The 57,671-nt window shown below is 36.3% G+C and carries 59 protein-coding genes and 1 riboswitch (2 of these 60 running past the window's edge); of the genes, 25 read left to right on the top strand and 34 right to left on the bottom strand.

Annotated elements, in window-relative coordinates:
- The 3 genes from AC4QJR_RS06895 to AC4QJR_RS06885 all read right to left on the bottom strand — a co-directional run.
- Positions 1-317: the start of an EcsC family protein gene (locus AC4QJR_RS06895; RefSeq protein WP_098572204.1), read on the bottom strand. It extends 409 nt beyond the left edge of the window; only the first 317 of its 726 coding nucleotides appear in the window; the start codon lies at positions 315-317; its stop codon lies off the left edge, out of view.
- A gap of 97 nt (positions 318-414) precedes the next feature.
- On the bottom strand, positions 415-1,626 hold the full coding sequence (locus tag AC4QJR_RS06890) for an ABC transporter permease (protein ID WP_496525735.1): 1,212 nt from the start codon (positions 1,624-1,626) through the stop codon (positions 415-417).
- Positions 1,619-2,359: an ABC transporter ATP-binding protein gene (locus tag AC4QJR_RS06885; protein WP_251456562.1), complete on the bottom strand. Its 741-nt coding sequence runs from the start codon at positions 2,357-2,359 to the stop codon at positions 1,619-1,621. The genes AC4QJR_RS06890 and AC4QJR_RS06885 overlap by 8 nt, the downstream gene beginning before the upstream one ends.
- A 593-nt stretch (positions 2,360-2,952) precedes the next feature.
- On the opposite strand from AC4QJR_RS06885, the gene AC4QJR_RS06880 reads away from it, so the two are divergent.
- Together AC4QJR_RS06880 and AC4QJR_RS06875 are read left to right on the top strand one after the other, a co-directional pair.
- Entirely contained in the window at positions 2,953-3,372 is a 420-nt protein-coding gene (locus tag AC4QJR_RS06880; protein WP_496525734.1) for an HIT family protein, read from the top strand.
- A 149-nt stretch (positions 3,373-3,521) separates the two neighbouring features.
- Positions 3,522-4,049, top strand: a complete 528-nt coding sequence (locus tag AC4QJR_RS06875; RefSeq protein ID WP_098572175.1) for a tryptophan transporter — start codon at positions 3,522-3,524, stop codon at positions 4,047-4,049.
- Between the two features lie 56 nt (positions 4,050-4,105).
- Here the strand turns inward: AC4QJR_RS06875 and yhzF are convergent, their stop codons facing one another.
- Positions 4,106-4,297, bottom strand: a complete 192-nt coding sequence (yhzF, locus tag AC4QJR_RS06870) for a membrane protein YhzF (protein WP_098572174.1) — start codon at positions 4,295-4,297, stop codon at positions 4,106-4,108.
- Positions 4,298-4,589: 292 nt separating this feature from the next.
- Here yhzF and AC4QJR_RS06865 point away from each other — a divergent pair, with 292 nt between their 5' ends.
- Positions 4,590-5,165 (top strand): HTH-type transcriptional regulator Hpr, encoded by a 576-nt coding sequence (locus tag AC4QJR_RS06865; RefSeq protein WP_098572173.1) that lies wholly within the window; start codon positions 4,590-4,592, stop codon positions 5,163-5,165.
- Between the two features lie 6 nt (positions 5,166-5,171).
- On the opposite strand, the gene AC4QJR_RS06860 is transcribed toward AC4QJR_RS06865, so the two are convergent.
- Positions 5,172-5,507, bottom strand: a complete 336-nt coding sequence (locus AC4QJR_RS06860) for a DUF1878 family protein (protein ID WP_496525733.1) — start codon at positions 5,505-5,507, stop codon at positions 5,172-5,174.
- Positions 5,508-5,742: 235 nt separating this feature from the next.
- Between AC4QJR_RS06860 and AC4QJR_RS06855 the strand changes: the two genes are divergently transcribed.
- Positions 5,743-5,922 carry a hypothetical protein gene (locus AC4QJR_RS06855; protein WP_098572171.1) on the top strand — a complete coding sequence of 60 codons (180 nt, stop codon included), beginning with the start codon at positions 5,743-5,745 and terminating at the stop codon, positions 5,920-5,922.
- 84 nt (positions 5,923-6,006) lie between these two features.
- Here AC4QJR_RS06855 and AC4QJR_RS06850 read toward each other — a convergent pair whose 3' ends face one another.
- Both AC4QJR_RS06850 and AC4QJR_RS06845 read right to left on the bottom strand, forming a co-directional pair.
- The gene (locus AC4QJR_RS06850) at positions 6,007-6,099 is read right to left on the bottom strand and encodes a YjcZ family sporulation protein (RefSeq protein ID WP_066251949.1); all 93 of its coding nucleotides are present in this window, start codon (positions 6,097-6,099) and stop codon (positions 6,007-6,009) included.
- Between the two features lie 37 nt (positions 6,100-6,136).
- Entirely contained in the window at positions 6,137-6,220 is an 84-nt protein-coding gene (locus tag AC4QJR_RS06845; RefSeq protein ID WP_142332969.1) for a YjcZ family sporulation protein, read from the bottom strand.
- Positions 6,221-6,429: 209 nt separating this feature from the next.
- On the opposite strand from AC4QJR_RS06845, the gene AC4QJR_RS06840 reads away from it, so the two are divergent.
- A complete protein-coding gene (locus AC4QJR_RS06840; RefSeq protein ID WP_496525732.1) occupies positions 6,430-7,302 on the top strand; it encodes a peptidylprolyl isomerase in 873 nt (290 codons plus the stop codon).
- Between the two features lie 42 nt (positions 7,303-7,344).
- Here the strand turns inward: AC4QJR_RS06840 and AC4QJR_RS06835 are convergent, their stop codons facing one another.
- From AC4QJR_RS06835 to AC4QJR_RS06810, 6 genes are all read right to left on the bottom strand, one after another.
- Positions 7,345-7,533, bottom strand: a complete 189-nt coding sequence (locus tag AC4QJR_RS06835) for a sporulation YhaL family protein (RefSeq protein ID WP_098572168.1) — start codon at positions 7,531-7,533, stop codon at positions 7,345-7,347.
- Between the two features lie 106 nt (positions 7,534-7,639).
- Positions 7,640-8,584 carry a 3'-5' exoribonuclease YhaM gene (yhaM, locus tag AC4QJR_RS06830; RefSeq protein ID WP_098572167.1) on the bottom strand — a complete coding sequence of 315 codons (945 nt, stop codon included), beginning with the start codon at positions 8,582-8,584 and terminating at the stop codon, positions 7,640-7,642.
- Positions 8,585-8,635: 51 nt separating this feature from the next.
- Positions 8,636-11,641, bottom strand: a complete 3,006-nt coding sequence (locus AC4QJR_RS06825) for an AAA family ATPase (RefSeq protein ID WP_496525731.1) — start codon at positions 11,639-11,641, stop codon at positions 8,636-8,638.
- 18 nt (positions 11,642-11,659) lie between these two features.
- Positions 11,660-12,880, bottom strand: coding sequence for a metallophosphoesterase family protein (locus AC4QJR_RS06820; RefSeq protein WP_496525730.1), 1,221 nt, complete (start codon positions 12,878-12,880; stop codon positions 11,660-11,662).
- Positions 12,881-13,159: 279 nt separating this feature from the next.
- Positions 13,160-14,413, bottom strand: a complete 1,254-nt coding sequence (locus AC4QJR_RS06815) for an ABC transporter permease (protein WP_496525729.1) — start codon at positions 14,411-14,413, stop codon at positions 13,160-13,162.
- Positions 14,406-15,305, bottom strand: a complete 900-nt coding sequence (locus AC4QJR_RS06810; RefSeq protein WP_098572163.1) for an ABC transporter ATP-binding protein — start codon at positions 15,303-15,305, stop codon at positions 14,406-14,408. The genes AC4QJR_RS06815 and AC4QJR_RS06810 overlap by 8 nt, the downstream gene beginning before the upstream one ends.
- A 128-nt stretch (positions 15,306-15,433) precedes the next feature.
- Between AC4QJR_RS06810 and AC4QJR_RS06805 the strand changes: the two genes are divergently transcribed.
- Positions 15,434-15,619, top strand: a complete 186-nt coding sequence (locus AC4QJR_RS06805; protein ID WP_496525728.1) for a YhzD family protein — start codon at positions 15,434-15,436, stop codon at positions 15,617-15,619.
- Between the two features lie 66 nt (positions 15,620-15,685).
- Here AC4QJR_RS06805 and AC4QJR_RS06800 read toward each other — a convergent pair whose 3' ends face one another.
- The 3 genes from AC4QJR_RS06800 to AC4QJR_RS06790 form a co-directional block, all read right to left on the bottom strand.
- Entirely contained in the window at positions 15,686-16,477 is a 792-nt protein-coding gene (locus AC4QJR_RS06800; RefSeq protein ID WP_496525727.1) for an enoyl-CoA hydratase, read from the bottom strand.
- A 150-nt stretch (positions 16,478-16,627) separates the two neighbouring features.
- Positions 16,628-17,497 (bottom strand): Cof-type HAD-IIB family hydrolase, encoded by an 870-nt coding sequence (locus AC4QJR_RS06795; protein ID WP_251456577.1) that lies wholly within the window; start codon positions 17,495-17,497, stop codon positions 16,628-16,630.
- A gap of 122 nt (positions 17,498-17,619) precedes the next feature.
- On the bottom strand, positions 17,620-17,967 hold the full coding sequence (locus tag AC4QJR_RS06790) for a YlbF/YmcA family competence regulator (RefSeq protein WP_496525726.1): 348 nt from the start codon (positions 17,965-17,967) through the stop codon (positions 17,620-17,622).
- 176 nt (positions 17,968-18,143) lie between these two features.
- Here AC4QJR_RS06790 and AC4QJR_RS06785 point away from each other — a divergent pair, with 176 nt between their 5' ends.
- The 8 genes from AC4QJR_RS06785 (at position 18,144) to AC4QJR_RS06750 (ending at position 25,816) form a co-directional block, all read left to right on the top strand.
- On the top strand, positions 18,144-19,526 hold the full coding sequence (locus AC4QJR_RS06785; protein WP_496525725.1) for a YheC/YheD family endospore coat-associated protein: 1,383 nt from the start codon (positions 18,144-18,146) through the stop codon (positions 19,524-19,526).
- 1 nt (position 19,527) lies between these two features.
- The gene (locus tag AC4QJR_RS06780; protein ID WP_098572157.1) at positions 19,528-20,631 is read left to right on the top strand and encodes a YheC/YheD family endospore coat-associated protein; all 1,104 of its coding nucleotides are present in this window, start codon (positions 19,528-19,530) and stop codon (positions 20,629-20,631) included.
- Complete coding sequence (locus AC4QJR_RS06775) at positions 20,609-21,973, top strand: YheC/YheD family endospore coat-associated protein (protein ID WP_496525724.1); 1,365 nt, start codon at positions 20,609-20,611, stop codon at positions 21,971-21,973. The genes AC4QJR_RS06780 and AC4QJR_RS06775 overlap by 23 nt, the downstream gene beginning before the upstream one ends.
- Positions 21,970-23,016, top strand: a complete 1,047-nt coding sequence (locus AC4QJR_RS06770; RefSeq protein ID WP_496525723.1) for a YheC/YheD family protein — start codon at positions 21,970-21,972, stop codon at positions 23,014-23,016. Before AC4QJR_RS06775 ends, AC4QJR_RS06770 begins: the two co-directional genes overlap by 4 nt.
- Positions 23,017-23,090: 74 nt before the next feature.
- Entirely contained in the window at positions 23,091-23,300 is a 210-nt protein-coding gene (locus AC4QJR_RS06765) for a YheE family protein (protein WP_098572154.1), read from the top strand.
- A gap of 82 nt (positions 23,301-23,382) precedes the next feature.
- On the top strand, positions 23,383-23,574 hold the full coding sequence (locus tag AC4QJR_RS06760; protein WP_098572153.1) for a hypothetical protein: 192 nt from the start codon (positions 23,383-23,385) through the stop codon (positions 23,572-23,574).
- A 125-nt stretch (positions 23,575-23,699) separates the two neighbouring features.
- The gene (locus AC4QJR_RS06755) at positions 23,700-24,611 is read left to right on the top strand and encodes a helix-turn-helix domain-containing protein (RefSeq protein ID WP_496525722.1); all 912 of its coding nucleotides are present in this window, start codon (positions 23,700-23,702) and stop codon (positions 24,609-24,611) included.
- A 104-nt stretch (positions 24,612-24,715) separates the two neighbouring features.
- On the top strand, positions 24,716-25,816 hold the full coding sequence (locus tag AC4QJR_RS06750) for an ABC transporter ATP-binding protein (RefSeq protein ID WP_098572151.1): 1,101 nt from the start codon (positions 24,716-24,718) through the stop codon (positions 25,814-25,816).
- 80 nt (positions 25,817-25,896) lie between these two features.
- On the opposite strand, the gene AC4QJR_RS06745 is transcribed toward AC4QJR_RS06750, so the two are convergent.
- Complete coding sequence (locus AC4QJR_RS06745; protein WP_026566045.1) at positions 25,897-26,139, bottom strand: hypothetical protein; 243 nt, start codon at positions 26,137-26,139, stop codon at positions 25,897-25,899.
- A gap of 358 nt (positions 26,140-26,497) precedes the next feature.
- Here AC4QJR_RS06745 and AC4QJR_RS06740 point away from each other — a divergent pair, with 358 nt between their 5' ends.
- Positions 26,498-26,701 carry an alpha/beta-type small acid-soluble spore protein gene (locus AC4QJR_RS06740; RefSeq protein WP_026566044.1) on the top strand — a complete coding sequence of 68 codons (204 nt, stop codon included), beginning with the start codon at positions 26,498-26,500 and terminating at the stop codon, positions 26,699-26,701.
- A gap of 72 nt (positions 26,702-26,773) precedes the next feature.
- Here the strand turns inward: AC4QJR_RS06740 and fumC are convergent, their stop codons facing one another.
- The 6 genes from fumC to AC4QJR_RS06710 all read right to left on the bottom strand — a co-directional run bounded on the left by fumC (position 26,774) and on the right by AC4QJR_RS06710 (position 35,289).
- The gene (fumC, locus tag AC4QJR_RS06735) at positions 26,774-28,156 is read right to left on the bottom strand and encodes a class II fumarate hydratase (RefSeq protein WP_496525721.1); all 1,383 of its coding nucleotides are present in this window, start codon (positions 28,154-28,156) and stop codon (positions 26,774-26,776) included.
- Between the two features lie 147 nt (positions 28,157-28,303).
- Positions 28,304-28,765 carry a PaaI family thioesterase gene (locus tag AC4QJR_RS06730; RefSeq protein ID WP_496525720.1) on the bottom strand — a complete coding sequence of 154 codons (462 nt, stop codon included), beginning with the start codon at positions 28,763-28,765 and terminating at the stop codon, positions 28,304-28,306.
- Positions 28,766-28,921: 156 nt separating this feature from the next.
- Positions 28,922-30,247, bottom strand: coding sequence for a phenylacetate--CoA ligase family protein (locus tag AC4QJR_RS06725; protein ID WP_496525719.1), 1,326 nt, complete (start codon positions 30,245-30,247; stop codon positions 28,922-28,924).
- A 168-nt stretch (positions 30,248-30,415) separates the two neighbouring features.
- A complete protein-coding gene (locus AC4QJR_RS06720) occupies positions 30,416-31,885 on the bottom strand; it encodes an aldehyde dehydrogenase family protein (protein WP_496525718.1) in 1,470 nt (489 codons plus the stop codon).
- 30 nt (positions 31,886-31,915) lie between these two features.
- On the bottom strand, positions 31,916-34,213 hold the full coding sequence (locus tag AC4QJR_RS06715) for a copper amine oxidase (protein ID WP_496525717.1): 2,298 nt from the start codon (positions 34,211-34,213) through the stop codon (positions 31,916-31,918).
- Positions 34,214-34,491: 278 nt separating this feature from the next.
- Positions 34,492-35,289 carry a helix-turn-helix transcriptional regulator gene (locus tag AC4QJR_RS06710; protein WP_496525716.1) on the bottom strand — a complete coding sequence of 266 codons (798 nt, stop codon included), beginning with the start codon at positions 35,287-35,289 and terminating at the stop codon, positions 34,492-34,494.
- A 409-nt stretch (positions 35,290-35,698) separates the two neighbouring features.
- On the opposite strand from AC4QJR_RS06710, the gene AC4QJR_RS06705 reads away from it, so the two are divergent.
- Positions 35,699-36,319: an NAD(P)-dependent oxidoreductase gene (locus AC4QJR_RS06705; RefSeq protein ID WP_496525715.1), complete on the top strand. Its 621-nt coding sequence runs from the start codon at positions 35,699-35,701 to the stop codon at positions 36,317-36,319.
- Between the two features lie 36 nt (positions 36,320-36,355).
- Here the strand turns inward: AC4QJR_RS06705 and AC4QJR_RS06700 are convergent, their stop codons facing one another.
- The 8 genes from AC4QJR_RS06700 to thiT all read right to left on the bottom strand — a co-directional run bounded on the left by AC4QJR_RS06700 (position 36,356) and on the right by thiT (position 46,468).
- On the bottom strand, positions 36,356-38,371 hold the full coding sequence (locus AC4QJR_RS06700; RefSeq protein WP_496525714.1) for an ABC transporter ATP-binding protein: 2,016 nt from the start codon (positions 38,369-38,371) through the stop codon (positions 36,356-36,358).
- Complete coding sequence (locus tag AC4QJR_RS06695; protein ID WP_496525713.1) at positions 38,368-40,125, bottom strand: ABC transporter ATP-binding protein; 1,758 nt, start codon at positions 40,123-40,125, stop codon at positions 38,368-38,370. Before AC4QJR_RS06695 ends, AC4QJR_RS06700 begins: the two co-directional genes overlap by 4 nt.
- 437 nt (positions 40,126-40,562) lie before the next feature.
- Entirely contained in the window at positions 40,563-42,602 is a 2,040-nt protein-coding gene (locus AC4QJR_RS06690) for a transglycosylase domain-containing protein (RefSeq protein WP_496525712.1), read from the bottom strand.
- A 128-nt stretch (positions 42,603-42,730) separates the two neighbouring features.
- Positions 42,731-43,186, bottom strand: a complete 456-nt coding sequence (locus tag AC4QJR_RS06685) for a helix-turn-helix transcriptional regulator (RefSeq protein WP_098572144.1) — start codon at positions 43,184-43,186, stop codon at positions 42,731-42,733.
- A 110-nt stretch (positions 43,187-43,296) separates the two neighbouring features.
- Positions 43,297-43,452 carry a FeoB-associated Cys-rich membrane protein gene (locus tag AC4QJR_RS06680; RefSeq protein WP_098572143.1) on the bottom strand — a complete coding sequence of 52 codons (156 nt, stop codon included), beginning with the start codon at positions 43,450-43,452 and terminating at the stop codon, positions 43,297-43,299.
- A 21-nt stretch (positions 43,453-43,473) separates the two neighbouring features.
- Positions 43,474-45,477 carry a ferrous iron transport protein B gene (gene feoB, locus AC4QJR_RS06675; protein ID WP_496525711.1) on the bottom strand — a complete coding sequence of 668 codons (2,004 nt, stop codon included), beginning with the start codon at positions 45,475-45,477 and terminating at the stop codon, positions 43,474-43,476.
- Positions 45,477-45,701: a FeoA family protein gene (locus AC4QJR_RS06670; RefSeq protein WP_496525710.1), complete on the bottom strand. Its 225-nt coding sequence runs from the start codon at positions 45,699-45,701 to the stop codon at positions 45,477-45,479. Before AC4QJR_RS06670 ends, feoB begins: the two co-directional genes overlap by 1 nt.
- Before the next feature lie 185 nt (positions 45,702-45,886).
- Positions 45,887-46,468 (bottom strand): energy-coupled thiamine transporter ThiT, encoded by a 582-nt coding sequence (gene thiT, locus AC4QJR_RS06665; protein WP_251456600.1) that lies wholly within the window; start codon positions 46,466-46,468, stop codon positions 45,887-45,889.
- Positions 46,469-46,586: 118 nt separating this feature from the next.
- Positions 46,587-46,695, bottom strand: a riboswitch (TPP riboswitch).
- Positions 46,696-46,911: 216 nt separating this feature from the next.
- Here thiT and AC4QJR_RS06660 point away from each other — a divergent pair.
- From AC4QJR_RS06660 to AC4QJR_RS06645, 4 genes are all read left to right on the top strand, one after another.
- Entirely contained in the window at positions 46,912-48,039 is a 1,128-nt protein-coding gene (locus AC4QJR_RS06660; protein WP_496525709.1) for a histidine kinase N-terminal domain-containing protein, read from the top strand.
- A 147-nt stretch (positions 48,040-48,186) separates the two neighbouring features.
- A complete protein-coding gene (locus AC4QJR_RS06655) occupies positions 48,187-48,741 on the top strand; it encodes a GNAT family N-acetyltransferase (RefSeq protein WP_098572138.1) in 555 nt (184 codons plus the stop codon).
- A 144-nt stretch (positions 48,742-48,885) separates the two neighbouring features.
- On the top strand, positions 48,886-50,214 hold the full coding sequence (locus AC4QJR_RS06650) for a hemolysin family protein (protein ID WP_375376737.1): 1,329 nt from the start codon (positions 48,886-48,888) through the stop codon (positions 50,212-50,214).
- Between the two features lie 292 nt (positions 50,215-50,506).
- Positions 50,507-51,871 (top strand): hemolysin family protein, encoded by a 1,365-nt coding sequence (locus tag AC4QJR_RS06645; RefSeq protein ID WP_098572136.1) that lies wholly within the window; start codon positions 50,507-50,509, stop codon positions 51,869-51,871.
- Between the two features lie 142 nt (positions 51,872-52,013).
- Here the strand turns inward: AC4QJR_RS06645 and AC4QJR_RS06640 are convergent, their stop codons facing one another.
- A complete protein-coding gene (locus tag AC4QJR_RS06640; RefSeq protein ID WP_098572135.1) occupies positions 52,014-52,310 on the bottom strand; it encodes a hypothetical protein in 297 nt (98 codons plus the stop codon).
- Positions 52,311-52,743: 433 nt separating this feature from the next.
- Between AC4QJR_RS06640 and AC4QJR_RS06635 the strand changes: the two genes are divergently transcribed.
- Positions 52,744-53,055 carry a HesB/YadR/YfhF family protein gene (locus AC4QJR_RS06635; RefSeq protein ID WP_098572134.1) on the top strand — a complete coding sequence of 104 codons (312 nt, stop codon included), beginning with the start codon at positions 52,744-52,746 and terminating at the stop codon, positions 53,053-53,055.
- A gap of 72 nt (positions 53,056-53,127) precedes the next feature.
- On the opposite strand, the gene AC4QJR_RS06630 is transcribed toward AC4QJR_RS06635, so the two are convergent.
- Positions 53,128-53,658, bottom strand: coding sequence for a hypothetical protein (locus AC4QJR_RS06630; protein ID WP_496525708.1), 531 nt, complete (start codon positions 53,656-53,658; stop codon positions 53,128-53,130).
- 198 nt (positions 53,659-53,856) lie between these two features.
- Here AC4QJR_RS06630 and AC4QJR_RS06625 point away from each other — a divergent pair, with 198 nt between their 5' ends.
- Positions 53,857-55,116, top strand: a complete 1,260-nt coding sequence (locus AC4QJR_RS06625; RefSeq protein ID WP_496525707.1) for a DUF445 domain-containing protein — start codon at positions 53,857-53,859, stop codon at positions 55,114-55,116.
- A gap of 142 nt (positions 55,117-55,258) precedes the next feature.
- On the top strand, positions 55,259-55,624 hold the full coding sequence (locus AC4QJR_RS06620) for a cytochrome-c oxidase (RefSeq protein ID WP_098572131.1): 366 nt from the start codon (positions 55,259-55,261) through the stop codon (positions 55,622-55,624).
- Positions 55,625-55,699: 75 nt separating this feature from the next.
- Here AC4QJR_RS06620 and AC4QJR_RS06615 read toward each other — a convergent pair whose 3' ends face one another.
- A complete protein-coding gene (locus AC4QJR_RS06615; protein WP_496525706.1) occupies positions 55,700-56,503 on the bottom strand; it encodes a 5'-nucleotidase, lipoprotein e(P4) family in 804 nt (267 codons plus the stop codon).
- Between the two features lie 167 nt (positions 56,504-56,670).
- Here AC4QJR_RS06615 and AC4QJR_RS06610 point away from each other — a divergent pair, with 167 nt between their 5' ends.
- Together AC4QJR_RS06610 and AC4QJR_RS06605 are read left to right on the top strand one after the other, a co-directional pair.
- On the top strand, positions 56,671-57,303 hold the full coding sequence (locus AC4QJR_RS06610) for a TetR/AcrR family transcriptional regulator (RefSeq protein ID WP_496525705.1): 633 nt from the start codon (positions 56,671-56,673) through the stop codon (positions 57,301-57,303).
- A gap of 61 nt (positions 57,304-57,364) precedes the next feature.
- Positions 57,365-57,671: the 5' end (the start) of an MMPL family transporter gene (locus tag AC4QJR_RS06605; protein WP_496525704.1), read on the top strand. The gene runs 1,925 nt beyond the window's last position; the window shows 307 of its 2,232 coding nt (coding positions 1-307); the start codon lies at positions 57,365-57,367; its stop codon lies beyond the right edge, outside the window.

Here is a 57,671-nt window from a genome sequence, read left to right as displayed (position 1 = left end):
CCTGCCCCTGTCCCTGCTCCTTCAATCATCGCTGTCTTTTGAAAAGCAGCAATCTTTTTGATGGCCAATTCATCTCTTTCTGCTAAATTTAACCCTAACGCCTGGTCCTTATTCGTTGTCATCTGTGATCCAAATAATGTGGCTTTGACCATGGCTTTGATACTTTCTGTCATTACCTCATGAACTTTATCAGGTATTAATTCATTAATTTTTCCTTGAGCTTTTTTCGATATACGGTTCATCATCCCTGAGCGTCTAGTTAATTTTCGCTTCCACTCTTCGATCTCTTCATACACCTTAACCTCATACTCGTTCATATGCCACCCCTCCACAATAATTTTATGCATATATACGAAATTTCCGCCCATTAGTTTCAAGAAAAATCCCCTTTCATGGAAAAGGGGATTTTAGAGTTTATGCATTTAATCGTTTTTTTGCGTAAATATGAACAAACATATAGGTAAATACAAGGCCTGCAAGTATATTCAGCATTGAATTTAATACCTCTCCTTTTACCAGAATAAGCAGAGTATAGACTACCGATTGGATCGTTAAGATAGTCATTAATAAAGAGGAAAAAGCTGCTGTTTTAAATCTTTTTTCCACAGGATATAAATCCACCCAAAGTTTGTTTTGATGATGGTTCCAAAGCGGCAGGAGTTGAAACCCTGTTAAATATAAGAATAAAATTCCGAGCAAGATTTGGCCCATACCAAAAGAAATAAAATAAATCGCAAGAGCGCCAATGATAGTTAAACGCAGAAAAAGACCTAGATAATCAGATGAACGTAAAAAAGCTCTCGAAAACAAATAAAGGTATGTATTTTTTTGGGAAAATGCCATACGGTTAAGAAATAAATCCAGCCATTTTCTCCTTTTAACTGTATCCCTTAATTTAGGCACATCAGTAAACATATTAGCAAGTCGATAAAATGAAGCCATTCTTTTTTCTTCTTGATTAATTAGTCTATCCCATTTTAGCCCCATGTTCTTTGTCTGAACATAAAAAGTACGATAATAAAGTGCACAAACCACCGCAATGACTAACAACATATACAGACTAGCTTGTTTAAATAATAAAAAAGTAAAAGTTGCATTTATAAAATAGCGAACAATCATGTCCCATCGATGGACTGTTGCCTGGACAAAATAATCAATCCGCCAGCTTGCTGCTAAATTCCATGCTTTTAAAACGAGCAGAATTACAAAAAAGGGGAAAAATGAACGAAAACCATTACTGCTTATGTGTGCATACATTGGCATTAGTACAGCTAAAACTATGAGCAGCAAGTATCCCTGGAAAACAAGGCTGGCAATTCCAGAACGAAGGAAATACCCTTTTAATTTATCCTCAAGTGGTAGGATAAATATCTGATCTGCCTCAAGTAGAAAATTGTAAACAGGGCTGTAGGTAAGTATAAATCCAATTACAACTGCAATCACTATTTCAACAGGAAAGCCAGCAGGCAGATTTTCAATCCACTGTTGGTAATAAAATGAAGCTGTCCCAATTAAGAACAATAAGACAACAACAAGATGTCCATTAAAAATATAGCGCAAATACCTTCCTAAATCCTTAACACGACCGCTAGCTCGTTCCTTCCAAAGCTTTTTATCATCAAACATAATTTTCTTCCTTTGTTAATTGAATATACAGATCATCTAAAGAAGCAGCAGGCATTGAGAACTGCTCCCTCAACTCTTCTAATGTCCCTTTCGCTCGAATTTGCCCTTCATGCAAGATTACAAATCGATCACAATATTTCTCAGCCGTCGCAAGAATGTGAGTAGACATTAAGATGCCTGCACCGTTATCTTTCATTTTTTTCATCAAATCAAGCAATGATTGAATCCCTAATGGATCAAGACCAACAAAAGGTTCATCAACAATGTATAAGGATGGCTGAATTAAAAAGGCACACATAATCATTACTTTTTGTTTCATACCTTTAGAAAAATGGGCAGGAAACCACTTTAAACGTTTTTCCATTCGGAATTCTTTCAGTAAAGGATTAACACGCTCTTTATAGGTGGATTCGTCTAGGCCGTATGCCATCGCTGTAAGCCTTAAATGTTCTTCTAGTGTCAATTCTTCATACAAGACCGGGGTTTCCGGAACAAACGTAAACAATTTACGATAGGCTTCTTTATCTTCTGTAAAGGTTTGTCCTTTTATTTTTACTGCACCCTTGTGCGGCTCCATCAGGCCAATTATGTGTTTTATTGTGGTACTCTTGCCTGCCCCATTTAAACCAATGAGACCTACCAGTTCTTTTTCATTTACTTCAAAAGAAATATCTTTTAGGACAGGGTTTCTGGTATATCCCCCAACCAGATTTTCAATCAATAATAAAGACATTTGCAACGTCCTTCCTAAGCACGATTATTTTTTTATTTTAACAAATTGTGGTTGATAAAAATAGTTTTCAAATTTTTATCATTTTTTTTGTATATTACTTCTTACATTGGTTATCATAATATTCGAAGGGGAAAACAACTTACTTCAATGAAGCGATTCATTAAAACTTGAGATGAGGTGTCTGTCAAAGACAATTAACATTTCAAATAAGTGAGCTTTCAATTCGTTTCAGATAAGGGGATGGTTGTTTTGTACAACGTGCACAGTAACCATTTTGAGTTCTAGTAACACCAAGTAACTGTTTATCTTAAAAAAATAAACATTAAATGAGGTGTTTACCGCAGATCGCTACCTGTTTTTATAAGTTGGGAAAACATATAAAAACACCATAGGGGATGGTCAGCTTGAACAATAATGTTTCTTTATAAAAACACTCTACAAAAAATGAGGTGTTTATCAAAGAACACTCCTAATGAACGTACCTTTTGAAGCAATTCCCCTTCGAGAGGGCAGGATTCCATGCGGATCCTGCCTTTTTCTTTTTTTCGTTTGTATGGTAAAATAATACAAACAATATTGAAGGGACAGTGTATATGAGCGATTGTATTTTTTGTAAAATTGTTAATGGAGAAATTCCTTCTGCCAAGGTTGTCGAGAATGAACATGTTTTAGCTTTTCTAGATATTACCCAAGTAACAAAGGGACATACTTTGGTTATTCCAAAAGTACATAAGGAAAACATATTTGAATTAACACCAGAAATTGCAAGAAACATTTTTGAAGTGGTTCCTGCCATTGCTAATGCCTTAAAAAGAGAATTTAATCCAATTGGGTTAAATACTGTAAATAATAATGGTGAACATGCAGGACAATCTGTTTTTCATTATCATATGCATTTAATTCCGCGTTATGGCAAAGGAGATGGATTTGGAGCAGTATGGAAAAGTAATCAAAGTGATTATTCTTTTGACTTATTACAAGAAATGGCCGGGAATATTAGTAAACAAGTATAAACTTAGATATAAGGTTTAAATAATCTGAAAATTATATCTTTATTATTAATAAATTATTATGTTATAATGAAAGCAGGTTTTTCGCTGTAGGCAATGAGTGCACTGCAGGAGAAACAAAATAGATTAGTATAGCAGAGGAGAGAAGAGAAATGAATACGAAGAACATTGTAGTTTTAGCACTATTAGCTGGGATTGGGGTAGTTTTGCATACGGTAATGCCTAGTTTTCTTGGAATTAAACCTGACATGATGCTTGCAATGATGTTTTTAGGAATTATCCTTATTCCTGAGTTAAAGAGTGTTATGCTTTTGGCTATTGTAACTGGAGTATTGTCAGCGTTAACTACAGGTTTTCCTGGCGGACAAATTCCAAATATCATTGATAAACCCATTACTGCTTTAGTTTTCCTTGGTTTATTTTTAGCTTTAAAAAAATACCGAAATTCGATTGTTAGTGTTGGCGTTTTAACTGCCATTGGAACTCTTGTTTCAGGGACAATCTTTTTAACAGCAGCATTCTTTCTAGTGGGCTTACCAGCGTCATTCACTGCACTATTTGCTGCAGGAGTTCTGCCGGCTATCGCACTAAATACCGTTATTATGATTATTTTGTATCCTGTAGCCCTGTCCATAGTGAAACGAACTAAATTAACAACACCTTCCGTCATTCAAAAATAATCGACGGGATCCTTATTAAGAAAAGAACCCAGCGGGGTTCTTTTCTTAATATACCTCTATATAAGTTTAGAGATTAATACAGCAATTAATAGAAAAATCCCTCCACCTCCACATAATGCAGCAACTTTTTTTCTTAAAATTTGTTTAGGTGGATAAACACCTGGTCTTGTTAGTTCGATTAAATATTTAATAGCACCCAATAAAAGGATAGCACTAAAGATAAAAAAAATAATGGCAGCAATTTTCATCTTCCTTGTCCCCCTATTTTGTTTCAAAAGTTCGACTAAACGTTGTAACTATTTATATGTTTACCCGTCCATTCGTATGAGCTGGACTAAATGTAATTAGGGAGATCCACAAGTTTTTTTAAATTCAATTTTCTAAAAGTTTTTATTATTTAGTAGAATCAATTTCACTTTTTAAAAAATTTCAATAGGTTATTGTTCTAATTTTTTAAAAATTTGTGAATTTTTTCTTTATTAATTTTTATTTTATTGGCATAATGAAAATAGAGAAATATAAAAGTAGGTGAAAATGGGGATGACTGAGAAACAATATTCAATGAAGGAAGCGATGATTTTTACTCAAAGAGTTGCTCAACTAAGTAAAGCCTTGTGGAAAGCGATTGAGAAAGACTGGCAGCAATGGATTAAGCCTTTTGATTTAAATATTAACGAACATCACATTTTATGGATTGCCTATCACTTAAACGGTGCTTCCATTTCGGATGTGGCTAAGTTTGGGGTCATGCACGTTTCAACAGCATTTAATTTTTCGAAAAAGTTAGAAGAACGAGGTTTGCTACAGTTTTCCAAAAAGGAAAATGATAAACGCAATACGTATATTCAACTTACTGAAGCTGGAGAAAATATCTTACACCAACTAATGGAAACATATGAGCCAAATGGCAATGCTGTTTTTTCTGGTGCTTTGCCCCTTCGTGAATTATACGGAAAGTTTCCAGAGATTGTTGAAATGATGGCAATCGTCCGTAATATTTATGGTGAAGATTTTATGGAAATCTTCGAGCGGTCTTTTCATAATATTGAAAGCCGCTTCGTTGAAGAAGATGGAAAGCTAAAAAAATTACAAAATCCTGAGCAAGAGTTGGTTTAATCACTCTTATAAGTATTTTTCCAACTCTTGAAAAAGGGACAGGCAAATCTGTTGTTTTAAACAGGCATGGATAACGTCTTTTATCTTTAGGGTTGACGGTAATGATAATGATAATTCATGAAAAAGCGGATGGAAGTTTACGTACCCTTCCGCTTTTTGTTCTACTAATTTTAAGTTCATTTTCTCACATAAAGAAAAAAATTGTCCTGTTTCCTGTTCTGTTATTCCGTTTTCAATTATAAGTTTATATAATTCGAGCTTTGGATTGTTGAGTAACTTTAGTAATAGCTTTTGATGATATTCAAGAAGGTTTATTTTGTCCATCAATTCATTTTCAGTCATCCATTAGGCCTCTTTTCAGAACTTTTACATTTTATATATTTATTATTAACCTTTTAAAAGATGGGGTAAACCATTTTTACTTAAAACACGGAATATTTTTGGATTTCCTTCAAAATAAATTAGGTTCCTGATACCCTTTAGAAGCACAAACTCTTCCATTCTTTATGACTATCTTTTTTTTGTAATTTTTGATATTGTATTAAACATAACACGAACATCAGGGAGGGAATCATTGATGATCTCCATTTTTATTGTCTTCGCTATTTTCATCTTGTTTTATGTAAATAAAATGACCAATTCACTTTGTATGCAAAAGGAAATTCCTGAAGAAAACCAACATAAGGTATTTCGTACCATTAATATCCTCATTACGATTCTTCTGATATCATCATACATAGAAATTTTATATACATAATCCAATTAGAACGCCAAGCGAAAAAGGATATTAACACATAGAAGCGATGAGAGTATTTCTCATCGCTTTTAGTTTGTAACTTTATTAATAAACCCAAGAAGCTCCGATGATGATTAATAAGATGAATAGAACTACCACTAAAGCAAATCCTCCACCGTAACCTGCTCCACCAGACATATATTTACCTCCATTCATTAATGACTAATTGTGTTTTTTAAAACCAAGAAGCTCCAACAATAATTAATAGTATGAAAAGTACTACAATTAGAGCAAAGCCCGCTCCATATCCATGGCTCATCGTAATACCTCCTTTTTCATTTTCTAGGATATACTATTCAACGAATGGTCATTTCGTTTAGGCACTTCCCAATTTTTTTTGAAAAGTTCCATTTACCCTTTTGTGGAAAATTTCAAAAAATAAACATAGTTATTATTTTTGCAGTAGTTACCATTTATGTTATAGTAGAGTTTGTGGACAAGAATATACTGTTTAGGAGAGATTTCATCATGAAAAAATTGATATTAGCCCTTACATTAGCAGGTGGAGTACTTGCATTAAGTGCATGTAACCAAAGTGGTTCTGATACAGTGGCAGAGAGCAAAGTGGGTAACGTTACACAAGAAGAACTCTATAATACAATGAAGGATAAATATGGTGATCAGGCCCTTCAGCAACTAGTATATGAAAAAGTTCTTTCTAAGAAATACAAGGTAACAGATAAGGAATTAAATGCAAAAATTGATCAATTGAAAACAGATCTAGGTGCAAATTTTGAAACTACCCTTGCACAATATGGCTATAAAAGCGAAGATGATTTGAAGAAAACAATGAAGTTAGGTATGATGCAGGAAAAAGCTGCTCTAAAAGGCGTTAAGGTAACTGAAAAGGAATTAAAGGATTACTATGATACGTACCAGCCAGAGATTAAAGCTCGTCACATTCTGGTTGCCGATGAAAAAACAGCAAAAGAAGTAAAGAGCAAGCTTGATAAGGGAGAAAAATTTGAAGATGTTGCAAAAAAATATTCAACAGATGAAGGTTCTAAGGCAAACGGCGGTGATTTAGGCTGGTTTGGTACTGGGAAGATGGATCCTGACTTTGAAAAAGCAGCATATGCTCTAAAAGTAAATGAAATTAGCGGTCCAGTTAAGTCACAATTTGGCTATCATATCATCCAATTAACTGACAAAAAAGAGAAGAAACCATTTGCTGAAATGAAGAGCGAAATCGAGACTCAAGTAAAAACTTCAAAATTAACTACAGAAGAAATTAATAAAGCGATGCAGCGTGAACTTAAAGCTGCAGATGTTAAAGTTAGCGACAAGGACTTAAAGGATGCGCTTAATCCTCAAACTGGAACAGAGGCTGCGGCACAGTAAACAGAAAAAAGCGGAAACGCCAATAAAGGCGCTTCCGCTTTTTTATTCTCCTGTTGCTCCAATTTCTTCTCGTTTTTCTTTCTCTCGTTCAAGGCGCTTCATATAGATTTCGCCTTCCAATTCAATGTTTTCCATCTCTAATTGCCGCTCTTCTCTTCCCGTTTTTATCGCCATTAGTGCACTTATTACAATACCAACCACAACTGCATATACCCAAATAGGAATAGTCAATTTATCTTGCTCCTTTCATAGTGGTTGTCCACTTTTACTAAATCATATTCAGATAATAGGAAATTATGAGCTGTTACAAAAAAAATAACCTCAAGTTGAGGTTATTTTACTTATGAAACACCGGTTTATAAAAGGAACGATTCTCCAACGCAAAAATTCTTTCTGTAAATTCACCTGGCTTTACTCTTTCCAAGGCACGGTCGAGCATATTCATTTTCGCATCAAGATTATCAATATAATGGAGGATTTCTGCTTCTTTAATCATCGGTGGTTTTGGACTTCCCCATTCTGCTTTTCCATGATGACTCAGTACAAGGTGTTGAAGAATTAGTACTTCTTCACCAGAAATACCTAGTTCTTCCGCCGCTTTACCGATTTCGTTAACCATAATCGTAATATGCCCAAGTAAATTTCCTTCTATGGTATATACCGTTGAAATCGGACCTGAGAGTTCTAATACTTTCCCCATATCGTGCAATATAACCCCTGCATAGAGCAAGTCTTTATCAAGACTCGGATAAAGGCTGGCAATTGATTTAGCCAAATCAAGCATACTAACTACATGAAAGGCAAGTCCTGATACAAACTCATGATGATTTTTTGTTGCGGCAGGAAACTCTAAAAAAGCCTTCTGATGCTTTTTAATTAAATGGCGTGTTATTCTTTGGATATTGGGATTTTTCATATCAAAAATGTACTGTGTGAGTTTGCCAGCCATTTCTTCTTGGCTTATTGGGGCTGTCTCCAAAAAGTCATCCAACTTTACGCCGTCAGATGGCCCTGTTCGTCGGATTTGACGAATCTTCAATTGGCTTTTCCCCCGATAATTTTGTAGTTCTCCCATTATTTTTACAATACTTTGTGGTGCATAACTCTTTCCATCCTCTTCATTGACGTCCCAAAGCTTCGCTTCAATTTCCCCGCTTTTATCCTGAAGAATCAGTGTTAAAAAAGGTTTGCCGTTGCTGGCAATCCCTTTTGTTGTATTTTTTATTAGTAGAAATAATTCTACTTGCTCTCCAATTTCATGCTTTAATATTCCTTTACCCATCTTTTTCACGTCCTTCCTACTAGTAAGAGTATAACATATCCTAATATTACTCTATGAAATTATCTGAACAGCACCTTTTTCTAAAAAAAGAACATTTTCCCTTTGAAAATAGGTCAGCAAATGCTTATGGCAAGTAAAAAATAATAGTTGATTTCTTTTCATCCCTTTAAGAAGTTCTAACACCTTTTCCGTCCTTTTCGCATCGAAATTAACAAAACTATCATCGATAATAATTGGAAACTGATATTTTTCATATACTGTGACGGCAAAGGCAAGCCGAATGGCAACGTATAATTGTTCGGTTGTTGCTTGACTTAGTTCATTTGCTTCAAATATGGTATGATCCTTTCGCTCAACTAAGAAGCCTGAACCAGAACTTTGTAAATGGATTCTTTGGTAGTTTCCATCTGTGAGAAACAACAGATATTCTTCCGCTTTTGAAATCATTCTTGGTAAATGTATGTTCTTATACTTTTCAATCGTATTGGAGAGGATCTGTTGCGCTACACAGTAGACTGACCACTCTTTTGCTGCCTCTTCTAATTCAAATTTTTTCTGCTTATAGTGATGGAGGATATCTGAATACACACCGCCTTCTTCTAATATTTGTATCTCGTATTTAATGGAAGCCTGCTCTTCTTGAAGTTCCTTTAGTTTAGCTTCCCAATTATGAACCTGCTGATTACATTCAGCCACTAATTCTGTGCTTTGACGCATTTGGAGAAAAGTTTCTCTCTCTACATCTGAGAGTATTGAGTATTGGAGTTGACTCTGCAGTGATTTGAGTTTTTCTAACAGTTGACCATGTTTTTCTGCTTTTGCACCAAGTTCGTAAAATTGTTGCTCTGTATCTACTTTTGCTGATGAGATAAGGTTATTAAATTCTGTTTGGAGATGATTAACTGCCTGTACTTTTTGCCTTAAATCGGCTTCGAAGTCGCTAAGTTTCACATTTCTCTCTTGACTCATGATTTGCTTAGCATGCTCTTCCTTTAATTTATTGCGAAGCAAATAGGCTCCGTTATACAGGTCCAGCCCCTTATCATTTAGATAGAGATTTGAAAAATGGTTCAAACCTTTTTCTATTTTTTCCTGTTGCTGCTCTATTTGTTGAAGTCTTAAATGATATTGTTTTTTCTCTCTACTAATCACCTTAAACTGTTCAATTAGTTTGTAAGCTTCTAGTAAAAAGGCCTCCGCAATATACTCAGGTATTCTTAGTGAACGACTAATGGAAGCAAGCTTTTCATTTGTTTGGGCTGACTCCAACTCCCATTGTTCAAATTTGGCAATGATCTTTTCATATTGAGAATGTTGATGTTTCAACTTGATTTTTACGATCTGAAGCTCTGCTCTCCTCTGATTATCCAAGGCTAATTGCTCTTCTAGCTTTGAGATTTCAATATATTGGGCTGATTGCAGTTTTCGCTCTAACTGTTCTTTCTTTTCTATTAACTCATTTAATGTTTGATTTAGCTCTGCCCCTTTCGGCAGGTTCTTCTTTTTTGTCATCAGGATGAGTAGTAATATACAACCGAGAATCCCGATCGTAAATAAAAACCACTGCTTTGTAGCCACCCCATAAACTGTTATGGCAATTAAAATAACCTCAAAAAGTACATACTGAAGATTCTTTTGCTTCCCTTCTCTTTCAGCTTCGGCTTTATCACGTTCATTAAACTGTTGATAAAAGTCTATTTTGTCACCTAAGTTTCTTATTTCCTTTTCTATGCTCTCTTTATCATTTCTCGACTTTACCTTCTCTTCTAGTGACAGCCGTTCCTGTTTTGTAAGAACCTGTCTCTCTAAAGACCGGACCTCTTTTTCGATTTCCTCTAATCTGCCTTTTTCTTCCTGATACTGATTTTCTAACTCTTCCTTCACTTCTTTTAGCTTTTGGATTTTCTGTGATACCACTTCAACTTGGTTTTTCATATAAATATTTGTATTTAGAGCTAAGATCTCTTCTTCATCAATATGTAAATGAAGTTTTTCCCTAGTAATCGACAACTCTTCTTCAAAGGCTATAAGTTTTGTTTCATATTGAAGTCTTTCCTGCTTTAATTGGTCGTAGAGAGGAACTTGATCTAGTAAAGCTAAGATAGCAGGCTCCTGTTTAAGAAACGATTGATTGGGTTGACTCCTCTCCGCTTCCTCTCTCAAATTTTCAATTCTTTCGGAAATACTATTAATCTCAGCCTTATAGGGGTGGATGAGTTCATTTATCTTTTCGATTCTCTCAATCCCACGTACAGGGAATTCAACATCTCCTAATTCATTCAGCTCTTTCTTTGTCAGCCTTTCATCTTTGACAATGGATTCGATTCTTTTCCATTCGTTAAGTTTTTCTATTTTCTCTTTAATTTCCTGCAACGATTGGTTTACTGCCTTCATTTCCTTTTCGAGCATTTCTTTCTTTTCTACTAAGTTTGTATAATTTCTATTTTTGGATTCTGCTGCTTTCAATTCTTTATTTATTTCATGTAGTGCCTGTAACCTTTCATTCAATAAGGGTTTCTTCCCTGATGGCTTAAATCGTGCATCGAGCTCCTTCTGCAGAACAGTTTCTGTTTTTGATAACCTTTCTGTCCCTAATGTCCCCGCGGAAAACAAGAATTTACCAATCTCTTCACTTTTCATCTGATGAATATTTTGTAACCCCTGCAAATTAAATGAAAAAATAGATTGAAATAGGCTTTTATCAAAGTTTGCTATTAATTCCTTAAGAAGTTCTTCACCGCCCATCCTGCCATTGTCCATATAGACCTTTACATCACCTGCAGCCTTTCCCTTTACGCGTTCGATTACAGCACCGCCATGCTTTTGATGGAAAATTCGGATTTTACCACCATATTTAGTACTGTATTTTGGCTCGTAACGGAGTTCGGTTGTTTGCTGTTTTGTAGGGAAGCCAAAAATAATTGCATGGATAAAGGCCATAATTGTGGACTTCCCAGCTTCATTTTCTCCATAGAAAACTTGAAAATCATGAAGGTCGGTAATTTCTACATTCTCTAATTGGCCAAACCCATAGATATGCATTTCGAGAATTTTCAACTATCCTCATTCCTTTCTCTATGATTGATAGAGTAACTCGAGCAGCAATTTCTCTGCTTTATTGATTAGCTCTTTTTGATCGGCAGTTGATAACTGACTGATATACTTTCTCCCTAATTGATGCTCCAATAAGGGTGCTAAGGCTTGATCTATATCCGCGTAGTTTTCAATTGTTTCAAACAGTTCAGCATAAAAGTTTGCGTCTCTTTTCAACTGTTCCTTATCTATTTGCTGCCCTTCTATAACAGTTAAGTCAACAATCCATACAAAGGAGTCCTCTTCTTTTTCATTCTCTACTAGGAGTTCTAACAGCTCACCATTCAAGCTTCTTTGTTCACGCTCATCTGCTAGTACAATATTTTTCAAGGAAAGTGATAATAACGTTCCTTTTTGTTCCCTCCGAAAACTATTGATGGTTGTTTGGCATAATTGTAATACATCAAGGAAGTTTTCAGCTGCAGAAGCATCTACTACTGTTTCTTCCCAAATAATATCGGCCGTTTCTATAAAATTTATCTTCTTATCAAGATCAGTCAATGTTACATGATAAATACCTTTCATACCTGTTTCTTTCTTATTCCTGCCTTGAATATTACCTGGATAAATAATCGGCGGAGATTCTGATAGGACAGCACGTTTATGAATATGACCTAAAGCCCAGTAATCAAATTCTTTCTTATGTAAATCACTAACTGAGAAAGGCGCATAGTTATCATGTTCAGCCCCTCCGCTTTCATTTCCATGAAGTATCCCAATATGAAAATCGGCGCCATCTTTCTTCCGATAATCATCTATTTTTCTATCATAGACATGCCTTGTTGGATAACTGAAACCATACAGATGGACGATCGCACCATTCTTTGTCTGTAAAACTTTTGATTCAACCTCACTATTAAACACATGAACATTTGCGGGCATATTAAGATGTACCCATGATCCATTTAAATGGTCGTGATTGCCGTGGATGACATAAACTTGAATCCCGTTTTCTGCCAACTTAAGCATCTCTGTCCGAAACCGAGACTGTGCCCGTAGGCTGCGATCTTCACCGTCGAATAAATCGCCTGCTAGAATAACAAAATCGACCTGATGAAGAATTGCAGCCTCCGTAACCTTTTTTAAAGCCGCAAAGGTGCTCTCTTTAACTCGGGTAAAGATGTCTTGTGGCAAGTACTTTAATCCGACCATCGGGCTGTCCAAGTGCAGGTCCGCTGCATGAATGAATGATATTCTTTTCATAAGACATTCCTTTCCACTTCTTTTCTTCATTGTAGCACCACAGAAATACGAATGCACGTTCTTGTCAGTTATTTATTGAAAAAAAAAGCATTTACCACTTGGTAAATACTAAGATTGTCGAGGAGGGGGTATATTTAATTGATTGTTTCTGCTAATGGACCTGTTGATTTCCGTTCCGGGCACTCGCCTGAAGCGCAAATCAACAGACTAATATAAAAGAACGATAAAAAAAGGGGTGCCCCTAAAAGTTATACTTTTGGGACACCGTCTTTTCCTGCCTTATTCGTTTTTTGTCAGCTGTAATGCTTTTTTTATATCTTTAAAGGAATTGGATTGTCCGTACATTAAAACACCACCCCGATATACTCGAGCGCCAAATATAGCTAAGAAAACAATCGTTGCGACTAAGATAGTAATTCCTGCAATTGCTTCCCATACTGGAATGGTCAACATTCCTACCCGCAGAAACATAATCATTGGTGTAAAGAACGGGATGAAAGAGGTCACCGTTATGAACGGAGCATCAGGCTTTCCTAAGCCAAACATAGCAATCATAAACCCAGCGACAACAAGCATAGTCATTGGTGTAATCATTTGTTGAACATCTTCAATTCTGCTGACAAGTGAGCCGAGAAATGCGGCAAGTGTGGCATAAAGAAAATAGCCAAGAATAAAGAAAACAACCGCGTAAATAATCGTTCCCAAAGGGATATTATCAAAACCATAAACACCGAAAAATCCTTCTTTTAAGGATTCCATATTTTGTTTTAGAGAGAAATAACCTACGGACAGAAATACAGCGAGCTGTGTCAGACTTAATAAACCGATTCCAATTATTTTTGCAAACATCTGTTTAATTGGAGAAACACTTGAAATTAAAATTTCCATCACTCTAGACGACTTTTCTGTTGCTACTTCCATCGCAATCATATTAGCGTACATTATTACTGAAAAATAGATGATAAAGAGCAAGACATAAACCAGACCGCGTGCCTGATTCAGTTCCTCTTCCGTTTTTGCATTCTTCTCAAGAGCAATTTTCTTAAAAGACACTGGTTCATAGAGCTTTTCGAGCTGAACAGGAGTCAATTGAATTTGTGAAGCCGCCAGCATGGTTTTTACTTGCTGAAGACTCGTTTGAAGATCAGTAAACAGGGATGAATCAGCAATACTCTTGGCCTTATAAGTAGCTATCGGAAGTCTTTCATCATTTAAACCAAGAAGAACAATTCCTTGGTAAGTTCCTTTTTCAACTGCTTTTTCTGCCTCTGCTTCACTGCCCTGGAAAATTGTCAAGTTAATATCTTTATTAATTGCCCTAACTTGTTTATTGAATGGATCAAAAAGTTGACCTGTTTCATCAAGCACAGCCACATTTTCTTTCCCATCATTTTTATCGAAGATAGCAATGATATTAGTTAGGTTGGTTAAGACCAAGACAATAACGATTGTTAAAAGGGTTGTGATGATGAAGGATTTTGTTTTTAATTTATTAATATAGGTGTGGAACAAAATAATCCAAAAACTATTCATATGAATCACCTACTTTTTCTATAAAAATATCATTTAATGATGGTTCTTCCAGGGCAAACTTCCGGATAAACCCTTGGCTGACAATTTCCTTAAGTATTTTTTCAGCTATGTACTCTCCTTCAATTTGCAGGTGAATTCCTTCCATAGTTGGTTTTGACCTTACGACTCCAGGATAATTTTTCAAGAAATCTAATGGAAAATCGGCATGGATTACAAGGTTCTTTTTCCCAAAGGAACGCTTGATTTCTTTTAATGAACCATGGACGACTGGGCTTCCTTTGTGCAAGATACAAAGATGTTCACACATTTCCTCGACATGTTCCATTCTATGGCTTGAGAAAACGATAGTCGCCCCATCCTCTTTCAGAGATAGCACAGCCTCCTTTAGCATTTCCACATTTACTGGGTCAAGACCGCTAAATGGCTCATCCAAAATTAGTAATTTAGGTTTATGGACGACGGCAGCAATGAATTGTATTTTCTGTTGATTACCTTTGGAAAGCTCCTCAACTTTTTTATTTTCATATTCAGGAATTTTGAATCGATCAAGCCATGATTTTAATTCCGAAAGTGCCTGAGATTTTTGCATTCCTCTTAATCTGGCTAAATAAACGATTTGGTCACGAACCTTTAATTTAGGATACAAACCTCTTTCTTCAGGAAGATAGCCAACCAAATGACTGGTGGAATAGTCAATCGGTTTCCCGTCCCAAGTAATCTTACCACCGCTAGTGTCCAGTAACCCTAAAATCATTCGGAAGGTCGTTGTTTTCCCTGCACCATTAGCCCCTAAAAAGCCAAACATTTCTTTTTCAGGAATCACTAAAGACAAGTCATTCACAGCTGTAAAATTCCCGAATCGTTTCCTGACATGTTCAAGTTTCAGAACCATTTCACACACTCCTCTCCCTCTTTCATACGAATTTAACAAATTTTGGTTTCATTTAATTTTTGCGCAATTTTAGTAATTATGTGAAAATAAATAAATAAATAAAATGATTCTTTTAAGGGGTTGTTGATATGAAAACGTATAAATTAACTGCTTTTGAAAGCAATGGGGAAAAAATTTTAGATGAATCCTTCCAGGCTGAACATGATGATGCGGCAAAAGAATTAGGCCAAAAATTGTTAGCAGAGAAAAACTTATTAGAACGTACACATCGATGCTCCTCACCAAGCGGTAAGCTATTACTCTTTCATTCTTAATAATGAAGGCGCTATAAATAGGAAAAGGATATCAAAAAAAAGCAAAGAAGCCGCGGGCTTCTTTGTTTATTTACCAATAAATCTGGGTGGTCTTTTTTCGATAAATGCCCTTATTCCTTCTTGGTGATCAATGGTTTCTCGCATTTTTTGCTGTGAATGTTTTTCTAATTCTAAGATTTTTAATAAGTAAGGACGATTCATATCAGCTAAAATCTTTTTCGTTTTAATCATCGCCTGAACGGGTCTCCGTAACCAATCTGAAATTCTAGCATCTAATGTCTCCTGAAGATTGACTGCCGCTACTTCTTCAATTAATCCTAACTTTAACGCTTCATCAGCATCCATCATTTTCCCGTCCCAGATTAGTTGTTTCGCTTTCGTCTCTCCTAACTTTTTCTCTAAGAAGAAATGAGCACCGCCATCTGGAATCAGACCAATCCCGATAAAATTCATTGCTAGCTTACTATTTTTATCAGCAATAATATGGTCAGTTGCTAACGCAAGGCTAAACCCCAAGCCGGCAGCTGGACCTGTAACAGCACTTATAGTAAGTTTAGGCATGCTATAAAGAGTAACAATTAGTTCACTAATACTGTCCATTACAGGATAGAAATCGCTTTCGCTCGAGTTTGAAAACATGGTTTTAATATCGCCCCCTGCTGAAAAGCCTCTTCCTTTTCCCGTTAGAACGACAATATCAATTTCATCCGACTCGCTAATTTCCTTCAGTTTACATACTAACCCCCTAATCATTTCTGTATCCATGGCATTTAATGACTCAGGTCTGTTCATTTCTATTGTCGCCACACGCCCTGTAACTTTTACATTCACCTTATTTGTTATAAAGTTTAACGACACGAGAAAACCCTCCCTCCAATTCAATCAATTCCATTATAAATGGAATTGAGGACATAAATATAGGTAAGTTTTTTAAAAATAGTGAATTTTCTATCCCATTAATTCAAAAAAAGACATCAACGGCCATTCACCGTTGATATCTTTTTTGGGCTATTTTTTAATAATATTCATCCTTCTTAAAAACTCAATTGGCTGTTGTTTTCTAAAGTGTTCTTTTACCATATAGGCAACACCTTGTTCGTTCTGTGACCGTGTCACCCAATCTGATGCTTTCTTCACTTCAAAATCCGCATTCCACATCGATACACCAAGGCCTGCAGCTTCAAGCAATGGAATATCATCAATCCCATCTCCAATATAGACGATTTCTTTTCTTTGAATCCCTAATTGGCTTGCAAGGTATGATAAACCCGATAATTTTGAAACACCGGTTGGGACAATATCCAAACGTAAAGCATCTAGTTGAATTAATTCAATCTCAGTATACATTTTTTGAAGTGCTTTTTTCGCATCCTGAAGGTCACTTTCTTCTTCAAAATAAACTTCTATCTTCGGAGGGCTCACTGGCTGGTCATGTAGATACTCTGTTAGTGACGACACGAATTGCTGCGAATAAAAAACAGGATCCCCTGAGGTAAAAACAGTTTTTGCCAACAAATTATTATTCAATTTTAATTTATTCGCTAATGAAAATTGTTCGTGGACAAGACGAATTTGACACGGCAGCGCCTCTAAAAAGCTGACTGTATCATAGGTAATTTGTTCACCAATCCTTTTCACATAGATTGGTTTGTCCTCAGAACTTGCAATAAATGCACCTTGATGGGTAATGAGAGGTGATTTTATTTTTAATGCTTTGGCTACTTTTCTTGTGGAAGGAAAGCTCCGCGATGTGACAAGCGTGACATAAATACCCTTTTGCTGAACATAATCAATAGCCTCTTTTGTGGATTTATGGATTTTTCCGTTTGTTTGAAGAAGTGTGCCATCAATATTTAAAGCAAGCAAGCGATAAATCATTCCGTTGCCCCCTGTTCTTGGTGAAATAGCCTTTATAACACTTTTATGATTTTTTAGGCATTTGTAGAACAGAGCTAAAAAAGAAAAAGCCTTCGGTTAATACCGTAGGCTCGTATTTCAATTTAAATTTTTCCGTATAGGTCTTCAAGAGGCTTCATAATTACTTTGTTTAACTCGCCAATAACCATGCTCATCCGTTGTTCTGCTTGCATTAACCTAGCAATTTTTTCATTTTGCTGTACTAGTCCTACAGTTGATTGTGCTTGCGCAATTTCTTGTTCAGAGATATTCTGCCCCATCATCTGTTTCTGTTGCAAGTCTAATTGGATTTTGCGAAACTGATCAAACATTTGTTTTGCAGCTGGGTCTCCGTTCACTTCTTTATAAGCTTGCTGTAGTTGTGTGTATTCATCACTTTGACGAATAGCTGTTTCTAACGCATAGGCGGAATCATATAGATTAACTGCCATTGGTATCCACTCCTTTTTATTCACGCTTTTCAATCCGAATCAACTATAACAAACTATTCACCAAAATGCGAGAATGTTAAAATCACCATCTCGAATAGTGTTACATACATTACTATATCAACTAATGCCCATAAGGAAAAAATGGTTCCAATATAGATAGAAATCGGGGAATGTCTATGCCTTTTCCATTAACTCAGGTTACCATAAAAGCAAGAACACCTAAAAATAAGAATGACAGCATAGTAAAAATATCCACCCACTTGTTTACTAGTTTGGGATTAAATAAGAAACTTCAATTAAATATTAAGTTAGGGAAAAAGTCGATCCAAACAGCAATCCAACCAATAGACCTGGACCCTAAAAATTTGATCCTTATTCCTGAAAATATTCTCAAGAATTTTTGCCTGCCCACCCAGAGTTATAAATTTCAAGCCATCTATCGGGATGAACTTCTAACACTCGAACTCGGACCTGTGATTGGACTAGTAACAGATTTCCCCTCCACTAAACAAGAAGAACCACATTTTCGTACTATTCATGCTTTTTGCGAGGAACTACATCATGGAATTACTGAAATAGGCGGCTTTTTTTATGTTTTTTCATATGAGGAATTTTTAAATCAAGGTTATTATCTTATCAATGGAAAATGGAGATCGTTTGAGCATCCAATACCGGATGTGATTTACAATCGTATCCATTCCCGTAAACTTGAACAATCTGTCCCATTTAAACAATTTCGTAAAAGACTTGAAACCATGATGATTCCTTTGTTTAATGAACGTTTCCTATCAAAATGGGAAGTATATAATCAAATATTTCAAGAAAAACACCTCCTGCACTTCTTACCTAAAACAAAAATTTACACAAAAGAGCATCTGTATGAACTTACCGACGAATGTGAAACAGTTTTTATAAAGCCGGTTCATGGCAGCCAAGGAAGAAATATTATCAAGTTAAAAAAAGAAGATAATAACCGCTGCACTTTACAAACCTCGATTGCAACACTTAACGACAACTCTAGCCATCAATACTCCTTAGACGAAATACACAACCTAATCAAGACTATTCTCCATAATCGTTTTTATATTATTCAACAAGGTATTGAATTATTGGCGTATGACTCATGTTCCATGGACTTTCGGGTACTATGTCACAAAAATCTGAACAACCATTGGCAAGTTACCTCAATTGTGGCAAGGATAGCTGCAAAAGATGAGTTCGTTTCAAATATTGCCAGGGGTGGAAAGATGCTTAGACCGTTAGATGTTCTGCGAACTTGTCTTGGGCCCAAGAACGCTTTAGAGATGCTTACACATATGAAAGAATTAGCAGTGGAAACAGCGTCGACTATTAGTAACTCACAAACAGGAATAACAGGTGAACTTGGCATCGATATTGGCATAGACCAAAACGGAAAGCCGTGGATTATTGAGGTAAACTCTAAACCCTCGAAAAACTTTGAAGATGGATTAGGAAAAATTAGACCATCTGCGAAAGCACTTATTCAATTTTGTACACTGCTTGCATTCGATACGACTTTTATAAAGGAGGACTCGTGATTTGATTGCCTTTGGAATAATGACCATACGTTTTGACAGTGAGCAGTCCTATATCAACGACATTGCAAACCTTGCAGAACCCTGTGGGATAGAATGCTATCGCTTCTCCCCCGCCAATATAAATCCACTTACATTAAAAGTAAAAGGAAAAAAATTCATTTCACAAACAAAATCCTGGGTAGATAAGGAGTTTCCCATTCCAACTATTATCTATGATCGTTGTTTTTACGGGGATGATGACTACTCCAAGCAGTGCATTCCGATTGTATCTTGGCTCAAGAACAGACCCGATATAACCTTTTTAGGATATGGACTTCCTAATAAACTGGAACTCTATGAGGTATTAAAAAGTACAGTTTTATCAGCTTATTTGCCCCCAACTCAGGCAGTTTCTAGTACTAACATCGTGTTAAATGAATTAATTTCCAAGAAAAGAATAATTTTAAAGCCAATTAATGGCTCTCAAGGAAATGGTATTTACTATTTGAAAAAAAACAACAAATCCTTTCATGTTAAAACAGAAAAAAACAAGAATATTATCTCAAGAATATTCCCAAATGAAACCAAACTTAATAAATGGCTGCAACCACTAATTAACAAGCGTCCCTACCTAATGCAGCCGTATTTAGAATTATCAAATAATGACCTGAAGCCATTTGACATTAGGATCCTCTTACAGAAAGGGATCGAGGGAAAATGGGGAGAAATGGGCAGAGGGGTTCGAGTCGGAAGTACCGGGGGAATCCTTTCCAATTTAAGTGCTGGTGGTTCAATTGTTCCTTATTTGGATTGGGCAACCTCTTTTTTACCTGCAAAAAAGGAATACATCCATCAGGAATTAGAGTACATTCTTTCTAATCTTCCACCTATACTTGAAAATGCTTTTTTACCATTATTTGAAATTGGCATCGATATCGGAATTGCAAAAGATGAATCAATTTGGATTCTGGATATCAATTCGAAGCCTGGTAGAAAGGTCATCCTTCATACACAACCAAACGTAAAGGAGACATTAACCCTTGCCCCTTTGCTTTATGGGAAGCAGCTAAGTCAAATGGATTTAAAAGAAAGGAAGAGCTATTATGAGAAAACATTATCTCATTGAAATTGCTCAAAATGATCAATTAGTAGTTTTCTGTCCTCCTGCAATACTAAGAGAAAAAGAGTTATCACGAATTGCCTTTGGTTCAAGATCAATAGAAGTTGATTTTATCCCACATCCTGATCAAGATGATCGGATTTCAATCAGCCGGGAAATTCAAAAAGCACTTCAATTTCCAAGTTTCAACATTCCACTTCATGTTTTTTTATCTAACCAAAGTCTAATTATCGGTCCACTTGTAGGTATTTTTACAGCAGGATTTACTTCCCTGCCATTTGAACCGATTGGCGATCGAACCCAGTTTTTCTCAACACTCCTATCGGTTAATAAAATGGTGGGCGCCTTACCATTTGTGTTTGGAGAACAGCATATTGATTGGGATCTTGGATGCATTGAAGGTTATTTTTTTCATAATAACGGTTGGGAAATGGTTGATATTCCCTTTCCGAATGTTATTTATGATCGACTTCCAAATCGAAGAAGTGAAAATAACCCAAGATTAATAAAAGTGAAAGAGCGATTGCAAAAAGAGTACCTTATCCCTTGGTATAATCCTGGATTTTTCAACAAACTCGAAATTCATGAAAGACTTATTCAAGATGAAACCGTGTCTAATCTCCTTCCAGATACATTACCATTTACATCCTTCTCCTCTATCGAAACGATGCTTTCAACCTATGGTCATGTTTTTATTAAACCTAAAAATGGCAGTCTCGGCTTAGGGGTTCACCAAATTATTTACGACAAACACACTGATGATTATTATTGTCGATACCAAGATAAAAGCAATGTAAACCGTCTGAGAAAATTCTCGAGTTTAGAAAGCTTGATGGGAAACGTATTTGCAAATCAATCTCTTGAAAAAATGCTAGTACAACAAGGGATTACTTTAATCCGCACTGAATCCCGCTCTATTGATTTTAGAGTCCACACCAATAAAGATGATATGGGAAATTGGCATGTATCTGCGATTGCAGCGAAGATAGCAGGACCTGGCAGCGTGACCACCCATTCAAGAAGCGGTGGAGATATTAAGACAATGGAAGAGATTTTTTCCAACGAGGAAAGTTCACTATATACAAAGAAACTCTCCAACGCCGCAATGCTTTTAAGCGGCTCAATCGATCGGCATGTAGAAGGAATAATTGGTGAGATTGGATTTGATTTAGGTATCGATCGAAATGGAGAAGTTTGGCTCTTCGAAGCAAATTCCAAGCCTGGAAGAACCATCTTTACTCATCCTGAATTAGAGGAATTTGATTTGCTAACCCGAAAATTATCAATGGCATTTGCCGTCTTTCTTACCGAACAATCCTTACTACATCCAGTGGAGTTAATCCAATGAGGACCAATTATCCAGGCCCTCTGGTTGGAATTATGACATCAAGAAAAGCGGATGGTTCTATCGCCGGTAATGGCCCGCTTTTTATTGCATTACAAAAAAAGCTTATTTCACACAAAGGAATAAGCTTTGTTTTTATACCAGAGGATGCAGGTATAAACCATATTACAGGCTATACCTTTTTACCTGAACAAAATCACTGGATAAAAGAAAAATTTCGCTACCCCGACATTGTATATAACCGGATCCCCTTCCGAAAGTCAGAACAAAACGAACAATGTCAACAATTTTTTTCTATTTTAAAGGAGAAGAATATCCCATATTTCAATCCATGTTTTATTGATAAATTTGAGCTCTATGAGGTGTTTAAAAAACATCCATTTCTGAAAACGTTCCTGCCAGAAACCATCCCTATCCGCGGAAAAATGGACTTATTCATATTTCAAAAGAAGCATAAGAGCATTTATTTAAAACCTTCCCAATCCTCCAAAGGTAAAGGAATTTTCCGCTCAAAGCTAACTAGTGCTGCTGGACTTCAATTAGACGGGATACACCAGCATGAACTTTTTAAATCCTTTGATCATTTTTGGGAAAAACACGGTGTGGCATTGTTGGCAAAAAATTACTTAGCTCAAGAGGAAATAAAATCAGCCAAGTACAAGGGGAATCGCTTCGATTTTCGTATCCTCGCCCACGGAGCAGACAGTGGGTACACTGTAACAGGAGTTGGAATTCGGCAATCACAGACACAGGATATTACAACCCATATTCCAGCCGGAGGCAGACTCCTGCCCTATGAAAATTTACAAACTAAGGAGCATGATCGGTTTATTGAAGCAATTGTTCCTGAAATCGGAATGGCACTGTCCGATCGATTTGGCTATTTCGGAGAGTTTTCAATTGATGCGGGAGTAAGTATGACTGGCCAGTACTATATTTACGAGGTAAATTCTAAACCAATGAGATTTGATGAAGAGGAAATTGAGGAAAAGAAAATCGAACAACTTTGCCGCATTTTCCTCCAACTCTCCAATTATAAAAACTGACAGAAAATTCATATTTAAATATTCTCCCAAACCAGTTAAGCTATAGGTAAGAATATTAAAGGGAGGATTTCGCGATGATCTTGCACTTTCAATTAAAACCATTATTTGAAAACAAAAATATACCCGGCTGGAATTTTTCCTTTTATCATAAAAAGCAGCGGGTGACGGGAGTTTATCACCAAACAGGGAAAATAGAATGGACTACAAATGTGCCTGAACAGGATGAGATTGAGGCATTATCAAGCCAAATCCATGAACTAATGCTTTACCATGTATATGAATAATCGATATTTTGAATGACCATCGTGCATGAAAACTTGTCTTTTCCGCAAAACTAAATATAGTTTTGGGAAAGGAATGATAAGGATGGACAAAGGAAAAAGCATGGGTACGGATGCAGGATCTGCATATGAGGGCAGAGATAAAGTGTTTATGGATGTTGACCGAATGATTAACGAAGGAATGTCCGGCGGGTCAGTGCATTCCCGCCAGGAGTCAACTAATATCGAAGAAGCCCGTGACCTTCAAGAAGAACAACCGCCCTATGAATGCGATTGATACCAACAACTAAAAGAACAGGCTAGCCGAATTAACCTTGGCTAGCCTTTATTATTTATTAGGTTAAGTAACTACTGATATAATGTTAGATGTCACTAAAAAATTTTAAAATGGGGAAATCAAAAATGCTAAGAAAATTATTGTCTATTTATGAAAATTCCATTTTGTTTCCCGATCAACCAATTACTCATTCAGAACAGTTGTATGTATTTTTCAGCGAGATGGAAAAAGAATGGATTGGCATTCCAAAATCTGAGGTAACTGAAAAGGAATTAACCCTTCTTCAGACGATTTATCAATTAGTTGAGAATCCATCAAGTGTCCAAAGTTCTGTTACCCAAGGATGGGATGCGTATTTATTAGAGGATGGTCCTCCCCCTTCTTATCATGCTGAAACAAACCTTAGGTTCATTCAATTTCAGATTAACGGAGATGATACGAATCAACTTGAGATCGAGTCCGCATTAAAGGGATTCTTTACTGAAGGAGTTATAATCATCTGGGAGAACAAAAGACGAGGAATTATTATTGAAGAGGCCACGATAGTCTCACTTACGGAAGAAGAATTGATTTCTATGTCAGAAACTTTAGAAAGTGACTTTTATGTCAAAATCGCTTTTTTTGTTGGAAAGTTTAATTCTTTTCACGACCAACTTCGGTCAAAGTTCCTGCTTGAGAAAGAATTTTTTTCCTTTGGCCTGATCAATCTTGTCTCCCTTATGAATATTTTTACATATGAACGGGTTCTTCCTGCATATGTGGCTTATCACTTGCCGATGGATTTAAAACCAAAGATCCATCAAGGAATATTCGAAGTTTTTAATGATGAGCCTGAGATGTATTCGACCATTAAAGTTTTTCTTGAAAATAATTTAAATGCCAGTTTAACGGCAAAAAAGTTATACATCCACCGAAATACACTCCAGTATCGAATTGATAAATTTATTGACAAGTCTGGAATCCAATTAAAGGATTTTTACGGGGCCTTTACAGTCTTTTTAGCTTGTCTTCTATTTGAACAAAGTCAAAAAAGGTAACAAAGTGCCCAAAAAAGCGTTTTCATTCTTTGTGCAGTCTGTCCATACCTATTTTCTTCTGCTGCTTGTAAACTATTCCTAACAAGATAAAGGGAGGAATTACAATGGCTGAGTTAAAATTAGATCATATTTATAAAATTTATGATAATAAAGTAACAGCTGTACAAGACTTCAATTTACATATTGAAGATAAGGAATTTATCGTGTTTGTTGGACCATCAGGGTGCGGGAAATCTACTACACTTCGAATGATTGCTGGTCTTGAAGATATTTCTAAAGGTGATTTCTACATTGATGGTAAAAGAGTAAACGATGTAGCTCCAAAAGATCGTGATATCGCGATGGTTTTCCAAAACTATGCCCTTTATCCACATATGACTGTTTATGATAACATGGCGTTTGGCTTAAAACTTCGCAAATTTCCAAAAGATGAAATTGATCGCCGTGTAAAAGACGCAGCAAAAATTCTTGGTTTAGAAGCTTACTTAACTCGTAAACCTAAGGCACTTTCAGGTGGACAACGCCAGCGTGTAGCATTAGGCCGTGCAATTGTACGTGATGCAAAAGTATTCTTAATGGATGAACCATTATCAAACCTTGATGCAAAGCTTCGTGTTCAAATGCGTGCAGAAATTGCTAAACTTCACCGCCGCTTAGATACTACTACAATCTATGTAACACATGACCAGACTGAAGCGATGACAATGGCAACACGTCTTGTCGTTATGAAAGATGGAATCATTCAGCAAGTTGGTTCACCTAAAGAAGTTTATGAAAAGCCAGAAAATGTTTTTGTTGGCGGCTTTATCGGATCCCCTGCGATGAATTTCTTTACCGGAAAACTAGAGGATGGAAAATTCGTCATTGGAAATTCTTCGCTTGCTGTTCCAGAAGGAAAAATGAAATATCTGCGCGAGCAAGGATATGTTGGAAAATCAATCATCCTAGGTACACGACCAGAAGATATTCATGATGAGCCAGTTTTCATTGATGCATCGGCTGGATCAAAAATTAAAGCTCAAGTAGATGTTGCCGAGTTAACTGGGGCAGAATTAATGATCTATTCCAGCATTGGCGGCCAAGATTTCGTAGCCCGCGTTGACTCTCGTGGAGATATTCATCCTGGCGATTCATTAGAACTAGCATTTGATATGAATAAGGCACATTTCTTTGATGAAGAAACAGAATCAAGAATCCGCCCGTAATATATAAAGTGGAAGCCCCGCTGGGCGCTTCATCTGGATTCAGAGAATATGGACAAGTAAGCCTCGCTTGGTAGCGAGGCTTATTCTTTTATAAAAAATACTTCCTCTAGATGACAAGCAGGACATCGATACACATGGGGGCACTTATGACCTGAATTTGTATCAGGATATCCATCTTCCATCTTCATTAGGTCTATCTCCATATATGGACTATAATCATCATAAAAATCCATTAGACGACCACTTTCCATCATAGGTTCACCGCAATTTGTACATAATAAATAGGCCTCACGAAAACCATTACATACTGGGCATTCAGACATTCCATTCACCCTTTTGTTTATTTGATAACCTTAGTTTGTGTTAACTTACATGCCCTATGTAACGGAATAAATTACCAATTAATTTCCCGAATAAGTCTTTCTGTTTTAATCATAATAAGTATTACAAAGCAAGCAACCATTCAACAACACGATGGATGAAACCAAGAAGGGTATTAGCCGGTGCAAGTCCGACTCATCCAGCCAAAACAAAAGTTTTATGAATGTATCTCCAATTTGTAGAAAGTTTATCAAAGTATTATTGATAACATGGGTTAGGCCTAGGCGGCGATGGTTTAATCTCCATTATGGTTCAACTCCATACTGACCCCAAATTTATTAAGAGGAGTGTTATTCAACTATGGCAAGTAACAACAACTCTAATCAACTTCTAGTACCAGGTGTCGAGCAAGCTCTTAGTCAAATGAAGTATGAAATTGCTTCAGAATTTGGTGTAAATCTTGGTGCAGACACTACTTCACGTGCCAACGGATCTGTTGGTGGAGAAATTACAAAACGTCTAGTAGCAATGGCTGAGTCTCAACTTGGCGGATTCCAACGCTAATATTTAGTAATCTGAGTAAATACAAATAAATATTATGGCTAAGCCCCTTCCACTTGGAAGGGGCTTTCAATTTTATATCATATTTTCTGGTTTAACCCATTGGGAAAACTGTTCTTCAGTAAGATGACCTAATTTTATTGCTGCTTCCTTTAAGGAACCATTTTCTTTGAAAGCTAATTTGGCAATTTCCGCTGCCTTTTCATAGCCAATATGAGGGTTTAATGCTGTAACAAGCATCAATGAGCGATTCAAATGTTCTTTAAGAATCTCTTCATTAGCCTGAAGACCTACAGCACAATTTTTATTAAAGGATCTTATACCATCTGAAAGAAGTCTAACCGATTGGATTAAATTATTAATAATAATTGGTTTAAAGACATTTAACTCGAAATTCCCTTGACTCGCTGCAAAAGCAATAGCGGCATCATTTCCAAAAACCTGACACGTTATCATTGTCAAGGCCTCACTTTGGGTTGGGTTGACCTTACCTGGCATAATGGAACTTCCGGGCTCATTCGCAGGAATGCTAAGTTCACCAATCCCACTGCGCGGTCCGCTTGCAAGCCAGCGGACATCATTAGCAATTTTCATTAAATCAGCAGCCAAAGCTTTAAGTGCACCATGTACATGCACAATCTCATCGTGACTGGTTAAAGCATGAAATTTATTTTCTGAGGACCGAAATGGATATCCTGTAAATATAGAAATTTGCTCAGCCACCATGTCACCAAATAATGGGGGTGCGTTGATTCCTGTTCCAACTGCCGTTCCTCCAATCGCCAAATCAAGCAGATATTGGCTTGCCTCTTTTATCATCTTTTCACATTTCTCTAGCATCCACCTCCATCCGCTAATCTCTTGTCCCAGTGTCAGTGGTGTTGCATCCTGTAAATGTGTTCTTCCGATTTTAATGATTTTAGAGAAATCCTTTTCCTTTTGCAGGAGTGTATGTTTAAGTTCTGATATTGCCGGAAGAAGTTCTTCTACGATTTTTTGATATGCAGCAATATGCATGGCTGTTGGGAAGGTATCGTTAGAGCTTTGCGACATATTGACATCATCATTTGGATGGATTTTTTCATGCCCAACACCTAGGTCCTTTAAATATTCATTTGCCCTGTTGGCTATCACTTCATTTACATTCATGTTGGATTGAGTCCCACTACCCGTCTGCCAGACCACTAATGGGAAATGTTCATCCATATCTCCTGCAAGAATAGAATCACATACTTTTTGAATCGCCTTCATTTTATTTTCACTTAGTTTTCCTAATTGGAAATTTACTTTGGCTGCTGCTTTTTTAATAAAAACCAAGCCATATATTAATTCCAACGGCATCTTCTCTGAGCTAATTTTAAAATTCTCCTTGCTCCGTTGTGTTTGCGCACCCCAATATTTCTCAATGGGCACACGAACCTCACCGAGCGTATCCTTTTCAATTCGATAATTCTCCACTTATCAACACACCTCACAAATTCATGTACTTCAATATATATACCCATTCCTATCTATTTTATTAAGGTAAGTAGGGATGTAATCAAAAAAAAACTGCAGACAGTTGTCTGCAGTTCTGAGTGTAGAGAAAAGGAATCGAATGAGGAATTAATTACTTTCATTCTCTTCTACTGGAACAAAATAGTGGCTTTTACGATAAACCAATGCTTCCATCGTAGCTAATAGTTCTCCATCACTTTCTACACGAATTTTATACCATGCCATACGGTTGTTTCGCTTTTCTTCTTCGGCTATAGCCCTTAGACGGGATCCTCTCCGGCCAGGAGACATAAAATTAACATTTGTTGACAATCCAACAGAAGTTTTCCCATAAGAATTACTCGCTGCTGCAAATACATAGTCAGCTAAAGAAAAGATGATAGCACCATGAACCGTGCCGTGTGAATTCAACATATGGTCATTTACATCTAACTCAGCCGTTGCAGTCCCCTCTCCCATCTCAATTAATTTCATACCGAGAAACTGGGCATAAGGCTCTTGTTCGAGTGTTTCAAAAATTTGCTTGTAATATTTTTGATGAACTTCCTGTTCAGTCATACTGGATTTCATATTGATTCCTCCTGTTTTTTTTTTGTATGTATGCTCCAAGGAAACCTTGTGAGATTAGACATCGTCTATTTTATTTCTCTATTATAACACACCGATAACGACATATTGATTTTCCGTTATACAAAAACCAAAAAAATTTTTAAAAATTTAAATATTTCATTTAATTACTTCAACTATTCGCTCATCCACAATGCGTACCGCTTTTCCTTCAGACCGAGGAATACTTCTTGGAGCTAGCACCCTTACCTTCATGCTCACTAAACAATTATTTTTCATCGAATGCTGTACTTTTTTCAAAATGAATTGAATATGTTCATGCTGCATGTCGCCATTTACATGTTGGTAAATCTCTTCACTAACTTCAACATGTAACTCGACCACATCTAAAGTGCCTTCGCGACGCAAGCGAACTTGGTAATGCGGTGCGAGTTCTTCGATCTGGATTAAGAAATGTTCAATCTCAGACGGGAAGACGTTAACTCCGCGTATAATAAGCATATCATCGATACGGCCCTTCACACGTGACATTCTTGCTGTTGTTCTGCCGCATTTGCACTTTTCTCTCGTAATAGAAGCGATGTCTCCTGTACGATAACGAATAACCGGAAATGCCTCTTTCGTTAAGCTAGTAAATACCAATTCACCTTCTTCACCATCGGCTGCAGGTTCAAGGGTATCCGGATTGATCACTTCTACGATAAAATGATCCTCCGCAATATGTAATCCGTCTTGCGCTTCGTGACATTCCATCGCTACTCCCGGCCCCATTACTTCACTCAGGCCATAAATATCACAGGCTTTAATACCGAATTTTTCCTCCAGAACTTTACGCATTTCTTCAGACCATGGCTCGGCCCCGAAAATCCCAAATTTTATAGAGCAGTTTCTAGGTTCTTTCCCCATTGCCTCCATTTCTTCAACAACTTTCAAAATATACGAAGGTGTTCCAGCAATCACTGTTGGCTTAAAGTCTTCAATGACAGTAATTTGGCGGTCTGTATTCCCTCCTGAGACCGGAACAGTTGCCATGCCGAGTCTTTCCGCTCCATAATGAACCCCTAATCCACCAGTAAATAATCCATATCCGTAAGCATTCTGGAATACCCCGCCAGGCTCCCCGCCTGCCAGTGCTATGGCAGGAGCAACCATATCAGCCCAATTATCAATATCGTTCTTACTATAACCCACTACAGTTGGCTTTCCGCTTGTGCCCGAAGAGGCATGAATACGAGTGATTTCTTTAATGTCAGATGCAAACATGTTGAATGGATAATTTTCACGCATGGCTTCTTTTTTTGTAAACGGCAGTTTACGCACATCCTCTAAAGTTTGAATATCCTCTACTTTTATATTAAGTTCATTAAATTTATCTCGATAAAAAGGTACTTTATCAGCTACTCTTCTTACTGTTTCCTTTAAGCGAGCCAGTTGTAGTGCTTCTAATTCCGTTCTTGAGTATGTTTCAACTTTATGAATGATCATTTCTCCATCCCCTTTATCCGATTTTCCACATTTAATCGCTTACAAAAGTTCCTATGCAGAAATTTATATAACTAACTTTTTGTTATAACTATCCTCCTAATAAAATCTCAAACTTCGCTGGGCGAAGTTTGAGATTTTATAATTATAAGTTTTCAACTGAACATATTCTTATATTCCATACCAATTCAAGCCTTCTTCACTCAAATCAATCCATACATTTTTTGTCTCAGTATACATATCCATCGCTTGAATACCTAGTTCTCTTCCAAATCCACTTTGTTTTCTACCACCAAATGGTGCAGCACTGTCCAACATACTAAATGTATTTACATAAACTGTACCTGCTTTTAACCCCTTTGCCATACGATGTGCTCGTTTTAAATCATTTGTCCATAATCCTGAAGCTAATCCATACAATGTATCATTTGCTTTTTTTAACGCGTCCTCTTCATCTTTAAAACGAATAACTGACAAAACAGGACCAAAGATCTCTTCACGGGCAATCGTCATTTCATTTGTCACATTTTCGAATACTGTTGGTGTAAAAAAGTATCCGTTCCCTGCGTCCTTATTTCTTTGTCCACCAATGACAAGATTAGCACCCTCTTCAATTCCGACAGACACATATTGTTGAATTCTTTCTAATTGCTGTAGTGAAACTTGAGGTCCCATTTGTGTCGTTGGATCTAAAGGATTTCCTACACGTATGGATCTTGCTTTCTTTACGAAAGAGTCCATAAACTTATCATAAATACCCTCTTGAACAAATAGCCTTGTACCAGATGCACAAACTTGACCTTGAGCAAAGAAGATACCGAACATCGATCCATTCACCGCATTTTCAATGTTTGCATCATCAAACACGATATTTGGAGATTTTCCACCTAATTCGAGACTAATTGGTTTTAGATTTTTACTCGCTGCTTGCATAATTAATCGACCAGTGTTTGTTGAGCCTGTAAATGCAATTTTATCTATATCTGGATGGGATGAAAGTGCATCACCTGCGGTTTTTCCGAAACCTGGTACAACGTTAATAACTCCATCGGGAATGCCTACTTCATGAAAGATTTTAACCAATTCAAGAATACTAACAGGGGTTTGTTCTGCTGGCTTGATGACAATTGTATTTCCGGCTGCTAAAGCAGGAGCCAGCTTCCACATTGTAAGCATAAGTGGAAAATTCCAAGGTACAATTGCACCAACAACACCAATTGGTTCTTTTAATGTGTAATTAAAGCGATTGTTAGGAGATGCTAAAGTACTGCCTTGGACTTTATTTGCAAGTCCTGCATAGAATTCTAAAACATCAATCATTGCAGGCATGGCAATAAATTTTGTTTCATTAATTGGCAGCCCATTATCCCGCGTTTCAACTTCAGCAAGCATGTCTGCTTTTTCCCAAAGAGCTTGGGCTACTTTATAAAGTAATCTACCTCTATCCCCTGGTGCCATATTAGCCCATGGACCGATTTCAAATGCTTTTCGCGCTGCTTCAACGGCTAAATTTACGTCTTCAGGGCCAGCCTCCGCAACTACTGCATTCACTTCACCTGTTGCAGGATTTAAAGACTCAAAAGTTTTCCCAGAAAGTGCATCAACCCATTTTCCGTTAATGAATAATTGATAATGTTTCATTTCTATTTCCTCCTTAATATTCGATTCTTATTATTTTTTTGGTAAATCCAATGTTGGTGTTCGATCAAAGAAATTCCAAGGTTTTAACATCGCATGGACCCATTCTGTTGGCATCATTGGCCATTCTTCAGCACGTGCTACATGAGTTGCCCCTGTTGTCATCCAAACTACATTGTCCTTATTTTCAATAGAACTATTGTCTTCAACAAAATGTTTCAAACCAGTATCTGTTTTACTTCGATTAGGATATTTACCTTCAGGGTATCGTTCATTTGGGTCATAATTCGTTACCCACAATTGTTTATCCATAAAGTTTACGCGGTTAAAAAGCCAATCATCTTTACTAAATAATGCACCTTTGGCAATAGGATGAGTTCCTCCAGCAAACGGTATAATTTGATAAGATACTGGATTTCCCACTTTATTTTCTTTATTGTAATTACTAAACAAGCGAATAGTTGAAGGATCAAACTTTTGAATAGCTTCCTGTTCAGTTGTTACCCTTTTTTGCTCAGTAACCATGACACTTTTTCGAGGTCCACCATCTTTATTTGCTTCTACTTTTGGATTGATTTCTGTTAACGTATTGTTCTCTCCATCAACATCTAAATCAAGTCTGAAGTTGTAAATATGCTGATGTGTTGTCCCAACAATGTTATTATCAAGTAACGTACCATATTTTGTATCATCTTTAGCTGTTTCATCATGCATTGTTTGTGTCTTTACACCCTTTACAGCTTCAATGCCTGATGCTCCTACATCAATTTTTATAGTTCCATTTTGTGATAATACCCAATCAAAAATATAATCATAGTTTCCTATTGTACTTACCCAACGTATAACTAATTCACGGCGTTCCCGACTTTGGTTTTCTTCTGTAAAAGTTGCAAGATCAGCATGCTTATATTCCGGACCAGCATACTGCTCAAATACGGCAATTGCATTTTTAATGATATAAGGCTTGCCTGAATTATCCGCAATTGTTGCATCAAGTAGTACAGCATTTTCAGGTACATCCGTACCTAATTCAAGTGGTGAAGTTAATTGCCCCATTCCATAGTCACCAGCATCTAAATAGGATTTGAAGTACCAGCCAACATCTGGATCCCCGTATGGAACAATCATTCCTCCTAGTGATCCCTCATACATAATTTTTCTCTTTTTACCCTGGTCATCATAAGTAACTGTTGATAATACAGGACCAACACGTGTATCCAAACGCAAGTGAAAATCCCATTCTTGCCAGCTAATTGTATTTCCTTTAATTTCATAGTTCTTATCTTCAGGTTCTTTAATATTAAGAGGTTTAACATCAACTTTATCTTTATAATCTCTGCCATCATAAGCATTTAATTGCATTGGAACCGGTATGACCCCTTCATCTTCCACTTTAATCACTTTCTTCTTTTCAAGGTCAACTGTAGCGACTAAGTTTTCAATTGGATGAGCCCAAAAATTCCCGTCTCCAGTATTTAAATAGGACACAACCTTTAGTAAACGCTTGTCATGCTCCAGACCATCTTCCCCATCAAAATACCCTACTGTTAATGGTGTTGATACAACTTTTTTCACGTCTTCAATGTCACGTTTTTTTAGCGCTTTTATAAACTCCATACTTGATTCGATGGCAGTTTGGACAGTAGCAAAATCATCGATTATAACCATTCCATGGACACCATCAATTGGATTCCAAGAGATTAATTTATTAGTTGATAGATCAACTTCCCCCTCAATGACTTGTTTTCCATCTAAGGCAATAAATTCTGCTATTCTGGTAAATGTTTGTTTCTCCTTATGATTAAAAGTCCATTCCCAAACTTTCTTTTTATCGGGCAATTTTAACGTTATTTCTGTAAAACGAAGACTTTCCTTATATTTCCCTTCCTTTTTCAATACGCTAACAGTTTCTTCAATTTCTTTTGATGTTAGTGGATCAAGTGGATGATTCACCTTTTCCAATTGGAAGGTTTGTTTAAGTTCCGGAAGAACTTCGTTAACAAAGTGATGGGATACATAAATCTTCCCCTTTTTTTCTTTTACCGCTGTTTCTAATTCAATTTCCTCTCCATTAACATTTGCCTTATTTGAATCAGGTTTTATTTTTATGACCGTATCATCTTTTTCGATGGTAATTGTATTTGTAAAAAAACTCCAAAAACTGGATTTAATAGTTGCACCAGTACCTTCTAATGCTGTGTCGAGCTTAATTAATTCCACTTCACCACCATGGGCATATGCTCTCTTATTGTCTAGTAATGAGAAAGGAACAAAAGCAATTAATAAAACAGTAGTGTAAATGATTGCGTGTTTTAGAAAGTTCTTTATCATCTTCGTTATGTAACCCCTTTCATTTTTGATAATTCGGAAAATTAATAATAGACTAATCTTTAAAAGCCATTCACAATTCGAATTGTCTTTTCTTCCCCCTTTAATATTTTATAGATAATAACATTTTCATTGTATCTAGGTTAGTTTATAAATTATTGGAAAAAGCGGAACATAAACTTAAATTAGAGAAGATTTTTTGAGAAAATGAAGAAAAGACCGAAATCAATTGAATTGATTTCGGTCTTTTCTTTATTTGTACATAAGAAAAATATTAATTTTCAATGGTTCTTCACTAACTGTTTCGGTGTTACTCCCCCAAATTTTTTAAATTCATTAATGATGTGTGCTTGATCATAATATCCACTTTGCTTAATCACATCCCATAAAGAATTATGGTTTAGCAGCATACTTAAAGAATACTGATATCTTGTTATTTGACTAAATAACTTTGGTGAAAGCCCAATTCGCTCTTCAAACAGCTTACGTAAATATCTTGGTGAATACCCTATATCTGCTGCTAGATTATTAATATTAATATTTCCTCTTGAAGAATAGATATTATTTATCGCATAACTAATAACTCTTTGTGATGAACAATCTGTAAGTATCTTATTTCCAATCAAGTCTTTATATAATTTAATTCTTTCATAAAAGTCTTTTTCATTTATCAATATTTCTATAATATTAGGATCTAATGGAAGTAAGTCATCTAAAAGTATGTCTCTATCGGCAATTTCTTTCATGGAATAATTAAAAGTTCTTGAATCTAGATTAGGAATAAATCTGATTCCAAAATATTCATAGCCAGCTTGAAAGATAATAGGGACTTTCTGTAGTCGGCTACCATACACAATTGCACGAGGGGAAATGTCATTACACCAAAACATGATATCAATACAACCATCTGGTTCAATCAAAATTGACTTGTTTAAATCTTTATTCAATCGAAATTGATAATACAGTATAGTTGTTTGGTTTATTATATCTATCTCTTTTTTTTCGAGATAGTAATCCGCGTTTTGTTCTAATTCGGGCTGTATGGGTATAAACAAGTTGTCTAATAACTTCAAACTCATTTCCCTACTCTCCTTTTCCATGAATTTTCCTTTTGTTTTTGGTCATTATCCACTAATTTTAATATTCAGAATACTGTATCACTTATTTAAGCCTTTTACAAGGTTAATAAAACTTAACTCTTTTGTTCCTTTATTTCAATAATCATAAAAAAAGACTGTCGATAAATTCGAATTTATCGACAGTCTATACTTCAGACACTTCTCTGAAGTTAATTTAATGTTTAATAATTGTATATCCGATATAATAAGAAAGGATTAAAAAACTACCGATCAATAGCACTACCGAATACTCTGACATATACTTCCCACCCCTATATAAGTAAATGCTAAAACATCTTTAAAATATCATAAGCGGAGGGTGCCGCAAGTGATGAATATTACACTTTATTAATTAAGAGGTGAATTTTTTGTGAACATTTGCCTTTTCGGAGCAACAGGCAGAGTGGGTTCGATTATTTTAGAAAATGCTTTAACCAATCAACATTCCGTCCGAGTACTGGTAAGAGACAGCAGTATACTAAACATTAAAAGAGATGGCCTTCTTGTTAAGGAAGGTAATGTACTAAATGAAACGGATATTGCAGGTAGCTTAACAGGATCGGATGTAGTGATTAGTTCTCTAAATACAGCAGGTACCACGGTACTGTCTGAATCGATGCCCTTTATCATTAAACATATGAAAGCGCTCGGAATACACCGAATTATTACAATTGGAACGGCTGGAATTCTCCAGGCTCGGTCTGCCCCCCATTTATATCGATTTCAATCGTCTGAATCAAAGCGGAAAAGCACACGTGATGCGGAAGAACATTTACGGGCCTTTTTATTATTAAAAGACTCAGGGCTGGATTGGACAATTGTTTGCCCCACTTATTTGCCTATTGGAGAGAGATTAGGATATTACAGATATGAAAAAGACTTTCTTCCTGATGATCCTTCGTCCATCTCTATTTACGATACAGCGGACTTTGCCTATGATCAGCTATTTAGCAATGAATTTATCGGTTCACGAGTAGGTCTAACCTATTAAAAACGCCCCTTAACATGTCATGTTAAGGGGCGAATTCTATCCAGCCAAATTTGTACCACCCTGTTGGAGTTGATACATTTGATAATATTTACCTTTCTTCTTCATTAATTCCTCATGTGTTCCCTTTTCAACAATCATCCCACGATCTAAAACAATGATCTGGTCAGCGTTACGGATTGTTGATAATCGGTGGGCAATAATAAAGGTGGTCCTCCCTTTTTTCAGAACTTCCATGGCCTCTTGAATCACAGTCTCCGTTTCTGTATCAATACTTGAGGTAGCTTCGTCAAGTATAAGTATAGCTGGATCGAAAGCCAGCGCTCGTGCAAAGGAAATAATCTGTCTCTGCCCACTTGAGAGGGTACTCCCTTTCTCTAGGACTGGCTGATCATAACCATTTTCTAAGTTCTTGAATACCTTGTCAGCCCCTACATCTTTTAATGCTTCCTCTACTTTTTCTTTGGTTATCGCCGGATCATTAAGACTTACATTTGAAGCTATTGTTCCTGTAAATAAATAGGGATCCTGCAAAACAATACCCATATGGTTACGAATAGATTGACGGGGGATCGTTGCAATATCTTTTCCATCAATGGTAATTTTCCCCTTTTGACAATCATAAAAACGGAAAAGTAAATTCATAATGGAACTTTTTCCAGATCCCGTGTGACCAACAAGAGCAACTGTTTCACCATGATTCGCTTCAAAATCAATATTCTTTAAAACGTATTCCCCGTCTTTATAACCAAATGATACATGATCAAAAGATACATTTCCTTTAAAACGGGCAATTCTCTCACCACTTACATTTTCACCTGGTTCATCCATCAATTTAAATACACGTTCTCCCGCCACTAGAGCAAGTTCTAGATTGGCCAATTGATTGACAATCCCCTGAACCGGTTGGAAAAGCCGGTTGATATAATCAACAAAAGCGTAGAGCATCCCTAGTGAAAGGATTGTAGAAGTATTGAGTGCCTGACCACCGAAATACCAAATAAATGCTACAAAAATAAGGTTTCTTAAGACACCGACCAGGTTGTGCGAGGTTAATGAATTGAGACTTAATAGTTTATTTTGGTACGTAAAATGTTCATGGTTAAGTTTCTCAAAATCAGCTTTTGTTTCTTTTTCACGACTAAACGCTTGGATGATACTCATCCCTTGGATTGACTCATTAATCATCGCATTTATTTCGCTGTTCCTCGACCGAATCACACGGTTATACTTTGAAGCATACTTCCGGTAAATCAACATCCATACATAAAGAATTGGTAATAACAATAAACAAATGGCTGCAAGCTTTCCATTTAAAATAAACAAAGCCACATAAATGCCTGTAATATAAATGGAACTTGTAAAAAAGGTGGCAAGAACCGTAACATATAACTCACGGATTGCCTCTGTATCATTCGTAATTCTTGCTACTACTTTCCCAGCAGGCAGGTTATCAAAATAATTTATTGGCAGGCGTTGAATCTGACCATACACATCTTCACGCATTTTTTGAATAATACGGTTGGAAGATTTTTGCAATAAGAAACGTTCACCGTACTGAAAAACAGCTGAAACAACCAAGAGTCCAAAATAAATGGTTAAAAGTTGAACGATTGGGAGAATCTCAGGCTGATAAAATGCTAGGATTTCAGAAAGACTAAGTTTTTTAGCATGATATTCTTCCTTTCTAACCCCATTTTTTATCTCCAATGTTCCGGCCTTTAAGGTCCTCTTTCCATCAAATTCAAGCTTTTTGTCGATGAAAACAAACTTGGATCCGACTTGCAAAATTTGGATTTGCTTTCCCCTTTGTTCACTACTAGATACATACTTAGCTCTTTTATAAAATTTCCCCTCATAATTTACTGCTTTTTCGCCGCTTGATGTTTCATACCAAACAGATTCAATTCCTAAAATATGCTGATCAATGATATTTTTAGCAATAAACGGGCCAGCGAGATCGGTTACGACAGAAATGGTCAGCATGACCAATGCTGCGAAAATAATTTTTTTATACGCCAATGCGTATTTAGCTAATCGTTTTCCTGTTGTCATGCTTGCACCTCTTCCTCTATCTTCCCTGCAATCTGCTGGCGAATAAATTGTTCTTTATACCACCCATCATGTTCAAGAAGCTGCTCATGTGTCCCTTCTTCTACAATTTTACCATCATCTAAAACAATAATATGGTCGGCATGTTGGACAGCGGACATTCGATGTGTGGTAATGATGGTGGTCTTGTCATTTCTTGCCTTTCTAATATTATCAATGATTCGCTTTTCTGTTTTGGCATCAACTGCCGATAAGGAATCATCGAGGATTAGGATTTCTGGATTTTTGATCAGCGCGCGCGCTATGGAGATCCGTTGTTTTTGCCCTCCTGATAAGGCCACACCCTTTTCTCCAACGAGCGTACTTAATCCTTCTGGAAGAAGGGCAAGATCTTTTCGAAATGCCGCTAAATCAATGGCCTCTTCTAATTCCTCTTCGCTTGCATCTTTCCTGCCAAAAAGGATATTGTCTTTCACACTGCGAGAAAACAGTACATGATCCTGAGGCACATAACCAATCCAGTCGCGAACTTGATTTATGGTTTGCTCCTCTAAAGATACCTCAGATATGGTTACCTCTCCATCGCCTAGTGGATATTGTCTTAATAACTGCTTAATAAAGGTGGTCTTTCCTGAGCCTGTTTTCCCAACAATACCCAATGTCTGCCCGTGTAACAGCATAACATCAACTTGGTTTAGGTTATCATTCTTAGAAGAGGGATAACGGAAAGTTACCTTTCGATAATCAATTCGATCAGCACGTTTTATGGAAACAGGGTCTAGAGGATTGACCACTTCCTCCTCATAGCTAAGTGTTTCATTAACGCGGTCAAGTGAAGCATTCCCCCTCTGCATCACATTGATTAACTCGCCAATTGCGAACATGGGCCAGATCATCATCCCTAGATATACATTAAACGACACAAGATTGCCCAATGTAATTGATTGATGGAATACTAAATAAGCACCATACCCGAGGCCAATTAGATAACTAATACCAACAAGCACCTTAATCGTTGGGTCGAATAATGCATCAATTTTTGCAACGTTAATATTCTTGTGATAGACATCCTCCGTAAGTTGATGAAAGCGCTTGCTATCTGCGGTTTCTTGAACAAAAGCACGGATAACTCTAACTCCTGCGACTGATTCAAGTACACGGTCATTCAGTTCACCAAACGCATCTTGGGCTTCCATGAAGCGAGTATGAATTCTTTTTCCATACATTTGCATTAAAATCGCCATAATTGGCAACGGAATAATTGCCGCCAGTGTTAACTTCCAACTAATTAAAATTCCCATTGTTAACAGTAATGTCAGCATCCATACACTTGAATCTACAAGTGTCAGAATCCCAAAACCTGCTGTGATTGAAATGGCCTTTAAATCATTGGTCGCACGCGCCATTAAATCTCCAGTCCGATTTTTTTCATAGAATATCGGAGTCATTTTTAGTAAGTGAGTAACGAACCGGGACCTAAGTTTCCTTTCTACAAGGAAGGCTCCTCCAAACAGTCGGTACATCCAGACATAGGTTATTGCATAAGATGAAACCATGATTGCCAATAGAATACCAAGATATTGTATTATTTTCTTATGACTTATACTGCCCACATGAATATCATCAATTGCCAATCCGATTAATTTAGGCGGAATCACATCCAATATACCCACTAAAATTAATAGTGTAACTGCAATGACATATCGCTGCCAATTTTCTTTAAAGAACCAACTTAATTTTTTTAAAACCGCAAACATAACTAACTTCCCCCTTATGTTATACTATCCGCCATCTATTACTCCTGCTGTATTTCCCTTCCAAGACCCTGCCAAATACCTCATCCATATTTCCTCCCTCAAATTTGTTTTGAACTATAAAAAAAGACATACCGCAACAGTGCAGTATGCCTCCTTTTTAAAAAAAGGGACAAAAAAACACACGTCACGTATTAAAGAAAACGTAACCTGTGTTTTTGTCATTAATCAATTTCTTCACATTGATAAATTAACAGGAAAATTCTTCAGGACAGGTTACATTCAAATATTTAATTGTTAAAGAAACGTGATTGAAATTAGTCATCTTTGTAACCCTCCCTTTCCTTTTTTCTTCCTTTGTAGGTTATCACCAGTTCTTTTAATTGTCAATTCCCATTTTTCTGAATTGTCTCAAATAGTTTTCTTTACCTAGAGGAATATTAATGCCCTCCCTTATCATTCCATTTTTTTCTCCATTTTTCCTTTTGTTTATTCCATTTCTCCTCCCATTTCTGAACCTCGTTAGTAAAATTCTCTTGAAAATTAAACCGATTCTTAGCAGCATCTTCCTGCTTTTTCTTTTCAATCAATGTGGAGATATGCGGGACATTAAAGCTTTCAGCAGGCGCATTCGCTAAGGCTTTCGTCATAACTTCCCGAAAAACAACTGCTGAACCTTTATTACTGACAGGCGTGATATAATGATCTTTGTCTGTTTTATCATAGCCAACCCAGATCGCCCCAACCAGCTGCGGGGTATACCCAACAAACCATTGATCCTTCAGGCCGTTTATCCCTTCTATTGGAACCTGAGTTGAACCAGTTTTTCCTGCCGTTTCTCTGCCAGGTATTTGTGCAGCCTTACCAGTACCTTGTTCTACTACACCAAGGAGCATGGTCGTCATATTATCGGTTACGGCCTTGGTTGTGACTCTTTCTTTTTTTGCCTTCCAGACAGCCACAACCTTTCCGTCAGCATCAATAATTTTTTTAATCGCATGGGCCTTCATTCTCACTCCGTTATTAGGAAAGACAGAAAAAGCTTCAGCCATGTTCAAAGGAGAGACACCTTTGTGTAAACCACCTAAGGCAAGGGATAAATTACGGTCATTTTTGTCCAATGAAATTCCGAACCGCTGAATGGAATCTAATCCTTTTTCAACCCCAAGTTCATTTAATAGCCAAACCGCGGAAACGTTTTTAGATTCTTTTACAGCTTCATACATGGGCACCTGACCGGAATATTGATCATCGTAATTACTTGGTTGATAACTCCCAAATGTCATTGGTTCATCTTTTAACATATCAGTCATCTTCCAACCTTCCTCCAATGCAGGTGTATAAACCGCTAATGGCTTAAAGGAGGAACCAGGCTGAGCCTTTAACTGCGAAGCTCGATTATAACCTCTAAACGTATGTTTTCCCCTGCCGCCAACAATTGCCTTAATCCCACCTGTCTTGGGGTCTAGGAGGATACCACCGCTTTGAACAAGGATATCTATTCCTTCTTGGAATAAAGAATCATTTTGATAAGTCTCTTCCATGGCTGTTTGCATTTCAGGTTCAAGCTCTGTAAAGATTTGATAGCCGCCTGTTAGTAATTCATCCTGTGATAATCCATATAAGTTTATAGCCTCTTCTAAAACCTGATCAACATAGTATGGAAACTTGCCTCGGAACGGGTCATCGCCTTTATCATTCAAAATTACTTCTTCATGTATGGCTTTTTCATACTGAGAATCGGAAATATATCCTTGTTTCTTCATTTGTACTAATACTAGATTTCGCCTTTCAGTCGCCTTTTCCATATGCTCATAAGGATTCAGGGTAGATGGTGCTTTAATTAGTCCTGCAAGTAATGCGGATTCACTGATTGAAAGGTCTTTAACCTCTTTGGCAAAATATTTGCTCGCAGCCTTTTTAATCCCCCATGCACCATTACCAAAATAAATTTGATTTAAATACATTTGCAAAATTTCTAGCTTTGAATATTCCCGCTCAATCTGTAGTGCTAAAAAAACTTCCTCCATTTTCCTATTTAAGGTTTTTTGTGAAGTGAGAAGTGTATTCTTAGTTAATTGTTGCGTTATCGTACTGCCTCCTTCAACCATTCCTCTAGCTTTTAAGTCACGGACGAGCGCCCTTGATGTCCCAATCAAATCCACACCGCTATGTTGATAAAATCGACGATCCTCAATCGCAACAATCGCATCTTTCATTGAGTTAGGAACCTGCTTAATAGAGACACCTTCATTTTTATTCGCCGACACTTTACTAGCTATATCCCCATTCACATCATAAAACACGGTAGCTTGTGGCAGTTCGTTCTTAAGTCCTGATATATCTGCATCCTTAGAAAAATAATAAAGTAGTCCAAAAAAACTTAAGATAATGATTAACATGGAAAGCACTATAATTTGGAGCAAGTGCCACTTTTTCAAGTTATTAAATATAGTCCTAATTTTCTCTTTTAATACCAATTGAAAAACATCCTTTATCAGTAATCTATCATTGGTTAATTTTCGTAGATAGGGAAAGTTTTTATGACAATATTTAGTATTCCAAAAAAAAGAAAAAAGATGGCGGATTCCCATCTTTTTTCTGTCGTTTATTCATTTTTCGTTAATTCTTTAAAACGGTGTTTTGACACCTTTTCATCAATACTGCTAAAGATCCGATAATTTTCTTCATCTAAAATCCGAAAATGTTTACTGAGAATATTTTGTTGAAGAATATACCCGTTTTTTTTCGATACAACTCTCCACCAAATCCGGCCGCCAAGCGTTTTTGACTTCCGAATATCTATCCCTTCGCGGGCAACCGTTTCTAACACCTCCAGCGGCTCATTCCCAAATAAAAATTGGACTGTTTCAGTTTCACGAAAAAGTGCACAAATCGAAACGACAGTAGACCAATTGGCTAAAACTCTACCTTTCTCAATTTGAACAAGTGTTTTCTTAGAAACACCAATAATGTCTGCCATTTTATCCTGTGTATAGCCAACTTCCGTCCGTATAAGGCGAAGCTTTTCAGAAACCTGCATTATAATTTCATCTCTGGTCAAGTTAAGCCCTTCCTTCAATTACAACTAGTGTAATTTTACACTAGTTTGTTTATATCTTCAAATCCTAACATCAAAAAACTGCTATCTTTTTAGATAACAGTTTCAATTATTTATAGGGATTTAGGTGGTATTTCGCAATTGCTAGAACATGAATTTTTCAAATCGCATGCCCCGCATTTTCCCTTTTTTGATTTATTAATAAACCTAACTAAAGCCCATGATGCATATCCAAAAATAGCTGCTCCAATTAATATATTGGCAATCATTTGCTCCACCTCTTTCTAGAATTAAACAAGTCCTAACAATTTGCCGCCTTGATAGATGATCAAAGAAAGCACATAAGCAATTGCAAATGCATAAATCATAGAAAAAGCTGTCCATTTTTTTGAATTTGTTTCTTTATAGATCGTTGCTACTGTCGCAAGGCATGGGATGTATAACAAAATGAAAACCATGAAACTATAGGCAGCAAGCGGAGTATAATAGTTCGCCAATAACCCTTGCAAACTTGCATCATTCGGAACAAAATAAATAATATTCATGGTAGATATAATGGCCTCTTTTGCCAAGAACCCTGTAATTAACGAGGCGGATGCCTGCCATGTTCCAAATCCAATTGGATCAAAAATCGGGGCAATCATATTCCCAATCGCGGCTAAATAACTATCATCCATGTCAACCTTTAAACCATTGGGGCCAGCATAAGATAATAACCAGATAAAGACAGAACCCGCAAAAATAAATGTTCCAGCTTTTCTAACAAACCCTTTTCCTTTATCCCAAGTACTCCTCCACAGTGATTGAAACTGGGGAAGACGGTAAGGGGGCAGTTCTATAACAAATAATGAAGTTTCCGATTTTAGTAATGTAGACGAAAAGATCTTAGCTAAGACCAATGCAACTACAATCCCAAGGACATATAGGCTTAGCACAACTAAAGCCTTATTTCCTGCAAAAAAAGCTCCAACAAATAACGCATACACGGGTAATCGTGCTGAACAAGACATTAAAGGGGTAAGCAATATGGTAACCAGCCTTTCCCGTGGTGTCTCTATTGTTCTGGCAGCCATTATTCCTGGTACATTACAACCGAAGCCAATCATCATAGGGATAAATGCCTTCCCATTTAACCCAACTGACTCCATAATTCGGTCCATTACCAATGCAACACGGGCCATGTACCCGGAATCTTCTAATAAAGAAATAAAGAAAAATAGGATAAAAATTTGCGGCACAAATACGAGTACGCCGCCTACCCCAGCAACTAAACCATCAATAATTAATGCATGAATAAAATTTGAAGCATGAATGGCGGTTAAAACCGACTCAAATCCTGACGTAATGGGCCCTGTTAAAAATCCGTCCAAAGCATCAGATAATGGTGTTCCGAGCCAATCAAAAGTCAGCATAAACATGACATACATAAGCAGTAAGAAAATAGGCATTCCTAAAAAGCGATTGGTAACGATCATATCAATTTTCTCAGAAAGCGGAATGTCAAAGTTACTTTTTACGGCCACTTCGACAACGATTTTTTCTATTGCTTCTCTTCTTTTTTGATAAATATAGATTGCTAATGATTTTACATTATAAAGTGTTTGTAAGATTGACTCCAAGTTAACAATTAGATCATTAAGCTTTTTCTCGCCAACAATAATATTTACATAGTTTCTAACATATTCATTACCTTCAAAATATTGAATAGCTAGAAATCGTCCAGAAAGGTTGGTTTTTCCATGAATCTCAGCCGTCAAAGCAACAATTGCAGCTTCTACCTCTTTACCATAGTAAACAAGATTCTTTTTAGCAGGCTGGATTGATTGAGTCGATATGACATCAACTAATTTATCACAGCCCTTTCCATTTCTCGCCACAACAGGAACAACCGGTACTCCGAGAAGCTCAGAAAGTTTAGATGTATCAATTTGAATTCCGCGTTTATTTGCTACATCGACCATATTAAGTCCAATAAATGCTGGTTTTTCAAACTCAAGCAATTGGAAGGTTAGATGTAAATTTCGTTCTAATTGTGAAGCATCTAATATATTTAGCAGGCGGTCCACTGATTCATTAAGAAAGAAGGATGTAACTACCCCTTCATCCTTCGATAAGGGATTAAGTGTATACACACCAGGTAAATCAGTCAAATGACCAATATTATTTTTAAAAACGCCAACTTTTTTTTCAACGGTGACACCGCTCCAATTACCAACATACTCATAGGAACCTGTAAGATTATTAAATAATGAAGTTTTCCCAGTATTAGGATTTCCAATAAGTGCGATGTCCATTATATTCTCTCCACTTTCATTCGAACTGCTTCTCTACGGCGAATACCCACACATTGTCCGCAAGATTCAATCATAATTGGACCGCCAAATGGCATGACACACTTTACACACACTTTAGAACCTTCAGTAATCCCTAAGTCAAGTAATCGTCTTTGTACCAGGTGACCTACAAGAGAAATATCAATAATTCTCCCTTTATCTCCTACTTTTAATGAACCAAACATGTATATCACCCTATCTCCACTAATTGAGAATGATTATCTTTCTTGTATTTTAACACTTTTTTTGAGTTAAAAAGCTTATAAATTTGTCAAAAGTTTGAAGAATTTTCTAGAATCAACTACAATCACTTTACAAAAAAAATAGAAAAGAGCTTGAAGCCCTTTTCCATTCGTATTACTTATAAATGTTATTTTGAAAATAATCTCTTTGGTACCGCACTCATTACAATGATGATAATGATTGCACTGATGATAAAGCTTGGCAGCATGAATGTTCCATTATATAGGAGTGAGTAAATGGCCACCGGCTGTCCCTTTGGCGCATATTCACCGAAGAACACGATGCCAGAAATAACATGGCAGATGTATCTTAAGGCACTTCCTAAGAATGCACCGATAATCACATATGTCATCCACTTACCTTTTTCATTTTTGGATATCGCCTCCTTCACCAGACCAGTAAAGACACCCGCTAACCCTACAACTGAAAAGGCAAGAAAATAATCAATAAATCCTTGTAAGAATGTGTATACTTGAGCGAATCCAAGGATAACCTGCAATAAACCTAGTAAAAATCCTGTTAACAAGCCGCCTTTTATCCCCCAACGATAAGCAATTAAGAAGATAGGTACCATGGCAATTGACACCGAACCTCCCTGTGGCCATATCTTTAAAGATAGAATTCCGGCTAGAAAATCCAATAAATAAGCTAAAGCAGAAAAAACTGCCACCTCAGCGATAAATAATGTGTTGCTTCTTTTTTGATTCACAACGTCTCCCCCAATTATCTTTTTGGACTCGTTAGAAGTCTTCCTATTACAAGATGTGCAATAAAATAAAGAACAAAAAAAGCAATGCACGACGATAAGGATTGTCTGCATTGCTTTCATAATCGGCAAACCACATCCCTACGCTAGTGTTAACTAACAGGTTCATAGGGTCAGAACGTAACCGTTCACTCTCAGCCGCAAGAATAGCAGCTCCCCCTGTGGAAGTATTCAATTGTTTCCATAGAAAAAAATATACTCTTCTTTATTCACATTTACAAGGTAAATATACTTTCTTGTCGTTATAATTACCTAATCGAATCAGTAATTAAGACTATATGAATAAAATTCAAGACTTTTATTTTAAAATAAAGGAGGAATTTCTATTTATGCCTCGAATAAGTACAGTAAGGAGTTTTTTGTCAATAACATAGGGGGAAGACGGCATGTTCACGGAAAACCAAACAGATTTAATTGATTTTTTCAATCAAAATAAACAGAAATTAATTCAAGATTGGGAAAATGCCATTGTTACCACTAATACGGATCCTTTTAAGTTAAAAATTCACGAAAACGGCGAGGCTCTTCTCGATGTTTTACTTAATATGCATAAAATGACGGAAAAAGACCTTTTAGACATAATTGAAAAACTTGCTATTGAAGTATCGGAAGAAAGAGTTTTGGCTGATATTAACCTTGGTGATTTTGTTTATAATGTTAATCTTGGCAGAACAGTTCTATACAGCCATTTAAGCATTACTGGGATTCCATGGGCAGCCATGCAGGAAGCATTAAACAATGTAAATTTTTGTTTTGATAAATTTTTATACTATGCTGTTTCCCATTACTCAGAAGCAAAAAACAAAATTATTGAAGAAAAAACAATGCACATTGATTCTACACATCAGGATCGATTAACATTGCTTGGGCAAATGACCTCAAGCTTTATTCATGAGTTTAGAAACCCCTTGACATCTGTTCAAGGATTTATCCAATTACTGAAAGCTGATCATCCGGAGATGAAATATTTAGATATCATTTCAAGTGAATTGGATCAACTTAATTTTCGTATATCACAATTTCTCCTTCTGTCAAAAAAGGAGTTAATTGGTAAAGAAAAGGATAACTTCAATTTAAATACATTAGTAGAGGAAGTCTTAAACTTCCTATATCCAAGCATACTTGATGGAAAAGTAAAAATAAGAAAAGAACTCAGTGAAGATATTACTCTTAATGGGTATGCAGATGAAATTAGACAGGTATTAATTAATATCATCTTTAATGCGATTGATGTTTTGAATCATGCTGAGAATCCGAATCCTACAATCGAGATCAATAGCAGTCTACAACATCAGTTCATCAAAATTAATATTTCCAACAATGGGCCTGTGATTCCTGCTGAACTTAGAAAATCTATTTTCGAACCATTTTTTACGACGAAAAAACTAGGTACAGGTCTCGGCTTGTTTGTTTGCAAGGAAATTATTGAAAAACATAAGGGAAATTTAGAATGTGAATCATCTCCAGATAAAACTACATTCTCGATTCTCTTACCGGTTGCAGCCCTAACCTAAACTTATATACAAGTAATTTTATACTAGAATAACCAATCCCACTTTATATAAAGCAGGGATTTTTTTATTTCTTAATATTAAGTCTTCCCGATAACAACCTGCTTTGCATATGATGAACTAAAAATTTTTTATCGGGAGATTTGACTAATGTTTACATTAAGGGTTGATAATGATATTGAACTCCAGCTATTTCAACAACATCACGCTTCAAGTCTTTATCAAATGGTGGAGGAAAACCGTGAACATCTGCGTGAATGGCTGCCATGGGTGGATAGCATGAAATCCCCATATCAGTTTGAATCCATTATTCCGATATGGCTAAATCAATTTGCAGAAAATAGTGGATTTAATGTGGGGATCGTCTATAAAGGTGAGTTGGTAGGCTCAATTAGTTTACAACAAATAGATTGGCACAACCGAATGACAAGTATCGGATATTACCTTTCAAAAAAGGCAGAAGGTCATGGAATAATGACTCGATCCGTTCAGTTCCTGCTTAACTATGCATTTTTCCAATTAGGTTTAAATCGTGTTGAAATCCGCTGTGGTATCAAAAACAAAAAAAGCCGTGCCATACCTGAAAGACTTGGTTTTATAAAAGAAGGTATCATTAGAGAAGGCGAACAATTATACGGCCGCTTTCATGACCTTTTTATTTACAGTATGCTTGCCCGGGACTGGAACAAACGAGTTCTTATTTAAATAAAAAACTGACTATCAGTTTCATGGATGTTGCCGAATTGGCAGCATTTTTTCTGTTCGATTTGCTAATAGATTTTTTTTTTGAAATAATGTTTAGAGACCAACGGAAGTGAGGTGGCATACCTTACACCTGTAAGGTGATAGATGATTTGGATGAATGTATTGATTATTGTTATCCTAATAGCCTTTACCGCCCTTTTTGTTGCTTCAGAATTTGCGATGGTAAAGGTTCGATCCACAAGAATTGATCAATTATTATCGGAAGGTAATCCAAAAGCAGAAGCAGCTAAGAAGGTAATTTCAAATTTGGATGGTTATTTATCCGCCACCCAGGTGGGCATTACAATTATCTCCCTTATTTTAGGCTGGCTCGGGGAGCCTACTATTCGGGAACTGTTAGATCCAGTTTTTGACCTAATTCACATCCCTTTATCACTTAAACACATTATTTCGTTTATCCTTGCTTTCATTGTCATCACTTTTTTCCATGTCGTCATTGGTGAATTATCACCCAAAACGATTGCGATTCAGAAAGCAGAAGAAATTCTCTTGTTTTTTTCTCGACCTTTAATTTTGTTTCATAAATTGATGTACCCGTTTATTTGGATACTAAATAGGTCAGCGCGGTTTGTTACTGGACTTTTCGGGGTACAGCCCGCATCCGAGCACGATATTGTCCTTTCTGAGGAAGAATTAAGATTAATTCTCTCACAAAGTTATGAAAGTGGTGAAATAAACCAATCTGAATATCGATATATGGACCGAATATTCGAATTTGATAATCGGGTTGCTAAAGAAATTATGGTTCCCAGAACTGAACTCGTAACACTTTCAAAAGATGCATCCATGGAAGAAATTATTGAAATCGTTAAGGAAGAAAAGTATACAAGATATCCACTTATTGATGGTGACAAGGATAATATTTTAGGGGTTATTAACATAAAAGAAGTCTTAACAGATTGTATCCAGCAAAAATGCACTGGAGACCGACCGTTGCTTCCCTATCTAAAACCCGTCATTCATGTCATTGAAACCATACCGATTCAGGAACTTCTGCTCAAACTGCAAAAAAATCGTTCCCATATGGCTGTTTTATCGGATGAATATGGCGGGACAGCAGGTATTGTCACGGTTGAAGACATACTCGAAGAAATTGTTGGTGAAATACGCGATGAATTTGACTTGGATGAGCTTCCTCTTATCCAGAAAAAAAATGATGGACATTTTATTTTAGATGGTAAAGTTTTAATTAGTGAAGTAAACGACCTTCTCGGTACCACACTGGATGAGGAAGATGTCGATACGATTGGCGGCTGGTTTTTAACACAAAAATTTGATGTACATAAAGGTGACTCCATTGAACATGAAGATTTTGTATTTCAAATTCAGGAGATTGAAGGACACCATATCTTGTACATTGAGGTTTTTAAAGCAGATTCAGATGAAAAACAAACAGATGCTGCTCTTGAGTAGGATCTGTTTGTTTTTCATCTGAATTTTTGTAATATTTCGTCTTTATTGTTCATATTCACTATGTTTCTCCATAAAATATAGTTATCAACTAATATACTAACCAGAACGTTTGACTGTATAGTTCAAATTCTTTATAATTATTGTTAATTTATTAAATTGTCGAGGTGGTATGATGACCATTAGACGAGATTAGGAGAAAACTAGAAATTAATTCAAGGAAATAAGAGCCAATTTTTTTATCAAACTGGGAGGTGACTCCTTACCTGTCTAAAAACAGGATAAGGGAACTTATTTGGACATATTTAACTTGGTTATTATAGCCATTTTAATTGCGTTAACTGCTTTTTTTGTTGCTTCAGAATTTGCAATTATCCGAATTAGGAGCTCAAGAATTGATCAGTTAATTGAAGAGGGAAATTCGAGTGCAGTGACATCTAAAAGAGTAATATCTAATCTGGATGAATACCTTTCGGCCTGTCAGCTGGGAATAACCATCACAGCCCTTGGTTTAGGTTGGCTAGGTGAATCAACTTTTGAAAAGATTCTCCATCCAATATTCGAAAGTCTGAATATTCCAGCAAGCTTTAACCAAGTATTATCTGTTGGCTTTGCATTTGCTGCAATTACCTTTTTACATGTAGTTGTAGGGGAACTTGCTCCTAAAACATTAGCAATTCAGAAGGCAGAATGGATTACTTTGTTGGTGGCACGTCCGCTTGTACTATTTTACAAGGTAATGTATCCCGTTATTTGGCTGCTTAATGGCTCTGCACGAATTACGACTAAATTTTTCGGTCTTAAGCCTGTATCAGAAAATGAAATTGCACATACAGAGGAAGAACTTCGAATTATCCTTTCTGAAAGCTACAAAAGTGGTGAAATTAACCAATCTGAGTTTAAGTATGTAAATAAAATTTTTGAATTTGATAACCGTATTGCCAAAGAAGTTATGGTTCCAAGAACAGAAATCGTATCCTTATCTAAAGAAGATACACTTGAAACCTTTCTTCAGGTATTACGCGAGGAAAAATTTACACGATATCCCATCATTGATGGGGATAAGGACCATATAATCGGGCTTATCAATATAAAAGAAGTAATGACAGATATAATTGGCAATGAAAAACTATCAGAGCGGACACTAGAAAACTATACTCGACCAATTATTAGAGTAATAGAGACGATTCCAATCCATGACCTATTAGTAAAAATGCAAAAAGACCGCGTTCACATGGCAATATTAATGGACGAATATGGTGGTACTTCGGGACTTGTAACAGTTGAAGATATCCTCGAAGAAATTGTTGGGGAAATTCGTGATGAATTCGATATGGACGAAATTCCAGAGGTACGTAAAATTAAAGAGCACCATTATATTATTGACTCTAAAGTTTTAGTTAGTGAGGTTAATGACCTTTTGGGAGTAGAAATTGACGATGAAGATGTGGATACAATTGGCGGCTGGATTCTAACCGAAAATTACGAAGCTAAAGAGGGCGATGTCCTCCTTCATGACACTTATTCCTTTAAAATTCTTGATATGGAAGAGCATCATATTCGTTATATTGAGGTCACGAAAAACGCCAGTAATGATGCCAGTAATGACGAGAATGTTAGTCAACAAGTTTCAATATCCAATTCAGAAGTGCTTTCTTAAAACATTCTACCAGACGGATTTTTACCCGTCTGGTTTTTTATATGATTCCACAGGACCTTAGACCCAGCAAACGTTTTCTAACTAAAAACAATGAGGACCAGATTTTTATCAATCTGATCCTTTAACCAACTTCCTGCAATGATTATCTAGATTTAAATATAATCATTTCCTCTTCTATTTTAGCAATTTTAACTAAATGAGAATCAAGCCGTCGGTTGATATGTTGAATTTCGTTACTATGTGTTTCTTCAATGCGTTGAAGCGATTCCTTGATATCAGAAAGGTCAATTTGATTTACTTCTACACGGTGTTCTATGCTATCCATTTTTTCAAGCCGGGATAACCGTCTTTCAATACTTTCTAATGTTTCATTTAAGGTACGGAATAAACTTTTTATGTCATTAACATTATCTGTTAGCTTATCGATTTCTTGTACCATCGGAGGTCCCCCCTTCGTTCTTGCCCTTATCTTATCATTATTTTCACTATAAATATGTTACAATATCAGCAACACTTGATTGAAGTGAACAATGATTTAAATTTTCCAAACCCTTAATACATATCCCCCGCATCCACACTTTTATCCATATATTCCTCCATTAAAGTACTATTTATTAGTTATTAAAACCTTTTTTGAAAAAAAAGTTGTGAATCTTTGCACACAAGTGAACGTTTTAAGAAAAATAAATGAACATTTTAAAAAATCTTAATATCGAAGGACCTGTCCGTGAATAAAATCACATGCAAAACTATATAAAAGTTATAATCTTTCATTATAGGGAAATGGAAACAGACGATACTAGCTTAAACCAAGACATCCATTTCTTTCCTTATTGGATCAATACTTAATAGGAAAAGGTTGGTGCTTTTAGATGTTCATTTCTATTGATGAAAGAGCTGCCACATGGTTTACAAATGAATTCGAATTTAACAAACCATTTTGTATTCGGATGTTCCCACAATACGCTGGGTTTGGAATAAAGCATAAAGGCTTTACCCTTGCTTTTTCAGCGGAATCCCCTGTTCATGTTGGATATTCTAAAGAAATTAATGGGATTACCTTCTTTGTTGAAGAAAATGATGTTTGGTTCTTTGAAGATACTAAAACATCCTTAACTATGGATAACCATCTAGATGAAATTATGGTCACATACCACAAACTCCCAAGCTTAGCGGTAAATTAAATCGATATTAAGACAATAAAAAACAAGCCAGCATTTATGGCTTGTTTTTTATCTATGAGTTTGGATTGGATATTAATTCACTTGTTTGTCGAGGCCTGGCGGAAGTAATTTTTCACTTTCAAATACTTTACCAAGTTTTTCCTCCCCTTGTGTGAAGGTTGCAGTAGCTGCATCAAAATTAGGGGTTTCCTTTTTTAATTCATCTGCTTTAGCTTGGTATGAAGCCGCAAAATCCTTAATCGCCGCATCAAGATCTGCTTTTTTATCTTTTAATGATGCAGGAATTTGATAAGTATTTAATTCGGCTGCAACCGAAGCTGCCGATTCACTTGCTTTAGCTCGATCTTCAGCATTCGGTAATTCCTCAGGTGTTGCATCTTCCTTAGTTGCCTTTGCAACATAAGCATTTAAATCAGCATCTTTTGCGTTAATTTTATTACCAAGATCCATATAAAATCTGACTAATTCCTTTTTAACATCTACTTTAGATGCAGTTTCTTCCGTAGTTTCCTTCTTGTCTGTTTTTGCTTCATCATTGCTTGAGCAGGCAGATAAGCCAATAGCCATCATAATCGCTGACACAAATAACAAGAACTTTTTCATTTCCATTACTCCCTAATTTGCTTTTTTGAAACCTTGTTCATTTTACAATATTTTATTATATTAAAAAAGCATTAAGTGTTTCCTTCATAAGATTTAGCAAATAATCCAATAATAAGTAATTTTTTTTGCTTTTTTTTTAGTAAAATTGAGATAATAGCAATAGACAATAATATTTCTCAAAAATGAGGGGTTTCAAAGATGGTAAAAAGTAAGAATAAAAAAACACAGCATTTAGCAACCATTTTCCTTGCTGTGATGGGGATCGGCTTTCTAGCCACAATTCCAATAAAAGAGTCAATCTGGGGAATTATCCTGCAGGGGGGATTTGAAGCGGGTCTAGTAGGTGGACTTGCCGATTGGTTTGCCGTAACAGCATTATTCAGGCATCCACTAGGTATTCCAATACCACATACAGCCCTGCTGCCAAAAAATCGGAATAGAATTATCGCTGGAATCATTTCCATGTTAGAAAATGATTGGCTCACCAAAGAGAGCATCCGTAGAAAAATTGAGACCATTAATTTTACTGATAAAATATTTGACATCATTGACAATGAATTACCTTCTCCAGCAGTCCAAAAGAATTTCATCACGATGGCTAAACATTTGCTAAAAATTTTTGATATATCAAGATTTGCTCCACTGCTAGAAGAAGAAATAAAAGATAGAATCCACGAAATCGATAGTAAGAATTTTCTTCCTTTGCTAATAGACCAAGTTAAGATCAGAAATTATGATGAAAAAGCTCTTGATTACTTACTTAAAGAAGTTGATGAATGGGCAAGAAAGGATAGTACAAAGTATAAACTCGGCGGGCTTGCGGTCGATGCTGTCGAAAATATTAAAGCGGATGGATTTATGCAATTCGCCTTAAAATCGTTTAGTAATTTGGTTAACGAAGAGAAATTAGGGAGTATAATCCAAAGCCTTATTTTAAAAGGGGTAGCTAGCTTCAAAGACCCGCTAAATCAAAATCGCCAAACATTAATGATTCATATTGACCATAAACTGCAATCGTTAAAAAATGATCAGAAGGTCTACGATGAACTTAATAATCTTAAAACACAACTGGTTGATAAATGGAATCTACAAGAACAAATTACTGGCTTATTAGCTCAGATAGAACAAAGAGCTTATGATTTTATTGATAAACCCAACTTTTATAATGACTTTCTCCTGCCAATTGTTAAAAATGGCTTAGATGGGATCAAATCAGATCCAGAAAAAATTCTTGCGATTGAAGCCTGGATTAAGAACCATATTTCTAGTTTTGTTGATAAAAATCATTCAAAAATTGGCATACTTGTCAAAGAAAATTTAGAAAAACTGGATGATAAAACACTTATTAAAATGGTTGAAACAAACGTTGGAAAAGACCTTCAATGGATCCGAGTAAATGGTGCGGTCTGTGGATTCTTAATAGGGCTTGTCTTAGTTGGTATTAAAGCGATTTTTTAATTCTCTACCAAAAAGCTGCAAAGTGTGCAGCTTTTTTTTATTAAATTCTTATTTTGTCCTCTTAAATCAAAGTTCTTTTTCAGAAAAATCCTACATATTTACTACTGTAGTCATACTTCTAACGTAAAAAGGAGGCTGAAAAATGGCAATTAGGTTAATTAAAATTTCTGTGGTGTATTTTGTCATTGGGGTTTGCATGGGTATGTATATGTCTATGAAGGAAAGTTTTGACTTCACCCCTGTTCATGCCCATATTAACCTATTAGGTTGGCTGACTATGGCTGTTGCTGGTCTCATCTACGTTGGTTTTCCAAGTGCTGCAGAAACAACACTCGCAAAGGTTCACTTCTGGATTCATAATATTTCTTTGCCTATTATGATGATAGGACTCTCGTTTTTAGTATCTGGGACCGAAAGTGCTGCGCCTGCAGTGGCTACTGGAGGTACATTGATGGTATTAGGAATCATTGTCTTTGCCATTAACATTCTTAAAAATGTAAGGAGTTAGCTGCTCTTTTAGTACTTTTCGATATTTTACAATGTACAACAAAAGACGCCATTTTTTTTTGGCGTCTTTTAATTTCTAGTGGTAAGTTTCTAATAATTTTCTTCTAAGTTTGTTTTTTTCTTCATCCGATATCTTGTAGTTATAGTTATAAATAGCCCCTTCCCAATCTCCATACATCGGGTTGGGAAAGAGGATTAGCTTTTTCCCGAATTCTTCCCTATACGTATCGACCATCTCATTTCTTTTTGTAAATGATAATTTATCAAATTCACTGAAGTCCCCGAGGTTATCACCAAATAATAAAAGAATTTCATGTGTTTTCGCCACTTGACGGCGGCGTGTTTCTTTGCCAACTTCACCAGGTTGAATTAATAATACATGATCAACATCCGCTTGTGGCGCACCCACACTTTGCAAATTCTTAATCGAAGCATCTTTTTGTGATTCATAACGGTTAGAAATGTAAAAAATCTCCACTCCTAACGATTTTGCATACTGCAAAAATTCAATGGCACCCGGCAGTGGTTTTGCTTCAGCCCGCTTAAACCATTCATTCCAATTAAAAGGTATTTTCCGTCCGGCCAACACATACCATGCTTGGTGGGGACTGTTATCTAGTAGGGTCTCATCGATATCAAGGACAATTGCTGGTTTCAAGGTATTCCTGCCCCTTCTTTCCCTCAGGATTTCGTCCAATCTCATTTTTCCAATGTTATAGCCTTGATAATATAATCCTTTTGCCTCCCCAGCTTTTTGAAACCAAAGCACCGACATCGTATTTTGTTCAGACAAACTAGTCATTGTTACTGCTTGCGCGCGAAAATTGGTTAAAGAAATAATAAAAAATGTTGCAGTGATAATTTTTAGAATTCTATTCAATACCAACACCTATCCCTCATTTAATTTTCAATATTAGTATGTGAAATAGGAATAATTCCAATCATCCATCGGGATTCTTCTTTTTTGCCACTTTACTTCTTTCTCCAGTTTCGATATATTTTACTTATCACCTGATAAGGTAATCATTATGAAAGGACCAAATTTAAATGAGCAAGATAAACATACAAGCGAAAGCAATAGATCCTAAGGAAACGTACCAATTGATTATTCATACTGCACGGAGCTTATTCATGGAGCTAGGTTATCGCGCCGTATCTACAAGACAAATTGCTCAAATTTGTGGTGTGACACAGCCGGCTATTTATCATCATTTTAAGAACAAGCAGTCACTGTATGTTGCTGTGATGCAGCAAACCCTTCATCAAACTGAACTTGACTTAAATGCACTCTTATCTCAGTTTACAACCTTTCAAGAAAGACTTACTCAAATGACAATCTATATGTCGGCGCATTTTGAAATGGATATGGGACAAATGTTTCACGATATTTCACATGAGCTGCATCCGAACGAACAACGGCATCTCTTTCAATCGTGGGCCAAGGCCTTTTTAACACCTTTTGAGCAAATGATAAATGACGGGGTTTCAACTGGAGAAATTAAAAAACCTGAATTGATGAATACAAATACTACTGAAATAGCCTATTTGATATTAAATATTATTAAATCCATTCTAGAGCCAGAAAATACTACTAGAATCTCTACAGAGGAACGACAAAAAAAGGCCGAGGAAAAAACCAAATTAATGGTTGAAATTTTTATTAATGGAATTAGAGCATAATTTTATATTTTTTTACCCATTCCTTATCAATCGATAAGGAAAAAAGATCGGAGTGAACAAATTGGAAAAACAATGGTTTAAGAAGTATGGTAATGCTGTTAGTGGGAAGAAAGGCAGATGGGTCGTTCTTATTACATGGCTGATTCTTGCAGCCGTTTTAAATACCACTTTGCCACAAGCAAATTCTCAAAAGAATGAGATGGCAAAAAATCTAGAATCAACCACACCTTCACAACAAGCGAAAATTGTTGCAGAGAAAGAATTCCCGACAAGTTCAGGTACTCCGGCCCTGTTAACTTGGTATAAATCAACAGGAATTTCGGAAGGTGATCTTTCACTTATTCAAAAGTATTCCAAGGAATTAGACA

Source organism: Neobacillus sp. BP17, assembly GCF_059579525.1.
The sequence above is the reverse complement of the archived record's forward strand: the minus strand, read 5'-3'. Positions and strand labels throughout refer to the sequence as shown.

Excerpts from the sequence above, each read along its gene's own strand:
- AC4QJR_RS06700 (WP_496525714.1), bottom strand. The coding sequence starts at position 38,371 with ATGACAACAGGAAAACGATTAGCTAAATACGCATTGGCGTATAAAAAA.
- AC4QJR_RS06715 (WP_496525717.1), bottom strand. The coding sequence starts at position 34,213 with ATGATAAAGAACTTTCTAAAACACGCAATCATTTACACTACTGTTTTA.
- AC4QJR_RS06725 (WP_496525719.1), bottom strand. The coding sequence starts at position 30,247 with ATGATCATTCATAAAGTTGAAACATACTCAAGAACGGAATTAGAAGCA.
- AC4QJR_RS06795 (WP_251456577.1), bottom strand. The coding sequence starts at position 17,497 with ATGATTTATCGCTTGCTTGCTTTAAATATTGATGGCACACTTCTTCAA.
- AC4QJR_RS06785 (WP_496525725.1), top strand. The coding sequence starts at position 18,144 with ATGCCTTTTCCATTAACTCAGGTTACCATAAAAGCAAGAACACCTAAA.
- AC4QJR_RS06610 (WP_496525705.1), top strand. The coding sequence starts at position 56,671 with ATGAGCAAGATAAACATACAAGCGAAAGCAATAGATCCTAAGGAAACG.
- AC4QJR_RS06720 (WP_496525718.1), bottom strand. The coding sequence starts at position 31,885 with ATGAAACATTATCAATTATTCATTAACGGAAAATGGGTTGATGCACTT.
- yhzF (WP_098572174.1), bottom strand. The coding sequence starts at position 4,297 with ATGAAAATTGCTGCCATTATTTTTTTTATCTTTAGTGCTATCCTTTTA.
- AC4QJR_RS06740 (WP_026566044.1), top strand. The coding sequence starts at position 26,498 with ATGGCAAGTAACAACAACTCTAATCAACTTCTAGTACCAGGTGTCGAG.
- AC4QJR_RS06775 (WP_496525724.1), top strand. The coding sequence starts at position 20,609 with ATGAGAAAACATTATCTCATTGAAATTGCTCAAAATGATCAATTAGTA.
- AC4QJR_RS06730 (WP_496525720.1), bottom strand. The coding sequence starts at position 28,765 with ATGAAATCCAGTATGACTGAACAGGAAGTTCATCAAAAATATTACAAG.
- AC4QJR_RS06850 (WP_066251949.1), bottom strand. The coding sequence starts at position 6,099 with ATGTCTGGTGGAGCAGGTTACGGTGGAGGATTTGCTTTAGTGGTAGTT.
- AC4QJR_RS06805 (WP_496525728.1), top strand. The coding sequence starts at position 15,434 with ATGAAAACGTATAAATTAACTGCTTTTGAAAGCAATGGGGAAAAAATT.
- AC4QJR_RS06855 (WP_098572171.1), top strand. The coding sequence starts at position 5,743 with ATGATCTCCATTTTTATTGTCTTCGCTATTTTCATCTTGTTTTATGTA.
- feoB (WP_496525711.1), bottom strand. The coding sequence starts at position 45,477 with ATGGACATCGCACTTATTGGAAATCCTAATACTGGGAAAACTTCATTA.
- AC4QJR_RS06860 (WP_496525733.1), bottom strand. The coding sequence starts at position 5,507 with ATGACTGAAAATGAATTGATGGACAAAATAAACCTTCTTGAATATCAT.
- AC4QJR_RS06755 (WP_496525722.1), top strand. The coding sequence starts at position 23,700 with ATGCTAAGAAAATTATTGTCTATTTATGAAAATTCCATTTTGTTTCCC.
- AC4QJR_RS06655 (WP_098572138.1), top strand. The coding sequence starts at position 48,187 with ATGTTTACATTAAGGGTTGATAATGATATTGAACTCCAGCTATTTCAA.
- AC4QJR_RS06790 (WP_496525726.1), bottom strand. The coding sequence starts at position 17,967 with ATGGCAGTTAATCTATATGATTCCGCCTATGCGTTAGAAACAGCTATT.
- AC4QJR_RS06760 (WP_098572153.1), top strand. The coding sequence starts at position 23,383 with ATGGACAAAGGAAAAAGCATGGGTACGGATGCAGGATCTGCATATGAG.
- AC4QJR_RS06890 (WP_496525735.1), bottom strand. The coding sequence starts at position 1,626 with ATGTTTGATGATAAAAAGCTTTGGAAGGAACGAGCTAGCGGTCGTGTT.
- AC4QJR_RS06620 (WP_098572131.1), top strand. The coding sequence starts at position 55,259 with ATGGCAATTAGGTTAATTAAAATTTCTGTGGTGTATTTTGTCATTGGG.
- AC4QJR_RS06840 (WP_496525732.1), top strand. The coding sequence starts at position 6,430 with ATGAAAAAATTGATATTAGCCCTTACATTAGCAGGTGGAGTACTTGCA.
- AC4QJR_RS06875 (WP_098572175.1), top strand. The coding sequence starts at position 3,522 with ATGAATACGAAGAACATTGTAGTTTTAGCACTATTAGCTGGGATTGGG.
- AC4QJR_RS06670 (WP_496525710.1), bottom strand. The coding sequence starts at position 45,701 with ATGTTTGGTTCATTAAAAGTAGGAGATAAAGGGAGAATTATTGATATT.
- AC4QJR_RS06695 (WP_496525713.1), bottom strand. The coding sequence starts at position 40,125 with ATGTTTGCGGTTTTAAAAAAATTAAGTTGGTTCTTTAAAGAAAATTGG.
- AC4QJR_RS06635 (WP_098572134.1), top strand. The coding sequence starts at position 52,744 with ATGTTCATTTCTATTGATGAAAGAGCTGCCACATGGTTTACAAATGAA.
- AC4QJR_RS06885 (WP_251456562.1), bottom strand. The coding sequence starts at position 2,359 with ATGTCTTTATTATTGATTGAAAATCTGGTTGGGGGATATACCAGAAAC.
- AC4QJR_RS06745 (WP_026566045.1), bottom strand. The coding sequence starts at position 26,139 with ATGTCTGAATGCCCAGTATGTAATGGTTTTCGTGAGGCCTATTTATTA.
- AC4QJR_RS06750 (WP_098572151.1), top strand. The coding sequence starts at position 24,716 with ATGGCTGAGTTAAAATTAGATCATATTTATAAAATTTATGATAATAAA.
- AC4QJR_RS06680 (WP_098572143.1), bottom strand. The coding sequence starts at position 43,452 with ATGATTGCCAATATATTAATTGGAGCAGCTATTTTTGGATATGCATCA.
- AC4QJR_RS06845 (WP_142332969.1), bottom strand. The coding sequence starts at position 6,220 with ATGAGCCATGGATATGGAGCGGGCTTTGCTCTAATTGTAGTACTTTTC.
- AC4QJR_RS06880 (WP_496525734.1), top strand. The coding sequence starts at position 2,953 with ATGAGCGATTGTATTTTTTGTAAAATTGTTAATGGAGAAATTCCTTCT.
- AC4QJR_RS06765 (WP_098572154.1), top strand. The coding sequence starts at position 23,091 with ATGATCTTGCACTTTCAATTAAAACCATTATTTGAAAACAAAAATATA.
- AC4QJR_RS06660 (WP_496525709.1), top strand. The coding sequence starts at position 46,912 with ATGTTCACGGAAAACCAAACAGATTTAATTGATTTTTTCAATCAAAAT.
- AC4QJR_RS06650 (WP_375376737.1), top strand. The coding sequence starts at position 48,886 with ATGATTTGGATGAATGTATTGATTATTGTTATCCTAATAGCCTTTACC.
- AC4QJR_RS06625 (WP_496525707.1), top strand. The coding sequence starts at position 53,857 with ATGGTAAAAAGTAAGAATAAAAAAACACAGCATTTAGCAACCATTTTC.
- AC4QJR_RS06820 (WP_496525730.1), bottom strand. The coding sequence starts at position 12,880 with ATGAAAAGAATATCATTCATTCATGCAGCGGACCTGCACTTGGACAGC.
- yhaM (WP_098572167.1), bottom strand. The coding sequence starts at position 8,584 with ATGGGTAAAGGAATATTAAAGCATGAAATTGGAGAGCAAGTAGAATTA.
- AC4QJR_RS06710 (WP_496525716.1), bottom strand. The coding sequence starts at position 35,289 with ATGAGTTTGAAGTTATTAGACAACTTGTTTATACCCATACAGCCCGAA.
- AC4QJR_RS06815 (WP_496525729.1), bottom strand. The coding sequence starts at position 14,413 with ATGAATAGTTTTTGGATTATTTTGTTCCACACCTATATTAATAAATTA.
- AC4QJR_RS06810 (WP_098572163.1), bottom strand. The coding sequence starts at position 15,305 with ATGGTTCTGAAACTTGAACATGTCAGGAAACGATTCGGGAATTTTACA.
- AC4QJR_RS06865 (WP_098572173.1), top strand. The coding sequence starts at position 4,590 with ATGACTGAGAAACAATATTCAATGAAGGAAGCGATGATTTTTACTCAA.
- AC4QJR_RS06630 (WP_496525708.1), bottom strand. The coding sequence starts at position 53,658 with ATGAAAAAGTTCTTGTTATTTGTGTCAGCGATTATGATGGCTATTGGC.
- AC4QJR_RS06770 (WP_496525723.1), top strand. The coding sequence starts at position 21,970 with ATGAGGACCAATTATCCAGGCCCTCTGGTTGGAATTATGACATCAAGA.
- AC4QJR_RS06640 (WP_098572135.1), bottom strand. The coding sequence starts at position 52,310 with ATGGTACAAGAAATCGATAAGCTAACAGATAATGTTAATGACATAAAA.